48 protein-coding genes (1 of these 48 running past the window's edge) are annotated in these 57,671 nt (G+C 56.5%); 38 read left to right on the top strand and 10 right to left on the bottom strand.

The features are described 5' to 3' along the window. The 4 genes from AC1DHT_RS23315 to AC1DHT_RS23300 all read left to right on the top strand — a co-directional run. Nucleotides 1–240, top strand: partial view of an ankyrin repeat domain-containing protein gene (locus AC1DHT_RS23315; protein ID WP_054593488.1) — the end only. The gene continues 279 nt to the left of window position 1, outside the view; the window shows 240 of its 519 coding nt (coding positions 280–519); its start codon lies off the left edge, out of view; it ends in the stop codon at nt 238–240. Between the two features lie 222 nt (nt 241–462). Further along, entirely contained in the window at nt 463–993 is a 531-nt protein-coding gene (locus AC1DHT_RS23310; protein WP_427541484.1) for a hypothetical protein, read from the top strand. Between the two features lie 363 nt (nt 994–1,356). Then, nucleotides 1,357–2,232: a polyamine aminopropyltransferase gene (gene speE, locus AC1DHT_RS23305; RefSeq protein WP_427541481.1), complete on the top strand. Its 876-nt coding sequence runs from the start codon at nt 1,357–1,359 to the stop codon at nt 2,230–2,232. Nucleotides 2,233–2,546: 314 nt separating this feature from the next. Next, entirely contained in the window at nt 2,547–4,640 is a 2,094-nt protein-coding gene (locus AC1DHT_RS23300; RefSeq protein WP_427541478.1) for an LTA synthase family protein, read from the top strand. Nucleotides 4,641–4,701: 61 nt separating this feature from the next. On the opposite strand, the gene AC1DHT_RS23295 is transcribed toward AC1DHT_RS23300, so the two are convergent. Next, nucleotides 4,702–4,854: a DUF3309 family protein gene (locus AC1DHT_RS23295; protein WP_427541475.1), complete on the bottom strand. Its 153-nt coding sequence runs from the start codon at nt 4,852–4,854 to the stop codon at nt 4,702–4,704. Between the two features lie 293 nt (nt 4,855–5,147). Here AC1DHT_RS23295 and AC1DHT_RS23290 point away from each other — a divergent pair, with 293 nt between their 5' ends. From AC1DHT_RS23290 to csrA, 3 genes are all read left to right on the top strand, one after another. Next, complete coding sequence (locus AC1DHT_RS23290) at nt 5,148–5,963, top strand: SDR family oxidoreductase (protein ID WP_427541472.1); 816 nt, start codon at nt 5,148–5,150, stop codon at nt 5,961–5,963. A gap of 64 nt (nt 5,964–6,027) precedes the next feature. Continuing rightward, entirely contained in the window at nt 6,028–6,360 is a 333-nt protein-coding gene (locus tag AC1DHT_RS23285) for a YnfA family protein (protein WP_103315817.1), read from the top strand. Nucleotides 6,361–6,501: 141 nt separating this feature from the next. After that, nucleotides 6,502–6,687: a carbon storage regulator CsrA gene (csrA, locus tag AC1DHT_RS23280; RefSeq protein WP_427532193.1), complete on the top strand. Its 186-nt coding sequence runs from the start codon at nt 6,502–6,504 to the stop codon at nt 6,685–6,687. Nucleotides 6,688–6,724: 37 nt separating this feature from the next. Here the strand turns inward: csrA and AC1DHT_RS23275 are convergent, their stop codons facing one another. Next, nucleotides 6,725–6,952: a YheU family protein gene (locus AC1DHT_RS23275; protein ID WP_019693006.1), complete on the bottom strand. Its 228-nt coding sequence runs from the start codon at nt 6,950–6,952 to the stop codon at nt 6,725–6,727. An 80-nt stretch (nt 6,953–7,032) separates the two neighbouring features. After that, nucleotides 7,033–9,027 (bottom strand): bifunctional tRNA (5-methylaminomethyl-2-thiouridine)(34)-methyltransferase MnmC2/FAD-dependent 5-carboxymethylaminomethyl-2-thiouridine(34) oxidoreductase MnmC1, encoded by a 1,995-nt coding sequence (gene mnmC, locus AC1DHT_RS23270; RefSeq protein WP_427541468.1) that lies wholly within the window; start codon nt 9,025–9,027, stop codon nt 7,033–7,035. A gap of 139 nt (nt 9,028–9,166) precedes the next feature. Between mnmC and pap the strand changes: the two genes are divergently transcribed. From pap to AC1DHT_RS23255, 3 genes are all read left to right on the top strand, one after another. After that, nucleotides 9,167–10,690, top strand: a complete 1,524-nt coding sequence (gene pap / locus AC1DHT_RS23265) for a polyphosphate:AMP phosphotransferase (RefSeq protein ID WP_427541465.1) — start codon at nt 9,167–9,169, stop codon at nt 10,688–10,690. Between the two features lie 103 nt (nt 10,691–10,793). Next, nucleotides 10,794–11,978 (top strand): thiolase family protein, encoded by a 1,185-nt coding sequence (locus AC1DHT_RS23260; RefSeq protein ID WP_427541462.1) that lies wholly within the window; start codon nt 10,794–10,796, stop codon nt 11,976–11,978. 125 nt (nt 11,979–12,103) lie between these two features. Continuing rightward, entirely contained in the window at nt 12,104–13,066 is a 963-nt protein-coding gene (locus AC1DHT_RS23255; protein ID WP_477761487.1) for a DMT family transporter, read from the top strand. Nucleotides 13,067–13,188: 122 nt separating this feature from the next. Here AC1DHT_RS23255 and AC1DHT_RS23250 read toward each other — a convergent pair whose 3' ends face one another. Then, a complete protein-coding gene (locus AC1DHT_RS23250; protein ID WP_427541456.1) occupies nt 13,189–14,583 on the bottom strand; it encodes a class II fumarate hydratase in 1,395 nt (464 codons plus the stop codon). A gap of 192 nt (nt 14,584–14,775) precedes the next feature. Between AC1DHT_RS23250 and AC1DHT_RS23245 the strand changes: the two genes are divergently transcribed. The 5 genes from AC1DHT_RS23245 (at nt 14,776) to AC1DHT_RS23225 (ending at nt 19,182) form a co-directional block, all read left to right on the top strand. Further along, nucleotides 14,776–15,300 (top strand): DUF2059 domain-containing protein, encoded by a 525-nt coding sequence (locus AC1DHT_RS23245; RefSeq protein WP_054593477.1) that lies wholly within the window; start codon nt 14,776–14,778, stop codon nt 15,298–15,300. 13 nt (nt 15,301–15,313) lie between these two features. Next, nucleotides 15,314–15,613: a BolA family protein gene (locus AC1DHT_RS23240; protein ID WP_427541453.1), complete on the top strand. Its 300-nt coding sequence runs from the start codon at nt 15,314–15,316 to the stop codon at nt 15,611–15,613. 178 nt (nt 15,614–15,791) lie between these two features. Then, entirely contained in the window at nt 15,792–16,733 is a 942-nt protein-coding gene (trhO, locus tag AC1DHT_RS23235; RefSeq protein ID WP_427541450.1) for an oxygen-dependent tRNA uridine(34) hydroxylase TrhO, read from the top strand. Nucleotides 16,734–16,769: 36 nt separating this feature from the next. After that, nucleotides 16,770–17,372, top strand: coding sequence for a DsbA family protein (locus AC1DHT_RS23230; RefSeq protein ID WP_185019908.1), 603 nt, complete (start codon nt 16,770–16,772; stop codon nt 17,370–17,372). After that, nucleotides 17,365–19,182, top strand: a complete 1,818-nt coding sequence (locus AC1DHT_RS23225; RefSeq protein WP_427541447.1) for an ABC transporter ATP-binding protein — start codon at nt 17,365–17,367, stop codon at nt 19,180–19,182. The genes AC1DHT_RS23230 and AC1DHT_RS23225 overlap by 8 nt, the downstream gene beginning before the upstream one ends. A 13-nt stretch (nt 19,183–19,195) precedes the next feature. Here AC1DHT_RS23225 and AC1DHT_RS23220 read toward each other — a convergent pair whose 3' ends face one another. After that, nucleotides 19,196–23,383, bottom strand: a complete 4,188-nt coding sequence (locus AC1DHT_RS23220; RefSeq protein WP_477761486.1) for a hypothetical protein — start codon at nt 23,381–23,383, stop codon at nt 19,196–19,198. Nucleotides 23,384–23,601: 218 nt separating this feature from the next. Here AC1DHT_RS23220 and AC1DHT_RS23215 point away from each other — a divergent pair, with 218 nt between their 5' ends. Together AC1DHT_RS23215 and AC1DHT_RS23210 are read left to right on the top strand one after the other, a co-directional pair. After that, nucleotides 23,602–26,061: an EAL domain-containing protein gene (locus tag AC1DHT_RS23215; protein ID WP_427532175.1), complete on the top strand. Its 2,460-nt coding sequence runs from the start codon at nt 23,602–23,604 to the stop codon at nt 26,059–26,061. 78 nt (nt 26,062–26,139) lie between these two features. Next, nucleotides 26,140–26,901, top strand: coding sequence for an iron-containing redox enzyme family protein (locus tag AC1DHT_RS23210; protein ID WP_427532242.1), 762 nt, complete (start codon nt 26,140–26,142; stop codon nt 26,899–26,901). Nucleotides 26,902–27,042: 141 nt separating this feature from the next. Here AC1DHT_RS23210 and AC1DHT_RS23205 read toward each other — a convergent pair whose 3' ends face one another. From AC1DHT_RS23205 to AC1DHT_RS23185, 5 genes are all read right to left on the bottom strand, one after another. Beyond that, entirely contained in the window at nt 27,043–27,969 is a 927-nt protein-coding gene (locus AC1DHT_RS23205) for a GGDEF domain-containing protein (protein ID WP_427541441.1), read from the bottom strand. Nucleotides 27,970–28,338: 369 nt separating this feature from the next. Continuing rightward, nucleotides 28,339–29,079 (bottom strand): YciK family oxidoreductase, encoded by a 741-nt coding sequence (locus AC1DHT_RS23200; protein WP_427532171.1) that lies wholly within the window; start codon nt 29,077–29,079, stop codon nt 28,339–28,341. A gap of 82 nt (nt 29,080–29,161) precedes the next feature. Then, entirely contained in the window at nt 29,162–29,833 is a 672-nt protein-coding gene (gene mupP, locus AC1DHT_RS23195; protein ID WP_427541438.1) for an N-acetylmuramic acid 6-phosphate phosphatase MupP, read from the bottom strand. 4 nt (nt 29,834–29,837) lie between these two features. Continuing rightward, nucleotides 29,838–30,536 (bottom strand): bifunctional 2-polyprenyl-6-hydroxyphenol methylase/3-demethylubiquinol 3-O-methyltransferase UbiG, encoded by a 699-nt coding sequence (gene ubiG, locus AC1DHT_RS23190; protein ID WP_019692990.1) that lies wholly within the window; start codon nt 30,534–30,536, stop codon nt 29,838–29,840. A 64-nt stretch (nt 30,537–30,600) separates the two neighbouring features. After that, on the bottom strand, nt 30,601–31,932 hold the full coding sequence (locus AC1DHT_RS23185) for a TRZ/ATZ family hydrolase (protein WP_427541435.1): 1,332 nt from the start codon (nt 31,930–31,932) through the stop codon (nt 30,601–30,603). 108 nt (nt 31,933–32,040) lie between these two features. On the opposite strand from AC1DHT_RS23185, the gene mtnA reads away from it, so the two are divergent. From mtnA to AC1DHT_RS23080, 21 genes are all read left to right on the top strand, one after another. After that, a complete protein-coding gene (gene mtnA, locus AC1DHT_RS23180; protein ID WP_427541432.1) occupies nt 32,041–33,117 on the top strand; it encodes an S-methyl-5-thioribose-1-phosphate isomerase in 1,077 nt (358 codons plus the stop codon). Nucleotides 33,118–33,539: 422 nt separating this feature from the next. Further along, a complete protein-coding gene (gene gyrA, locus AC1DHT_RS23175) occupies nt 33,540–36,209 on the top strand; it encodes a DNA gyrase subunit A (RefSeq protein WP_477761485.1) in 2,670 nt (889 codons plus the stop codon). A 64-nt stretch (nt 36,210–36,273) separates the two neighbouring features. Continuing rightward, on the top strand, nt 36,274–37,359 hold the full coding sequence (gene serC, locus AC1DHT_RS23170; RefSeq protein ID WP_103315827.1) for a 3-phosphoserine/phosphohydroxythreonine transaminase: 1,086 nt from the start codon (nt 36,274–36,276) through the stop codon (nt 37,357–37,359). Next, nucleotides 37,359–38,453 (top strand): prephenate dehydratase, encoded by a 1,095-nt coding sequence (gene pheA, locus AC1DHT_RS23165; RefSeq protein WP_019692985.1) that lies wholly within the window; start codon nt 37,359–37,361, stop codon nt 38,451–38,453. Before serC ends, pheA begins: the two co-directional genes overlap by 1 nt. A gap of 11 nt (nt 38,454–38,464) precedes the next feature. Beyond that, nucleotides 38,465–39,577 carry a histidinol-phosphate transaminase gene (hisC, locus tag AC1DHT_RS23160; protein WP_427541426.1) on the top strand — a complete coding sequence of 371 codons (1,113 nt, stop codon included), beginning with the start codon at nt 38,465–38,467 and terminating at the stop codon, nt 39,575–39,577. A 28-nt stretch (nt 39,578–39,605) separates the two neighbouring features. After that, nucleotides 39,606–41,813 carry a bifunctional prephenate dehydrogenase/3-phosphoshikimate 1-carboxyvinyltransferase gene (locus AC1DHT_RS23155; RefSeq protein WP_427541591.1) on the top strand — a complete coding sequence of 736 codons (2,208 nt, stop codon included), beginning with the start codon at nt 39,606–39,608 and terminating at the stop codon, nt 41,811–41,813. Continuing rightward, a complete protein-coding gene (gene cmk, locus AC1DHT_RS23150) occupies nt 41,810–42,499 on the top strand; it encodes a (d)CMP kinase (RefSeq protein ID WP_477761484.1) in 690 nt (229 codons plus the stop codon). Before AC1DHT_RS23155 ends, cmk begins: the two co-directional genes overlap by 4 nt. A gap of 121 nt (nt 42,500–42,620) precedes the next feature. Then, a complete protein-coding gene (gene rpsA / locus AC1DHT_RS23145; protein ID WP_019692981.1) occupies nt 42,621–44,312 on the top strand; it encodes a 30S ribosomal protein S1 in 1,692 nt (563 codons plus the stop codon). A 196-nt stretch (nt 44,313–44,508) separates the two neighbouring features. Next, on the top strand, nt 44,509–44,790 hold the full coding sequence (locus tag AC1DHT_RS23140) for a hypothetical protein (protein WP_427546955.1): 282 nt from the start codon (nt 44,509–44,511) through the stop codon (nt 44,788–44,790). A 173-nt stretch (nt 44,791–44,963) separates the two neighbouring features. After that, nucleotides 44,964–45,260 carry an integration host factor subunit beta gene (gene ihfB / locus AC1DHT_RS23135; protein WP_427546958.1) on the top strand — a complete coding sequence of 99 codons (297 nt, stop codon included), beginning with the start codon at nt 44,964–44,966 and terminating at the stop codon, nt 45,258–45,260. Between the two features lie 24 nt (nt 45,261–45,284). Continuing rightward, nucleotides 45,285–45,524, top strand: a complete 240-nt coding sequence (locus AC1DHT_RS23130; protein WP_427546961.1) for a lipopolysaccharide assembly protein LapA domain-containing protein — start codon at nt 45,285–45,287, stop codon at nt 45,522–45,524. A 644-nt stretch (nt 45,525–46,168) separates the two neighbouring features. Then, entirely contained in the window at nt 46,169–47,599 is a 1,431-nt protein-coding gene (locus AC1DHT_RS23125) for a lipopolysaccharide biosynthesis protein (protein ID WP_477761483.1), read from the top strand. 196 nt (nt 47,600–47,795) lie between these two features. Next, nucleotides 47,796–49,004 carry a glycosyltransferase gene (locus AC1DHT_RS23120; RefSeq protein WP_427546967.1) on the top strand — a complete coding sequence of 403 codons (1,209 nt, stop codon included), beginning with the start codon at nt 47,796–47,798 and terminating at the stop codon, nt 49,002–49,004. Nucleotides 49,005–49,006: 2 nt separating this feature from the next. Continuing rightward, nucleotides 49,007–50,041, top strand: a complete 1,035-nt coding sequence (locus AC1DHT_RS23115; protein WP_071555825.1) for a polysaccharide biosynthesis protein — start codon at nt 49,007–49,009, stop codon at nt 50,039–50,041. Between the two features lie 4 nt (nt 50,042–50,045). Continuing rightward, nucleotides 50,046–51,164, top strand: a complete 1,119-nt coding sequence (gene wbjC, locus AC1DHT_RS23110) for a UDP-2-acetamido-2,6-beta-L-arabino-hexul-4-ose reductase (RefSeq protein WP_427546970.1) — start codon at nt 50,046–50,048, stop codon at nt 51,162–51,164. 594 nt (nt 51,165–51,758) lie between these two features. Then, nucleotides 51,759–52,889, top strand: coding sequence for a non-hydrolyzing UDP-N-acetylglucosamine 2-epimerase (gene wecB / locus AC1DHT_RS23105; RefSeq protein WP_427546973.1), 1,131 nt, complete (start codon nt 51,759–51,761; stop codon nt 52,887–52,889). Nucleotides 52,890–52,894: 5 nt separating this feature from the next. Then, nucleotides 52,895–54,121: a glycosyltransferase family 4 protein gene (locus AC1DHT_RS23100; protein WP_427546976.1), complete on the top strand. Its 1,227-nt coding sequence runs from the start codon at nt 52,895–52,897 to the stop codon at nt 54,119–54,121. A gap of 57 nt (nt 54,122–54,178) precedes the next feature. Then, nucleotides 54,179–54,775, top strand: coding sequence for a sugar transferase (locus AC1DHT_RS23095; protein WP_123584974.1), 597 nt, complete (start codon nt 54,179–54,181; stop codon nt 54,773–54,775). Next, on the top strand, nt 54,772–55,398 hold the full coding sequence (locus AC1DHT_RS23090) for an acetyltransferase (RefSeq protein ID WP_427546979.1): 627 nt from the start codon (nt 54,772–54,774) through the stop codon (nt 55,396–55,398). The genes AC1DHT_RS23095 and AC1DHT_RS23090 overlap by 4 nt, the downstream gene beginning before the upstream one ends. 92 nt (nt 55,399–55,490) lie before the next feature. Continuing rightward, nucleotides 55,491–56,675: a DegT/DnrJ/EryC1/StrS family aminotransferase gene (locus AC1DHT_RS23085; protein ID WP_427546985.1), complete on the top strand. Its 1,185-nt coding sequence runs from the start codon at nt 55,491–55,493 to the stop codon at nt 56,673–56,675. Between the two features lie 151 nt (nt 56,676–56,826). After that, on the top strand, nt 56,827–57,671 hold an 845-nt coding region (locus tag AC1DHT_RS23080; RefSeq protein ID WP_477761492.1), incomplete at its 3' end, for a nucleoside-diphosphate sugar epimerase/dehydratase.

The raw sequence follows: 57,671 nt of genomic DNA, 5'->3' as shown, positions 1-57,671 counted from the left end.
GATCTTGCGGTGGTGACCGCTCTGGTTGAAGGTGGCGCCGAGGTTGAAGGTTCGTCCTTTGACGGCCGCACCGCGTTGATGATGGCCGCGATGTTCAATCGCAGCGCAATCGTCGACTACCTGATCAGCAAAGGTGCTGATCCAAAGGCCAAGGACGCCAACGGCATCAACGCTCTGGACGCGGCCAGGACCATGGGCGCGGCAGACACCACGGCACAGCTGCAGAAGCTGCTCGGCTGATCCGTGGCGAGGAGCGCGCCGTATGACCTTGTAGCAGCTGCCGAGCCTGCGAGGCTGCGTTCGGCCGCGCAGCCTCGCAGGCTCGGCAGCTGCTACGGATGACGTACGAGCGTGAATGCGCTCCCTCGCTACAAGTCCGTGGCCCGACTCTTGGGCTCGGTATCCATTCGTGAATGCGCTATCCTTCGCGCCCTCAAAACTCCCTCGCTACAGGATCCGCCCATGAAAGCCGCACTCATCGAACTCATCAGCAAAATCAGCTCCGGCTGCATGAGCGAGGCGGAAATTGTGCAGATCGCCGATGAAGCCGCCCAGGCCTATGCCGATCCCGAGGCGTTTCTGGCGGCCAACCCGGACATCAACTACGACGACACTTTCCCGATCCCGTTGGGTGAATGGGTGGTAGTCGGCAGCCTGCCGGAAACCGTGCTGTTCCAGGCCGACACCTACATGGACCTGTTTGAGCAGATCGTTGCGTCTTTCGGCCCGGGCGTGGCGTTCAACATCAAGCCCAAGCAACTGGCCAAGACCGAAGCGTTGACGGCACTCAACCGCATCCAGATCCAGATGGGCAGCATGAACCCGGAAAACGGCGGCTACACGCTGATGAACTTCAGCCAACTGCTCGATGACGAGATTCAGACCGTACTGGTCTATGGCAACGACGTCCCACGGGTGCTGGAGTTGTGTGCGCACATCGGGATCGCCGCGGCGCCGTCCCTGGAAGCGTTGAAAGTGGCGATTCACGTTTAAGTCAAACGTAATAAAACGGAGCCCTCGTCAGGCCCGACTATCCTAAGGGGGAAATTCTTCTCCTGGGAGCGACACCATGGGTTCCACCTTCAATGGCCTGGTTGGCCTGATCATCCTCGCGCTGGATATCTGGGCGATCATCAACGTCAGTTAAACCGCGCCATCGTTCATCGCGAGCAGGCTCGCTCCCACAGGGTTCACTGTTTACTCGAATGATCTTTGGTTCGACGAAGGTTCGACCTGTCATGTTCGGCGACGTAGAATGCGCGCCTTTCCTTGGTCAATCGCCTGCCCAGCGTCTGCGATTGTCCATCATGGGCGGGTAACCGTCCGTTGCCACCAGCATTCACCGGGGGACTTCCCATGAGCACCACCAAAACCAGCGAGTACCTGGAAACCCTCTACGAAGGCTACGGCCAGCGTTTTCGCATGGAAAAACTGCTGCACGAAGTGCGCACCGAGCACCAGCACCTGGTGATTTTCGAGAACCCGCGCATGGGTCGGGTCATGGCGCTGGACGGCGTGATCCAGACCACCGAAGCCGACGAGTTCATCTACCACGAGATGCTCACCCACGTGCCGATCCTGGCTCACGGCTCCGCCAAGCGCGTATTGATCATCGGCGGTGGCGACGGCGGCATGCTGCGTGAAGTGGCCAAGCACCGCAGTGTCGAACACATCACCATGGTCGAAATCGACGGCACGGTAGTCGACATGTGCAAGGAATTTTTGCCGAATCACTCCAAAGGTGCGTTCGATGATCCACGCCTGAACCTGGTGATCGACGATGGCATGCGTTTCGTCGCCACCACCCAGGAAAAATTCGACGTGATCATCTCCGACTCCACCGACCCGATCGGTCCGGGTGAAGTGCTGTTCTCGGAGAACTTCTACCAGGCATGCCGCCGTTGCCTGAATGAAGGCGGCATTCTGGTGACCCAGAACGGCACGCCGTTCATGCAGATCGAAGAAGTGAAAACTACCGCGGGGCGCTTGCGCAGTCTGTTCCCGGACTGGCACTTCTATCAGGCTGCGGTGCCGACCTATATTGGCGGTGCCATGACGTTTGCCTGGGGCGCGACCAACACGGCTTACCGCAAGCTGTCGCGCGAAACCCTGAGTCAGCGTTTTGCTGGCAGCGGCATCATCACGCGCTACTACAACCCGGAAATCCATATTGGCGCATTCGCTCTTCCGCAGTACGTGCTGCAAGCGGTGAACAAGCCGGGTAATGATTAAACCGGGCTGACCGAAAAGGGCCGAGAGGCCCTTTTTGTGTTTCCAGATATACGTTGCACGAAATTTTCACAAACACTCCAAGACAATTCACCCACGCCGATTTAACGCTCAACCCTCTGTAACTCTTGTTCCAGAGCCCTGGAAGCCAGGCTTTGGGGGAGTGCTTGCCAGTAATGGATGGCAATGCTGTGAGTGATCGTGCAACATTTGCGCATCGCGCACGCTTCCGGCCACTTCCTGCAAGTAATCGCAAGGGAGGGCAGGGCGCCGCAACATCTTTGAAACTTCAACTTCCAATGAGTCCTATAAACGACATGGCTAACCCGGACGCCCTGAGTCAGCAGCGAGCTTCGAATCGCTTGCTGCAACCGACCGTCAAATCGCATCTGGCGTACACACTGCTCTGTGCCGTGGTGATGATGGCAATGCTCTCCCTGCTGCGCGTTGCGCTGCTGGTGTACAACCGGGAGATGATCCTCGACACACCTGCCTCGACCTTCCTAGAAGCGTTCGCCAACGGCTTGCGTTTCGACCTGCGCCTGGTGGTCTACCTCAGCATTCCACTATTGCTGTCCCTGTTCAGTGTCCGGGCGATGGCTGCCCGTGGTCTGTTCCGGTGCTGGCTGACCATTGCCTCGAGCATCGCGCTGTTCCTCGGCCTGATGGAAATGGACTTTTACCGTGAGTTCCACCAGCGCCTCAACGGCCTGGTCTTCCAGTATGTGAAGGAAGACCCGAAAACCGTCATGAGCATGCTCTGGTATGGCTTCCCGGTCGTCCGTTATCTGTTGGCCTGGGCTGTTGGCACCTGGTTGCTGAGCCTGGCGTTCAAGGGCGCCGACCGTGCAACCCGCCCACGCGGCCCGTTCAGCGGTGGCGCCATCAGCACCCGTCAGGTAGCCCCGTGGTATGCGCGCATCGCGGTATTCGTGGTTTGCCTGTTGATCTGCGTCGTGGCAGCCCGTGGCACGCTGCGTCAAGGTCCGCCGCTGCGTTGGGGTGACGTTTACACCACCGACTCGAACTTCGCCAACCAGTTGGGCCTGAACGGCACGTTGCAGTTGGTTGCTGCTGCGAAGAGCCGCATGTCCGAAGAGCGCGACAACATCTGGAAGCCGACGATGGAACAGTCCGTGGCCCAGAAAATTGTCCGCGATATGCTGGTGATGCCGGATGACAAGCTGGTTGATGCCGATATCGCTGCGGTACGCCGCGATTACACGCCACCGGCCGACAAGACGCTGCCGATCAAGAACGTCGTTGTGATCCTGATGGAAAGCATGGCCGGTCACTCGGTCGGTGCCTTGGGCGCGCCGGGCAACATCACGCCCAACCTCGATAAATTGTCGAAAGAAGGCCTGTTGTTCGACCGCTTCTTCTCCAACGGTACGCATACCCACCAGGGCATGTTCGCCACCATGGCCTGCTTCCCGAACCTGCCAGGTTTCGAATACCTGATGCAGACCCCGGAAGGCAGCCACAAGCTGTCCGGCCTGCCACAGTTGCTCAGCGCCCGTAAATACGACGATGTGTATGTCTACAACGGCGATTTTGCCTGGGACAACCAGTCGGGCTTTTTCAGCAACCAGGGCATGACCAATTTCATCGGGCGTAACGACTACGTGAACCCGGTGTTCTCCGACCCGACGTGGGGCGTGTCCGACCAGGATATGTTTGACCGTGGCCTGCAGGAACTCAAGGCGCGCGAAGGCAAGCCGTTCTACGCGCTGCTGCAAACCCTGTCCAACCACACTCCCTATGCCTTGCCGACGCCATTGCCGGTCGAAAAAGTGACTGATCGCGGCAGCCTGAACGAGCATTTGACGGCCATGCGTTACGCCGACTGGGCGTTGGGGCAGTTCTTCGAAAAGGCTCGTAAAGAGCCGTACTTCAAGGAAACCCTGTTTGTCATCGTGGGCGACCATGGTTTCGGCAACGAGCGTCAAATCACCGAAATGGACCTGGGCCGCTTCAACGTGCCGATGCTGATGATTGCACCGGGCATCCAGGAAAAGTTCGGTCAGCGTGACCATACCGTGGGGACTCAGATCGACATCGTGCCGACTATCATGGGTCGCCTCGGTGGCGAAGTGCGTCAACAGTGCTGGGGACGAGACTTGCTCAACCTGCCGCAAGGCGACACCGGTTTCGGCGTGATCAAGCCATCGGGTACTGAACAGACCACAGCCATCGTCACGGCTGACCAGATCCTGATTCTGCCGAAGGAAAAGGAAATGGATCCGAAGATGTACCAGTACCAGCTGGGTGCCAATCCGCATGCCGAAATCATCCCGAATGCACCGCGTACCGCTGAGCTGAAGCTCAAGCTGGAAGCGTTCCTGCAAACGGCGACCAAGAGCTTGCTGGATAACACCGCGGGTGTGACCAAAAGCATGCAGACCCAGTAAAAGGTCAATAAAAAAGAGGCCCGCCAGGGCCTCTTTTTTTGTCTGCTGAATCTGACAGCGGTCAAATCTTGCCAAGCAACAACAGAATCAATAAGACAATCACTACCACGCCGAGTACGCCGGACGGACCATAGCCCCAACTTCTGGAGTGCGGAAAAACCGGCAGACCACCGATCAGCAAAAGGATCAGAATAACGAGAAGAATGGTGCCCATATCGAATTCCTTATTGGAGTGTTATGGAAAGTCGCAGCCGTTCAATGACAGGCTCGACTGCAATAAATCCGAGCGGCTTAACAGTTCCGACTCTGAGAAGTGAAAGAAAATTCAACGTTTTTTTACTGCTTTTTGGTCGCGGGTTTATTTCGTTTTTTAGTGGGGCGGGTTTCAACTACATGGCTCAACCGCTGCGGTTTGCCTGGGGTATTCAGCAGTTTGATGGTCATGGGTGTAGGAAAATCCTTCGCTACACTGCGAGCATCTTCCCCGGAACAACAAGGCAACTCCCTATGCAAAATCGCATGATGATCACTGGTGCCGGGTCCGGCCTGGGTCGCGAAATCGCTCTGCGCTGGGCTCGAGAAGGTTGGCAGTTGGCCTTGTCCGATGTCAGCGAGCCAGGCTTGCAAGAAACCCTGAAACAGGTCCGCGAGGCGGGGGGGGACGGTTTCATTCAGCGTTGCGATGTGCGCGACTACAGCCAGCTGACCGCTTTCGCCCAAGCCTGTGAAGAGAGGCTGGGTGGCATCGATGTGATCGTCAATAACGCCGGCGTGGCCTCGGGCGGTTTCTTCAGTGAGCTGTCGCTGGAAGACTGGGATTGGCAGATTGCGATCAACCTGATGGGCGTGGTCAAAGGCTGCAAGGCGTTCCTGCCGCTGCTGGAAAAAAGCAAAGGCAAGATCATCAACATCGCTTCGATGGCTGCATTGATGCAAGGTCCGGCCATGAGCAACTACAACGTGGCCAAGGCCGGTGTCGTGGCGCTGTCCGAGAGCCTGCTGATTGAACTGGCACAGCAGGAAATCGCTGTGCATGTGGTCTGCCCGTCGTTCTTCCAGACCAACCTGCTGGACTCCTTCCGTGGCCCGACCCCGGCCATGAAGGCCCAGGTCGGCAAGTTGCTGGAAAGCTCGCCGATTACCGCCAGCGACATCGCTGACTATATCTACCAGCATGTTGCCGCAGGCGAGTTCATGATCCTGCCCCATGAGCAGGGCCGTATGGCCTGGGCACTCAAACAGAAGAATCCGCAGCTGCTCTACAACGAGATGACCGTGATGGCCGACAAGATGCGCGCCAAGGCCAGGCAAAGCGCCAGCTGAGCTTGCGAGTAGCGGGCTGCGTCGTTAGGGTTGCCGCTTCTGGCCGCCCTGACGAGATGTGTGCATGCTTAATTACCTGTGGTTTTTCCTCGCGGCGCTGTTCGAAATCGCCGGTTGTTTCGCTTTCTGGATGTGGTTGCGGCAGGGCAAAAGCGTCTGGTGGGTCGTGCCGGCGCTGCTCAGCCTGACGCTGTTCGCCATTGTGCTGACCAAAGTCGAATCGACCTACGCGGGCCGCGCTTATGCAGCCTACGGCGGCATTTACATCATTGCGTCCATCGGCTGGCTCGGCGTGGTCGAGCGGATTCGTCCGCTGGGTTCGGACTGGCTGGGCGTTGCGTTGTGCGTATTAGGCGCGAGTATCATACTGTTTGGCCCACGCTTCACTACACCTTGAGTCATTGGCGTTGCGGTGAAAGGGACGTCTGTAAGGGGAATCGTTTTACCGCGTAGGAGGGAACTGTTTTGCCGCTGTTGCATTGTAGACCCGGCGTCAGCCGGTCATCTTCAAGGCCCGGTAATCTCAAGGACTAGAGCCATGCTCGTACTCAGCCGCGTCGTGGGCGAATTGATCTCCATTGGCGACAACATCTCTGTGCGTATCCTCGCCGTGAACGGAAGCAACGTCCGGTTCGGTATCGAAGCCCCGCAAAACATCAATGTACATCGCGCCGAAGTCTACGAGCGCATTCAGGCCAAACGGGTACACGGCAAACGCGGCTGAAGGACTCGGTCCAATAGCTGCCCGGCCAAACGGGTGCTCAGTCAAACAGGTGCTTGGGCACGTCGTGCTTGAGCATCAGTTGGCATTGTTGGCTTTCAGGATCGAACACTATCAGCGCCTGACCTTTGCTCAACGCATGGCGCACCCGCAACACACGGGTTTCCAGCGGGGTTTCGTCGCCATTGTCGGTACCGTCACGGGTGACGAAGTCTTCGATCAGGCGGGTCAGGGTGTCGACTTCAAGTTGGTCGTGGGGAATCAGCATAGGCACCTCGGGTCATCAATTCGGCGATCCTACGGCGGATGAACCTTAACGGCCAGCAGGAGCTGCAACCCGCTGTCGATTCAGCTGCCGCGAATCAGCTTGCGCAAGGCAAACCGGTTGGGGTGGCAGGCCTCGGCGACGCTTCGCGGCAGGGGCAACGGTTCGTTGTCCAGCCACGCCGCCAGCAATTCGCCCGACAGCGGCGCGGTGATCAATCCGCGTGAACCGTGCCCGCTGTTGACGTACAACCCGTCGAGCCATGGGCAAACGATGTCTGGCACTTGTCGGGCATCCTTGCTCAGCGCGGCATAGGCTTGGGCGAACGCCTGGCTGTCAGCCAATGGGCCGACGATTGGCAGGTAGTCGGGGCTGGTGCAACGGAACGCGGCGCGACCTTGCAGTTGTTCCGGGTCCAACTGTCTGGCGTGCAGACGAGTGACCAGATCGCTGGAAACCTCCTCGAGCAGTTCCAGGTTGCCGAGGTGTTCGGCGGTAGTCGGGGTCAGGTCGTCGCTCTTGAAATCGAAGCTGGCGCCCAGGGTGTGTTCACCCAAGCGTGCGGGTGCGACGTAACCTTCAGCGCAAACCACCGTCGCCAGACACCGGCTCTCAGCGGTTTGCGCCAAGCGGGTGATTTGCCCGCGAATGCGTTTGAGCGGAAGCTCGGCACTGTGTGCGAAGCGTTTGATTTCCGCCGCGCCGGCCAGTACCACCACCGGCGCGCTGGCGAGCAGGGTCTCGCCGTCCCAGGCTTGCCACTGATCATCGACCTTGCGCAGTTCCAGCACATCGCGGTGCGTCAGCAGTTGGACATTGGGGGGCGATGCTTGCCACTGGCACAGGGCTGGCGGATGAACCCAACCACCTTCTGGATAGAACAGCCCGCCATGGGCCAGTTCGATTCCGGCCTGGGCCTGCGCGTGCGGCTGGTCCAGCAGGTGCAACAGATCGGCGGGGAAGGCCGCCGCCAGTTGCGCCTGACGCTCGGCTTCCTTGGCATTGAATGCCAGTTGCAGCACGCCGCAATCGTCCCAATCGACGCCGCGCTGCAAGTGTTCAAGCAAGCGCCGGGTGTGCCCGAAACCGCTGACGATCAATTGCGAAAGTGCGGTGCCGTGGGCCGAGAGTTTCAGGTACAGCACGCCTTGTGGGTTACCCGAGGCTTCTTGCGCCAGGTCGGCATGCCGTTCCAGCAGGCTGACCTGCCAACCGCGTGCGGCGAGGCTGGCGGCGCTGGCGCAACCGGCCAGTCCGGCGCCGATCACCAGCGCACGACGTTCGCCGCTCAGCTGATTCGGGCGAGCAAACCAGGGTTTGGCGGTTGCCGGGGCCGGAGTTTCCTGTGGCCAGCCGACGAACTCACCCCGCAGGATTTCCCATTTGTGACCGATGCCCGGCGTGCGGCGCATTTTGAAACCCGCCGCATTCAGTAGACGGCGCACCCAGCCGGTGCTGGTGAAGGTGCTGATGGTCGAACCGGGCGCCGACAGACGCGCCAGTTCGGCAAACAGTTCGGCGGTCCACATGTCGGGGTTTTTCGCTGGAGCGAAACCGTCGAGAAACCACGCGTCGATCTGCGCGTCCAGTTGTGGCAGTTGGTCTAGCACATCACCGATCAACAGCGTCAGGGTTACGCGGCCATTGTCCAGAACCAGCCGCTGAAAGCCCTGGTGGATGGCGACGTACTGCGCCAACAACTGATCGGCAAACGGTTTGAGGTCGGGCCAGAGTGTCAGGGCCCGTTGCATATCCGCCGGGCTCAGCGGGTACTTCTCGACGCTGATGAAATGCAGCCGTGCACCAGCCACAGCCTGTTGCTCGAACAACTGCCAGGCGCAGAGAAAATTCAGCCCGGTGCCGAAACCGGTCTCGCCAATCACCAACCGTTCGCCGGCTGGCAGTTCGGCAAAACGTTCGCTCAGGCGGTTTTGCTCGATGAACACATAACGGGTTTCATCAAGGCCCGACTGGTCGGAGAAATACACGTCGTCAAACACCCGCGAGCGCGGGCGACCTTGGTCGTCCCAGTCGAGCTGGGCATGCGGTACGGGGTTCGGCAGTGTTTCAGGGTTCATGGTCGGCTCAAGCGAGGCTAGGTGGCCATTCTAGCCGATCGCGACACAAGCGATTGATCCATGGCAAAGCGGATGGGATGGTCCAGACAAACACTCGGTCAATCCGCTAGTCTTGGACAATCTTGGAAGGGAGTCGCTCATGTTCGAATCTGCTGAAATCGGTCATGTGATTGATAAAGAAACCTACGATGCTGAAGTGCCGGCGTTGCGTGAGGCCTTGCTTGAAGCTCAGTTCGACCTCCAGCAGCAGGCACGATTTCCGGTCATCGTGTTGATCAACGGGATTGAAGGCGCAGGTAAGGGCGAGACGGTCAAGTTGCTCAATGAGTGGATGGACCCGCGATTGATCGAGGTGCGCACCTTCGATCAGCAAACCGATGAAGAGCTGGCGCGACCACCGGCCTGGCGCTATTGGCGGATGCTCCCGGCCAAAGGGCGGATGGGGGTGTTTTTCGGCAACTGGTACAGCCAGATGCTGCAAGGCCGTGTCCATGGTCTGTTCAAGGATGCGGTGCTCGATCAAGCGATCAACCAGACCGAGCGCCTGGAGAAAATGCTCTGCGATGAAGGCGCAGTGATCTTCAAATTCTGGTTTCACCTGTCCAAGCAACAAATGAAGGCGCGCCTCAAGTCCTTGCAGGACGACCCGTTGCACAGCTGGCGCATCAGCCCGCTGGACTGGCAGCAATCGAAAACCTACGACAAGTTCGTGCAGTATGGTGAGCGGGTGATTCGCCGCACCAGCCGCGACTATGCACCCTGGCATGTGATCGAAGGTGTGGATGCCCATTACCGCAGCCTGACCGTGGGCAAGATCCTGCTCGACGGTCTGCAAAATGCCCTCAAGCGGCCCAGGATCAACCCGGACAAAGTCAGCGCTGCGCCGCTGTCGGCCAGTGTCGATCACTTGAGTTTGCTCGGTAGTCTGGACATGAGCCAGCGGCTGGAGAAGGACGATTACGAGGAGCAACTGATTACCGAGCAGGCACGGTTGTCCGGCCTGATGCGTGACAAGCGCATGCGCCGCCACGCACTGATCGCGGTATTCGAGGGTAACGACGCAGCGGGCAAGGGGGGGGCGATTCGTCGCGTGGCCGCCGCACTCGACCCGCGTCAGTACAGCATCGTGCCGATTGCCGCGCCGACGGAGGACGAACGCGCCCAGCCGTATTTGTGGCGCTTCTGGCGACAGATCCCGGCACGGGGAAAATTCACTGTCTTCGACCGTTCCTGGTATGGCCGGGTGCTGGTGGAGCGCGTAGAGGGCTTTTGCAGCCAGGCCGACTGGCTTCGCGCCTATAGCGAAATCAACGACTTCGAAGAGCAGATCAGCGCCTCTGGGGTGATCGTCGTGAAGTTCTGGCTGGCCATCGACAAACAGACCCAACTGGAACGTTTCCAGGAGCGCGAAGCCATTCCCTTCAAACGCTTCAAGATCACCGAGGACGACTGGCGCAACCGCGAGAAGTGGGACGACTACCGGACGGCTGTCGGCGATATGGTCGACCGCACCAGCACCGAGGTTTCACCCTGGACCCTGGTGGAAGCCAACGATAAACGCTGGGCTCGGGTCAAAGTGCTGCGCACCCTCAACCGTGCGCTGGAAGACGCCTTCGAGAAATCCGACAAGCGCGAGAAGAAACTGAAGAAGGACAAGAAGTAGCCCAATGGGTTCGCATACGCGGGGTGAATGATTGTCGCGGTCGGCCGGGAGCCGGATTTATGCTCGATCCACTTCCTGAACGACAACAACAATGAGGTATGCCATGCGTGAAGTAGTGATCGTCGATAGCGTGCGAACCGGCCTGGCCAAATCCTTTCGCGGCAAGTTCAACCAGACGCGTCCGGACGACATGGCGGCCCATTGTGTCAACGCGCTGCTGAAACGCAATGACATCGACCCGGCCAGTGTCGAGGATTGCATCGTTGGCGCCGGCTCCAACGAAGGCGCCCAGGGTTTCAATATCGGTCGCAACGTGGCGGTGCTTTCGCATCTGGGCATCGGCACCGGTGGCATGACCCTCAACCGCTTCTGCTCCTCGGGGTCGCAGGCGATTGCGATCGCGGCCAATCAGATTGCTTCGGGTTGCAGCGAGATCATCGTAGCGGGTGGCGTCGAGTCGATCAGCCTGACGATGAAAAGCGTCAACACCGACAACCTGATCAACCCGTTGCTCAAGGAGCAGGTGCCGGGCATCTACTTCCCGATGGGCCAGACCGCAGAAATCGTCGCTCGTCGCTATAACGTCAGCCGCGAAGAACAGGACCGCTACGCGCTGCAAAGCCAGCTGCGTACCGCTCAGGCGCAGGCTGCCGGATTGTTCAGCGATGAAATCGTACCGATGGCGGTGAAGTACCGGGTCGAGGACAAAAACACCGGCCAGGTGCAAATCCTGGAAGGCATTGTCGATCGCGATGACTGCAACCGACCGGACACCACTTACGAAAGCCTGGCGGGATTGAAGCCGGTGTTTGCCGAAGACGGTTCGGTCACGGCCGGCAATTCCTCGCAACTGTCTGATGGTGCTTCGATGACCCTGGTGATGAGCCTGGAAAAAGCACTGCAGCTCGGTCTCAAGCCGAAGGCCTTCTTCCGTGGTTTCACCGTTGCCGGTTGCGCGCCGGACGAAATGGGCATCGGCCCGGTGTTCTCGGTGCCAAAGCTGCTCAAGGCCAAGGGCTTGCAGGTCGCGGATATCGACCTGTGGGAACTCAACGAAGCCTTTGCTTCGCAGTGCCTGTACAGCCGCAATCGCCTGGAAATCGATAACGAAAAATACAACGTCAACGGCGGCTCGATCTCCATCGGCCACCCGTTCGGCATGACCGGTTCGCGTCAGGTCGGCCATCTGGTGCGTGAGCTGCAACGGCGTAACCTGCGTTACGGCATCGTGACCATGTGCGTGGGCGGCGGGATGGGCGCTACGGGGCTGTTTGAAGCGGTGCGGTAAGTCCGAAGGACTGTTTCGGTGCGACCGATACAGTCTCATTTACGGCCTTTCGCCAACTGTTCCTGTGTGATGCCTCGCCGGCAGCCTAGAATGGCTTTTCTCGCCGTCAGCCTTTTGGGGTTTCCATGCACATTTCGTCCGGTCGCTGGGTTTATGGTCTGTTCCTCGCCTTGCTGACCGCGTTTTTGTGGGGAATCCTGCCGATCAAACTCAAGCAGGTGTTGCTGGTGATGGACCCGGTCACGGTGACCTGGTTTCGGCTGATCGTGTCCGGCAGCTTTCTGTTCCTTTATCTGGCGGCGACCAAGCGTCTGCCGAGCCGACAGGTGCTCGGGCCTAAAGGTGGCTGGCTGGTGCTGATGGCGGTACTCGGACTGGTGGGCAATTACGTGTTGTACCTGATGGGCCTGAACCTGTTGAGTCCGGGGACCGCGCAATCAGTCGTGCAGATGGGGCCGATCCTGTTGCTGATCGCCAGCCTGTTTGTGTTCAAGGAGCGTTTCAGCGTGGGGCAGGGGATTGGCCTGCTGGTGCTGTTGTTGGGGTTCGGGCTGTTTTTCAATCAGCGGCTGAGCGAGTTGTTGACATCGTTGAGTGATTACACCGCAGGCGTGTTGCTGGTACTGGCGGCGTCGACCGTCTGGACCTTCTATGCGCTGGGCCAGAAACAATTGCTGACGGCGTGGAATTCGTTGCAGGTGATGATGGTGATCTACCTGTTTTGCGCCTTGTTGCTGACGCCATGGGTGCATCCATTGGAAGCTTTGCAACTGAGCCCGCTGCAAGGCTGGTTGCTGCTCGCATGCTGCCTGAACACGCTGATCGCTTACGGCGCTTTTGCCGAAGCGCTGGCGCATTGGGAGGCGTCGAGGGTCAGTGCGACGCTTGCCATCACACCGTTGGTGACCTTCGGGGCCGTGGCGCTGGCCGCCTGGTTGTGGCCCGAGTATGTACAGGCCGAACAGATCAACAGTCTGGCGTATGGCGGTGCAGTGCTGGTGGTGCTGGGGTCGGCGCTGGTCGCGTTGGGGCCGTCGCTGATCGCCGGGCTCAAGGCCCGGCGGATACGGGCTGCGGTCACTCGATAACCGCATTATCGTTCATCGCGAGCAGGCTCGCTCCCACATTGGATTTGTGATGTATGCAAAACCACTGTGGGAGCGAGCCTGCTCGCGATGACTGACTGCCAGGCGCTAAATAACGTTCAGATTCACCCCTGCTTCCCAGCCTCCAGCATATTCTCCGGCCGCACCCAGGCATCAAACTGCTCATCCGTCAGATAACCCAGCTGCAACGCCGCCTCACGCAGGGTCAGCCCTTCGGCATAGGCTTTCTTGGCAATCTCGGCGGATTTGTCGTAGCCGATGTGCGGGTTCAGCGCCGTCACCAGCATCAAGCCGCGTTCCAGGTGAGCCGCCATCTGCTCGGCATCCGGTTCAAGGCCTGCAATGCAATGCTGCTGAAAATTACTGCAGCCATCGGCGAGCAAGCGGATCGATTGCAGCAGGTTGTGAATGATCACCGGCTTGAACACGTTCAGTTGCAGGTGACCCTGGCTGGCGGCGAAGCCAATCGCCACGTCGTTGCCCAGCACCTGGCAGGCGAGCATCGACAGCGCTTCGCACTGAGTCGGATTGACCTTGCCGGGCATGATCGAACTGCCGGGCTCGTTGGCGGGCAGCTTGACCTCGGCGAAACCTGCCCGTGGCCCGGAGCCCAGCAAGCGCAAGTCGTTGGCGATTTTCATCAGGGTCACGGCGAGGGTTTTCAGCGCGCCGGACAAAGTGGTCAACGGTTCGTGTCCGGCCAGTGCGGCAAACTTGTTCGGCGCGGTGATAAACGGTAGGCCGGAGAGGGCGGCCAGCTCTGAGGCAATCGCTTCGCCAAAGCCATGGGGCGAGTTGAGGCCGGTCCCCACCGCAGTACCGCCCTGAGCCAGCTCGCAGACGGCCGGCAAGGCGCTGCGGATCGCACGTTCGGCGTAATCGAGCTGGGCGATGAACGCCGAAAGCTCCTGGCCGAAGGTGATCGGCGTGGCATCCATCATGTGCGTGCGACCGGTCTTCACCAGTTTCATGTGCCGTGCGGCCTGCTCGGCCAGGCCGGCGGAGAGTTCAGCGATGGCCGGCAACAGATGCTGTTGCACGGCTTGCACCGTGGCGATATGCATGGCGGTGGGGAAGCTGTCGTTGGAGCTTTGCGAGCGATTGACGTGGTCGTTGGGGTGCACCGGAGCCTTGCCGCCACGGGGATTGCCGGCCAGTTCGTTGGCACGGCCGGCGATCACTTCGTTGACGTTCATGTTGCTTTGGGTGCCACTGCCGGTCTGCCAGACCACCAGCGGAAACTGGTCGTCATGCTGGCCGTCGAGCACTTCGTCGGCAGCCTGTTCGATCAGCCGGGCAATGTCGGCCGGCAGATCGCCGTTGCGACTATTGACCCGTGCCGCGGCTTTTTTGATCAGGGCCAAGGCGTGCAGTACGGCCAGCGGCATGCGTTCATTGCCGATGGCAAAGTTAATCAGCGAGCGCTGCGTCTGAGCGCCCCAGTAGGCTTCATCCGGGACTTCCACTGGGCCAAGGCTGTCGGTTTCTATACGGCTCATCGGTTACATTCCTGTAGGTCTGATAGCGAAGTTTAGGTCGTGAATGACGCTTGGGGTTCCATCAGTCGTTTTTTTAACCGTTCGGTCCTGAAAATCAGGCCTGGCAAGGGGGAGGGGTTGAGCGCATGAGTTTTTTAGGCGCAGAATGGCCCCCCTTGGGGTTTTACCTCGCCTGCTAGAAAAGGAAACTCGATGACTCGTCTTCGTGCCATCTGTACCGCGGTTGCTCTGGTCTGTGCCAGCGGCCAGGTTTTCGCCGATACCGCCAGCCACAACGCCAGTGCCGAAGCTTTCCTGACCCTGGCGCATGCTGACAAACTGGGCACACCGGTGTACATGCAAGTGCAGCAAATGTTCGCCCAGCGCTTTGAACAAACCAAAGCGCCGGAATCGAAAAAAGCCTTGCTGGAAACCTACCAGGCCAAGGCCAACGCCGCTCTGGACCAAGCCATTGGCTGGAACAAACTGAAGCCGGACATGGTCAAGCTCTACACCACCAACTTCAGCGAATCCGAGCTCAAGGACCTGGTTGCGTTCTACCAGTCGCCACTGGGCAAGAAAGTCCTGGAAAAAATGCCTCAGCTGACTCAGCAATCCGCCCAGATGACTCAAGCCAAGCTGGAAAGCGCGGTGCCTGTGGTCAACAAGTTGCTGGCTGACATGACTGCCGAGCTGACGCCGAAAGACGCCGCTGCTCCAGCCAAGAAAAAGCCTTGAGCGGAGCCCCGCAATGACCATGCAGCATCGTATTGAATCGGCACTGAACGCGTTGCAACCTGCACATCTGGAGGTGCTGGACGAAAGTCATATGCACAGCCGCGGGCTGCAAACCCACTTCAAGGCCGTGGTGGTCAGCGAGCAATTTGCCGGGCTCAACAGCGTCAAGCGTCACCAGAAGGTCTACGCCACATTGGGTGACCTGATGGGCGAGTTCCATGCGTTGGCGCTGCATACCTATACGCCTGAGGAATGGGCAAAGACCGGCGCGGCACCTGCCTCGCCGACCTGTGCTGGCGGTAGCAAGCACTGATTCTGATGGTTGTGAGGGGCTGTTGTGGCGAGGGAGCAAGCTCCCTCGCCACAGGTGAAACACCACAGTCCTAAAACCACAGTGTTTTTGTTAGAATCCGCAACGCGCCGCTTAGCCGGCGCGTTTTTTTTCGCATCCGGTTCACCCCTTACGCGGGTAGCCACCTGGAGAATCACCCATGACACAACAGATTGTCGTGGCGGCACTGTATAAGTTCGTCACCCTTGAAGATTACGTCGCCCTGCGCGAGCCACTGTTGCAGGCGATGGTCGACAACGGCATCAAAGGCACCTTGCTGATTGCCGAAGAAGGCATCAACGGCACGGTTTCCGGAAGCCGCGAAGGCATCGACGGGCTGATGGCCTGGCTCAAGAACGACCCGCGCATGGACGACATCGACCACAAAGAGTCGTACTGCGACGAGCAGCCGTTCTACCGCACCAAGGTCAAGCTCAAGAAAGAGATCGTCACCCTGGGTGTTGAAGGCGTTGACCCGAACAAGAAGGTCGGCACCTACGTTGATCCGCAGGACTGGAACGCGTTGATCAGCGACCCTGAAGTGCTGCTGATCGATACCCGCAACGACTACGAAGTGTCGATCGGCACCTTCGAAGGCGCGATCGATCCGAAGACCACCAGTTTTCGCGAATTCCCCGACTACATCAAAGCCAACTTCGACCCGGCCAAGCACAAGAAAGTCGCGATGTTCTGCACTGGCGGCATTCGCTGTGAAAAGGCTTCGAGCTACATGCTCGGCCAGGGCTTCGATGAAGTCTTCCACCTCAAGGGCGGAATCCTCAAGTACCTCGAAGAGGTGCCGCAGGAAGAAACCAAATGGCAGGGCGACTGCTTTGTGTTCGATAACCGTGTCACCGTTCGCCACGACCTGAGCGAAGGCGACTACGATCAATGTCATGCCTGTCGTACGCCAGTGAGTGTGGAAGACCGCGCATCCGAGCACTACGTCGCCGGCATCAGCTGCCCGCATTGCTGGGATAAGCTGAGTGAGAAGACCCGTCGCAGTGCGATTGACCGGCAGAAACAGATCGAACTGGCCAAGGCCCGTAATCAGCCGCACCCGATTGGTTACAACTACAAGCAATCCAACACCGAGGCCTGAACCATGTCCGCGCGCCTACTCTACGTAATGGATCCGATGTGTTCCTGGTGCTGGGGCTTCGCTCCGGTAGCCGAGGCGCTGGTCGAGCAGGCGCAGGCTGCGGGCGTTGACGTGCATTTGGTCGTTGGCGGTTTGCGCACCGGCAGTGGTGCGGCACTGGAACCCACCACGCGGCGCTACATTCTCGAACACTGGCAGGCAGTCGCCGAAGCCACCGGCCAGCCGTTCAAGTTCGAAGGCGCGCTGCCCGACGGTTTTGTCTACGACACTGAACCGGCCTGTCGCGCGCTGGTGACGGCGCGCAGTCTGGCACCGGATTGCGCCTGGAAACTGCTCAAGCTCATCCAGCAGGCTTTTTATGCCGAGGGTCGGGATGTCACCCGCGCCAGCGTGTTGGTGGAGTTGGCTGAACAAGCCGGCTTGCCCCGTATCGAGTTCGCGGCAGCGTTCGACCGTGCTGATCAGCATGCGGCGACGGCGGCAGACTTCACCTGGGTTCAGGATCTGGGCATCGCCGGTTTCCCGACCTTGCTCGCCGAGCGCAATGGTCAACTGGCACTGTTGACCAATGGTTATCAACCGCTCAGCGAACTGGCTCCGTTGCTCGGCCGTTGGCTGGAGCGCGCAGCCTGTGTATGAGCAAGCCGATGATGCACCACAACCCAAGCGGGTCGATCGGCTGAGTTGGGCGGAAATCCGTCGACTGGCACTTCAACATAAAAAATCCTTGTGGATCGCCAACGGCGTCGCCGTATTGGCGACCCTGTGCAGTGTGCCAATCCCTTTACTGCTGCCATTGCTGGTGGACGAAGTGTTGCTGGGGCATGGCGACGCCGCACTGAACGTCATGAACCACGTGCTGCCTTCCGGCTGGCAACGTGCTGCCGGTTACATCGGCTTGATGTTGCTGGTGACCTTGACCCTGCGTTGCGGCGCATTGATGTTCAACGTCTTGCAGGCGCGTCTGTTTGCGGGGCTGGCCAAGGACATCGTTTATCGTATTCGCGTGCGGCTGATCGAGCGGCTCAAGCGTATTTCTCTTGGCGAGTACGAAAGCCTGGGCAGTGGCACGGTGACCACGCACCTGGTCACCGACCTGGACACGCTCGATAAATTCGTCGGTGAAACCCTTAGCCGCTTTCTGGTGGCGATGCTCACACTGGTCGGCACGGCGGGGATTCTGGTGTGGATGCACTGGAAGCTGGCGCTGCTGATCCTGTTGTTCAACCCGCTGGTGATCTACGCCACCGTGCAGTTGGGCAAGCGGGTCAAACACCTGAAGAAACTCGAGAACGACAGCACCTCGCGGTTCACTCAGGCGTTGACCGAAACCCTCGATTCCATTCAGGAGGTGCGCGCCGGCAACCGTCAGGGCTTTTTCCTCGGGCGCCTCGGCCAGCGCGCGCGCGAGGTACGCGATTACGCGGTGACTTCGCAGTGGAAAACCGATGCCTCGAACCGTGCCAGCGGTTTGCTGTTCCAGTTCGGCATCGATATTTTCCGCGCCGCCGCCATGCTCACTGTGTTGTTCTCCGATCTGTCCATCGGCCAGATGCTCGCGGTGTTCAGTTACCTGTGGTTCATGATCGGTCCGGTGGAACAGCTGTTGAATCTGCAATACGCCTACTACGCCGCGGGCGGTGCGCTATCGCGGATCAACGAGCTGCTGGCAAGGGCCGATGAGCCGGAATACCCGGGCGGCGTCGACCCGTTCAGCGGTCGCGAAACCGTCGGCATCGAAGTCCAGGGATTGAGTTTCGGTTATGGCGACGAGTTGGTGTTGAACCAGATGAACCTGTCCATCGCTCCCGGTGAAAAAGTCGCGATTGTCGGCGCCAGCGGTGGCGGAAAAAGTACCTTGGTGCAGTTGCTGCTGGGCCTGTACACGCCACTCGCCGGGACGATCCGCTTTGGCGGTTCGACCCAGCAGGAAATCGGTCTGGAAACGGTTCGCGAAAATGTCGCCGTGGTTCTGCAACACCCGGCGCTGTTCAACGACACCATCCGCGCCAACCTGACCATGGGCCGCGAGCGCAGCGACGAAGCCTGCTGGCAAGCACTGGAAATCGCGCAGTTGCAGCAGACCGTTCGGGAGCTACCCAACGGCCTGGACAGCATCGTCGGTCGCTCGGGTGTGCGCTTGTCCGGCGGCCAGCGCCAACGCCTGGCGATTGCACGAATGGTGCTGGCCGAACCGAAAGTGGTAATTCTCGACGAGGCCACCTCCGCGCTGGATGCCGCCACCGAATACAACCTGCACCAGGCACTGGCGCGGTTTCTGAGCCACCGCACCACGCTGATCATTGCGCACCGCTTGTCTGCGGTGAAGCAGGCCGACCGGGTGCTGGTGTTCGATGGCGGGCAAATTGCCGAGGATGGCGACCATCAGCAACTGATTGCTGATGGTGGTTTGTACGCCAAGCTGTATGGGCATTTGCAGCAGCACTAATAAAGTCGCGAAGTCATTTCCAGGTCACTTGCAGTGCATCAGGGTTACCGTCATATCCAAATTGCTTCATGACGACGGCGCATGAGTCGCAAGGCGCCATAGTGGTGGCTATCGTGATGGAATCAAGATCTTTAGGGTCAGGGTATTTGGTTCGTATGACGCTGATGAGCTTGCTTTCGGTGTCCAGCGAGGTGGGGCGAGATGTGAGCGCAGGCGTGTATGTCTCAATATTGTCGATGGTGTGGGGGATCGCCTGTAGCTTGCCTTGGGGAGTTACGCTAAGTGCCGTCTCCGGGAAGCGCGTTCCGTTATCTATATTGAAGTAACTCGTACTGCCGACTTTTACCTCATCCGTATTTCTGTTTTTGGCAAACAACGGCAAAAAGCCGGTGTCACGCTTGCTACCGGATACGCTGACATACACTTCACGCACCCCTGCCTTGGTCTTGATTTCGACGAACGCGATGTTCCTGGGGTTGTGCAAAGGCCGACCGGTTTTTTTGCTGATAAGTTCTTGTAGTTGCCGCATTGTGTCATCGATTTTTAATGCCTTGGGTCCGCCCTGAACCGACGACTCCAGGGTTATGACGGTTTTCTGAAACAGTGTGTTGAAAACCTCCGCAGTCGTATCCCGCACGCTGTCCGGCGTAGCCTTGGACAAGGACCAGGTCGCGGCGCCATCGGTGGAGTTCCTGATGATCATTCTTGTGGAGTGATCGAACAGGGCCGCTTCTGCTGGACTGGTATCGACCTTGAGCCATTTGAGCGTATCGGGCGGACTGGCATGGCTACCGATCGAAATGGCAATTTCATCCATGGCTCTCAATGCGCGCTCCACCGCTTCCTGGCCATGGATTCTTACCATGTTGTTGGAGTTCAGTGAGCCGGTGTAAACCACCATTAACTCTTTCCTCAGTTCGTCAGGAAGGGTGTCGGCTTTTCTGAAGGTCAGGAGGTCTTTAACGCTTTGGCCCTTTGCGCGCGAGGTAACGTAAAAGTCTCCCGCGCTCAACCGCGTGAACACGTAATGTTTTGAGCCGTCGATTGACTCTACGATAGTTGCGCCCACGCGAAATTTATCGACGAGTTTTTGCCCGGATACGGGAACGCTGACCATGACCCGCCCATACATCCCTTTCTGAAACTCCAGTACGGCCTTGAGGGATGAATTGGCAGCTATTGAGGACACTTGCATCGGTGCCCTGCCTGTTGCGGGGATGTAAATGGCGTCTCCGAACCAGGGGGCCCAGCCTTTGGTCTCATCGAAAGTAGCGATAGCAGGGGTCGGAGCCGGGTCGCGAGTGACGTAGCTTGTTTGACACAGCTCGGGACCAGGGGCGCGACGTACCCGGCAAGGCAAGGATCTGAACATCGCCTGATCATCAATCAAGTCGGCACGGCGCAGTTGGTTGCCGTCCAGACGATAGGGAATGTCATCAACGAACAGTGTGGTTCGACCATCGACCTCAAGTACTTCACGGACATGGGCGTCTTTCGGGAGTTCTACCAGGGCGTGGGATTGGGTAGGAGAGAACGTTTTGAAGGTTGACCGGCCCTGTATGAGGTTGTTGCTGTGATTGTGCAGGCGGGGGCCATAGGGCAAGGACGTTACCGGGTCGACGGGGTGGAATCGGGTCAGGTCCGATGGGCTGGTATTGCGCACGAGTACATCATCGACGCCATTGACCGTTGCCAGTCGATCACTGTTTGCCAGCGGCTTCCAGCGCCCCGGATCGGTTGTCTGGGGCAGGTTGTGCACCAGTCGGTAGCTGTCGGCGTGTCCTGTCAGTTTCTTGAACCCGCTGACACCGATGCGTCCCGCCGTATGCAGTCCTTTCCACGCACCGCTTCCCAGTGTCTTGAGTAGTGTCGGGACCCCATCCAGCGGATTGAGGTTGCTCAGCGAAGCAGTCAGGAGTTTTCGGGTCAAGGTTGAAAAGGAAGGCAGACTTGCTTTGACGGTCATTTGCGAGGCTTTGGCGCCCGCCCTGATCAGACGCACCGAACCTGACATGAATTTCCCGACAGGGGTGAGGAATGAAGCCAGGTCCAGCACGAGTCCGGCTGCGCCTATGAGTATCCGCTCAATTTTGCCCGACAAAATGTCCTCGATACTGCCCCAGAAGGGCACAAGCCCTTTGGCTATTTCCAGGGTCGTACTGATCCTTTGTTCGCTTCTGGTCCTGATGGTGTCGAATGCCGTCACGCCGCGAGCCTGGGTACGCAACAGTTGTTCGTCGACGAACAGGAAATTCGTTGCAATATAGTGGGCCACTGCATTCAAACGGGAGGATGCCAGCGCTGTTACTTCGCTATCGCTAACGGCTGCGATTGGCGAAGCTGTGGGCACGTCGCCTACCACGCCGAGGATCGCCACGCAGTACGCTTTGTCAGCAGGCTGTGTGCCATTTAAGTGAGCGGCCCAATCGAGAAGCAGCGTAGTGCTGATTTCAGCAGTATAGGTTTGTCCGGGGATCGAGGCGTGCAATGGAAACGTGGTGCGAACCCCGTTGACTGTTGAAACTCTCAGGTGGGGTCGACGACGAATGACGCCAGCACTCGGGATCAGTTCGTAATAGGTAATTTCATGATTGTGGGTCACCTGTAGAACGAAACCTTTTCTTGGCCGGATGTCTCCCCTTACCTTGATGAGTTTTTCGTCCAGGTGCAGGCTCAGCAAGCGGATGTCACCCTGTTCAAGGGCCTGGCGGTCGGCCAGTGGCAGTGAGGTCAGCAGGCTGGTGATCAGGGGCTGATAGGCCGTCCTGATTTTCGAGAGGTAGTTTGTGAAGTCTGTTTCAAACTGCGTGTTGATATCAGGCAACGTCTTGCCTCCGTATCTGGTAATCACACGCCTTTCGATCCCCTCATGATCCTTGCGAAAGAGTTCCTCATGACGCAGGGTTCGCTTGTCGTCGATCTTGATCCAGTGACTGGTTCGTGTTTTCCCGTCGGACCGGGTAACAAACCATTTTCTATTGTCATCGAATTGGCCGTCGGCATAGACATCCAGGAATGCATAGCCTGGCAGCTTCAACGAGGGCGTGTCTTTGGGGCCGCCGCTCGGTGGATCATCGCGCAGCAACTTGAGCCCGTCCGATTCGAACATTGCCTCGCCAAACAGATCATCCTTTACCCGTTTGGCCATCTTCAGTCTTTCAGGAAGCGGCAAATCCAGTGTCATAATGGCGTTGTTCAGGCTCTCGCTGTGGCTTTCCAGTGCCGCCATCGCCCGCTTCATATCGTCTTCGTCGTAATCGGATGTTGTTCGCGATTGAACGATGCCGCAGCAGACCGCCCATTCCAGTGCTGGCACCATCCTCAGTCGAGTAATCTGCTCAAGTTGTTCGGGCGAGGCGTCGACGCTCCGGGCCAGGGGCAAGTCGACGAGTTGTTGAAAGGACAGCGCTTGCAATCGATCAAGGCCGAGTTCATCTGCCAGCAGCACGCCGTGCATGAAGTTCACCCACACCACCGAACTTTTGTAAGGAAGATCGGACGGGATATCGCGCACAGCGAAGTCCTTTGAAAGACGGGTCTCGAACACCCGCGCGAGCAAGGCCGCCTCTTTTGCATCAGTGACCCGTTTGGTGCTCAGCAAGTGCTGTTCAAAATCGCTGCGCAGGGTCTGGTAGCTTTTGCCCCAGTGAGCTCGATCATTCCAACGGAATCCGGCGAGTTCCTTCTCATCGGCTGACGGAGCGTGCAAGTAAAGGCATATGGCTTTGCAAACCAGTTGATGGCGTACGGACGCCGAAGTCTGTTCGCCAGGGCGTGCGCCATACCACTTGAGTGCCTTTAGCAGCCTGTCGCCCAGGTCTTGCGCTTCGACCGTGTTCAACATTCGCTGGAGGAATACAGATGGCGTCGCACGCAGTTGATCCATGGAGGCAGAAGCCAGTACAGAGGCGCCGAGATGACTGATTAAGGAATGCTTGCCGTTCAGGAAAGCCTTCACGATGTCGATGATTTGAACATTGATGCGTTTTGCCGTGTAAGTGACGATGGTCATGTGTTGCGCGAGGTTGGGGACCGCGCGTTGAATAGCCTTGAACCTTCTTCGATCCTGGGCAGTGGGGCGCAGGCCCAAGTCTTCGATATCCGGGCCGTCGTTGAATCCCAGAGCCTGTCTGGCGCGAAACTCTTCGTCCGCCGGTGACGGGGGGCATTGTTCAGGTGAAGGTAAAGACGTCTCTGTCATGTTGCACTCCTTTGAAAGGGGTCCCGCAATGGATAGGGGGAGCCCGAAGTGCCCAGTAAACAGATCTCGAAACCGGTATCGGCGGTATATACATATATGGGGCGTACGTGGGCGGCATTGAGGCCGATCCTCTGCTTGCCGGAACCGGGAACGCACCCTAGTCTAGCTGTAGCGATCTGGCCCGGACGACAACCAGGCAGTGCAGTGCAAGGAATCTCATGAAGCAAAAGCGGACCCTCGGAACGCCACGGTTGTTGGGCATCGTCTGGCCATTTATCGCCGTCGTGTTATTTCAGGCCCTGTTGGGCGGCGTCAGCCTGTACGTTTTGTCGGCGGTTCGCGGCTACGTTGCTGGGGAAAGCCTGTGGTCCAAGGGCCAGAAAGACGCCATCTATTACCTCAATCTCTACGCTGACAGTCGCGACGAGTCGATTTTCCTCAAGTACCAGAAGGCTATTTCGGTTCCCCAGGGCGGGCATGAACTGCGGGTTGCGCTGGAACATCAACCGCCTGATCTCGAGGCCGCCCGACGGGGCATCCTCAAGGGCGGCAACCATCCCGATGACGTTTCAAGCCTGATCTGGCTGTACCTGAATTTCCGGCATTTCAGTTACCTGGAAACCGCTATCGATCGCTGGACCGTGGGTGATGCCTACCTGATGCAGCTCGACAACGTCGCCCTTGAAATGCATCAGCGCATCGCCGGTAATCAGGCGACCGACGCTGACATTCAGCGCTGGAAAGCCCGGATATTTTCCATCAACGAAGCGGTGACTCCCGCCGCCAAAGCGTTCAGTGACGCGCTGGGCGAGGGCTCGCGGCTGATTCTGCGGTTGTTGCTCTTCACCAACCTGGCCACGGCGTTGGGGTTGATTGCCCTGGCACTCTTGCGCACCCATAAGCTACTGGCTCAGCGCCATGCGTTTGCCAATGCCTTGCAGCTGGAAAAGGAACGCGCGCAAATCACCTTACAGTCCATTGGCGATGGTGTGATCACCACCGACGTTGAAGGCGCCATTGCTTACATGAACCCGGCAGCGGAGGAGTTGACCCACTGGAAAGCCGAGCAGGCAGTCGGTTTGCCGCTGGCTGCCTTGTTCAATCTGCTGGATGACAATGCCCAGGCGGATGGTTTCACACTGATCGAGCATATTCTCAGCGGTCAGCTCAGTGGTGGCAGTGAACATTCCAAACTCATTCAGAGGCTGGATGGCAGCACGGTTTCAGTCACGCTGGTGGGTTCACCGATCAGCAATGCCGGTAAAGTCAGTGGCACGGTGCTGGTACTGCATGACATGACCCAGGAGCGGCAGTACATCGCCAATCTTTCCTGGCAGGCCACTCACGACGCGCTAACCGGGCTGGCCAACCGCCGCGAATTCGAATATCGCCTGGAGCAGGCGTTGCACAATCTGACGCGTCAGCCGGCCCGGCACGCCTTGATGTTCCTCGATCTGGACCAATTCAAACTGGTCAACGACACCTGCGGGCATGCGGCGGGTGATGAGTTGCTGCGGCATATCTGTGCGCTGTTGCAGTCAGGTTTGCGCGAAGGTGACACCCTGGCCCGATTGGGCGGTGACGAGTTCGGCATTCTGTTGGAAAACTGCTCGCCGCAAGCCTCGGAAAAAATCGCCGAGGGCCTGCGCCAGACGGTACAAAACCTGCACTTTGTCTGGAAAGGCCGGCCATTCGTGACCACCGTCAGCATCGGTCTGGTGCACATTATTCAAGCGCCGGCCACCCTTGAAGCTTCATTGCGTGCTGCCGACATGGCTTGCTACATGGCGAAGGAGAAGGGCCGCAATCGGGTGCAGGTCTATCATGCCGACGACTCCGAGTTGTCCCTGCGTTTTGGCGAGATGGCCTGGGTCCAGCGCCTGCACATGGCGCTCGAAGAGAACCGCTTTTGCCTGTACTCACAGGAAATCGCTGCGCTGGGGCACACAGAGCGGGGCGGTGGGCATATCGAAATCCTGTTGCGTCTGCATGACGAAGCCGGGCGGATGATTCTGCCGGACAGCTTCATTCCTGCTGCCGAGCGTTATGGGCTCATGACGTCCCTGGATCGTTGGGTAGTCGAGAATGTTTTCAGGATCATTGCACAGGGCATCGCGCAAGAGCGTAAAGGGCCTTTGGCCATGTGTGCGATCAATCTGTCAGGCATTACCATCGGTGATGAGGCTTTTCTGCACTTCCTGCGTGAGAAGTTCATTGACTATGCCATTCCGCCTGAAATGATTTGTTTTGAAATCACTGAAACCAGCGCGATTTCCAATTTGGGCAGCGCAATCAGATTTATTAATGAACTCAAAGGGTTAGGATGCCATTTTTCGCTGGATGACTTTTGCGCCGGTATGTCCTCATTCGCGTATCTGAAACATTTACCTGTAGACTTCTTGAAGATCGACGGGAGTTTCGTAAAGGATATGCTGGACGACCCGATTAACCGTGCAATGGTCGAAGTGATCAATCACATCGGTCATGTCATGGGTAAGCGCACCATTGCCGAGTTTGTTGAAACCCCCCAGATCGAGCAGGCATTGCTGGAGATCGGGGTGGATTATGCTCAGGGGTATGTTATCGAACGCCCGCAAATGTTTACCTGCGACAGCCTGCATTGTCGGCCCACCAGGCCGCAGCCTGTGTTATTCAAGGCGCCCGGCACGTTCCGTTGAAGTCTCTTGCTGATCCGTACCATCACAATCAAAAGGAGTGCGACAGTGATCGATACATTCAACAGATCCGGCCCGCTTATGGAAGCCGCAAGTTACCCCGCCTGGGCTCAGCAACTGATCCGGGATTGCAGCGAGAGCAAGCGTCGGGTTGTAGAACATGAACTGTATCAGCGGATGCGTGACAACAAACTCAGTGCAAGGACCATGCGTCAGTACCTGATTGGTGGCTGGCCGGTCGTTGAACAGTTCGCGTTGTACATGGCGCAAAACCTGACGAAGACCCGCTTTGCCCGCCATCCCGGCGAGGACATGGCGCGTCGCTGGCTGATGCGCAACATTCGGGTTGAGCTTAATCATGCCGATTATTGGGTGCACTGGAGTCGTGCACATGGCGTCAGCCTTGATGATTTGCAGGCACAGCAGGTTGCACCCGAGCTTCATGCGTTGAGTCATTGGTGCTGGCATACCAGCTCGTCGGATTCGCTGATTGTTGCCATTGCGGCAACCAACTATGCCATTGAAGGGGCGACCGGGGAGTGGTCGGCGCTGGTGTGTTCCAGTGGAGTCTATGCGGCAGCGTTCCCTGAGGACGACCGCAAACGCGCAATGAAGTGGCTGAAAATGCACGCTCAATACGATGATGCCCATCCGTGGGAAGCCCTGGAAATCATCTGCACGCTGGCGGGCCTGAACCCCACCAGATCCCTGCAAGCTGAACTGCGTCAGGCGATCTGCAAGAGCTACGACTATATGTACCTGTTCCTGGAACGCTGCATGCAACTGGAACACTCGGAAAGGGTTCCGGTAGCCCGGGAGCGGATGGCGCTGGTCGAAAGCTGATCCATTAAATCAAGGCAATACAAAACCATTGTGGGAGCGAGCCTGCTCGCGATGAAGATACCCCGGTTTTTCTGTTAAACCGGGTTGCCTGCATCGCGAGCAGGCTCGCTCCCACATTTGGTTTGTGTGGTTGCCGGCTATTCATCCGGCCATCGCCAACCGGTTACGCCCCTCGCGCTTGGCCACATACAGCGCACTGTCGGCGCGTCGCAACAAGCTGTCTGCGGACTCACCCGGCAGCAGCGTCGAGCATCCGAGGCTGACCGTTAAGCCGATCAGCGTCCCATCCGCCGAATACTCCCCGGCTTGTGCGGCATGGCGCAGGCGTTCGCCTATCATCGCAGCGGCTTCGCGGCTGGTGTTGGACAGCAGAATCAGAAACTCTTCTCCGCCGAAGCGAAAGACCATGTCTACGTTGCGCAACTGGTTTTTGATCGAGGTTGCAACAGCCTTCAACACATCATCGCCGGCGCTGTGACCGTAGTTGTCATTGATCTGTTTGAAGTGATCGATATCGAGCATCAACAGCGACAGCGGCTGCATGTGTCGCCGGGCCATGTCGATTTCCCGTTGCAGGGTCTGATCCATGGCAATGCGATTGCCGGTGCCGGTCAGTGGGTCGCGCATTGCACTTTGAGTGGCCGCTCGATACAGCAGGGCGTTGCGCATCGGGAAGAGCAAGGTGGATAGCAGGGATTCGAGGTTACCCTGATCCTTTTCGCTGAAGCGCTGATTGCGACGGAACACCAGATCGCCCAGGTGTGTGCCTTCGTGGCTCAGGCTATAGCTCACCGAGTGATGTCCGCGTTGACCGAACTCCAGACGCAGATCGCTGGTCTTGTGCTGATAGTTCAAGGCGTCCAGTGGCACAAGGCGCTGAATTTCACGGAAAAACAATCCCAGAATGCGCTGCGGCTCAAGGCTGGTTTGCAGTTGCAGGCCCAGTTGCTGGCGCAATTGACCGAGGCTGGCAGGACGCTCCAGGAGGGGCGGCAACTGGCCAAAGCCCAGTCGCTGCATTTTGGCGCTATCGAAGTCGATTGCGTTGGTCTGGGTTGGAGATTTCATATGGCGTGAGCCCCTAAGCAGGAATGCTGTCTTACAGGCTGGGTGAGAGCGGCTTTGGGCTGCGCGTCATACTGGTCCATCAGTCCCGTAGGACATGTGGCTAGATTTTAGTCCGCTTTGTCGAGCAAACGTAAGCTCGACATGGCGCTGCCCGATCGCTAACACGCTGCGTGTTTCAACAGGGTTAGAGCGAAAGTCATGCCATTCGGTTCAGATGAAAAAAACTCGTTTTAAATCAGTTTGTTGGCTTGCGTACCGGTTTCTGGTAGCGGATTTGACGGCATTTGATTGACTTCAAGCAGGCGCTTGAAGGGGGGGAGGCGCGTGCCGCGACAGTATGCCGTCGCGGCAGCGGGGTGCAGCGAGGGCTTACTGAGCGTTGAACGCCTGACCGTTGATGCCGGTGCTGTCCGGCCCCATCAGGTACAGGTAAACCGGCATGATCTCTTCGGGCGTCGGGTTGTTGGCGGGGTTTTCGCCCGGGTACGCTTGAGCGCGCATGCTGGTGCGGGTGGCGCCTGGGTTGATGCTGTTGGAGCGAACCGGCGCGACGCTGTCGACTTCATCGGCCAGGGTTTGCATCAGGCCTTCGGTGGCGAACTTCGACACGCCATAAGCGCCCCAGTACGCACGACCTTTGCGGCCGACGCTGCTGGAGGTGAAGATCACCGAGGCGTCCTGAGACAGCTTGAGCAGTGGCAGCAGAGTGCTGGTCAGCATGAACATGGCGTTGACGTTGACGTGCATCACGCGCATGAAGTTTTCGCCGGAGAGTTGCTCCAGTGGCGTGCGCGGGCCAATGATCGAGGCGTTGTGCAGCAAGCCATCAAGGTGACCGAATTCGGTTTCGATCATGGCCGCCAGTTCGTCGTACTGGTGCGGCAGGGCGGTTTCCAGGTTGAACGGAATCACTGCAGGCTGTGGATAACCGGCCGCTTCGATCTCGTCGTACACCTGAGTCAGATTGGCCTCGGTCTTGCCCAGCAGCAGTACGGTAGCGCCGTGAGCGGCATAGGTTTTTGCCGCCGCAGCGCCGATGCCACGACCAGCGCCAGTGACCAGGATGACCCGATCCTTGAGCAGTTCAGGGCGGGCGGAATAATCAAACATAGAAAACCTCTACAAGAGTTAGATCGTTCCCACGTCGAACCGTCCGCGTGGGAATGCAGCCCGTGACGCTCCGCGTCACTGCTCAGCAACTGCACAGCGCGTTATCGAGCACCTTGCGCAACTCCGAAGGGTGGTCCACCACCACATCTGCGCCCCAGTTTCGTGGGTTGTCATCGGGGTGAATGTAGCCAAAGGTCACCGCGGCGGTCCGGGTGCCGGCATCGCGGCCCGACTCGATATCGCGCAGGTCATCGCCCACAAACAGCACGCTGGCCGGGTCCAGGTCGAGCATTTTGCAGGCGAGGATCAATGGCTCCGGGTCAGGCTTGCTGTTGGTCACATGGTCTGGACAAATCAGCAGCGCCGAGCGTTCGGCCAGTCCCAGTTGTTGCATGATCGGCTCAGCGAAGCGCAGCGGTTTGTTGGTCACCACACCCCAGATCAGATTGGATCTTTCGATGTCGGCCAGCAGTTCTGCCATGCCATCGAAGAGTTTGCTGTGAACCGCGCACCCCTTGAGATAACGCTCCAGGAACTCCAGTCGCAATGCCTCGAAACCCGGTGATTCCGGGTCCATCGAGAAAGTTACCGCCACCATGGCTTTCGCCCCGCCGGAGATCTCGTCGCGGATGTGTTTGTCCGGGATCGGCGCCAGCCCGCGGTCTGCCAGCATGCTTTGGCAGATGGCAATGAAGTCCGGCGCGGTGTCGAGCAGAGTGCCGTCCATGTCAAAAAGAACTGCTCTGATTGCCATCGGCTTATTCCTCGCGCAGCGTCTGGATCATGTAGTTGACGTCAACGTCGGCGGCCAGCTTGTAGTGCTTGGTCAGCGGGTTGTACGTCAGACCGATGATGTCCTTGACGCTCAGGCCGGCCTGGCGACTCCAGGCACCGAGTTCGGAAGGGCGGATGAATTTCTTGAAATCATGCGTGCCGCGCGGCAGCAGCTTCATGATGTATTCGGCGCCGACGATAGCGAACAGGTAAGCCTTCGGATTGCGGTTGATGGTCGAGAAGAACACCTGGCCACCCGGTTTTACCATACGGAAACAGGCACGAATGACCGACGATGGATCGGGCACGTGCTCGAGCATTTCCAGGCAGGTGACCACGTCGAATTGCTCGGGCATTTCTTCTGCCAGGGCTTCGGCGGTGATCTGCCGGTACTCGACGCTGACGCCGGATTCCAGTTGATGCAGTTGCGCGACCGCCAGCGGCGCTTCACCCATGTCGATGCCCATCACGGTGGCGCCGCGTTGTGCCATGGATTCGCTGAGGATGCCGCCGCCGCAACCGACGTCCAGGACCTTCTTGCCGGCCAGTTTGACGCGCTCGTCAATCCAGTTGACCCGTAGCGGGTTGATGTCGTGCAGCGGTTTGAACTCGCTTTCGCGGTCCCACCAGCGATGAGCCAGGGCTTCGAATTTGGCGATTTCAGCGTGATCGACGTTGCTCATGGGTAATCCTCTAAATCTAAAAAATTCTGCTGTCAACCTTGAGGTTCGGCTCAAGGGGGGCGTTCTATTCGGTGTGTCCGCTGATGCGCCGGCCCCAGGCGTTGGCCGTGGCGCATAGCTGTTGTTCATCGAGACGCGTCAGGCGCCGATCGTCGAGCAATTGCTTGCCGGCGACCCAAAGGTGTTTCACACAGTCCCGGCCGGTGGCATAGATAAGCTGCGAAACCGGGTCATAAACCGGTTGCTGGGCCAGGCCAGACAGATCGAAGGCCACCATGTCCGCGGCCTTGCCGACTTCCAGCGAGCCCACTTCGGCTTCCAGCCCCAGCGCACGAGCCCCGTTGAGGGTCGCCATGCGCAAGGCGCGATGAGCGTCCAGGGCCGAGGCAGAGCCGGCAACGGCTTTGGCCAGCAGGGCGGCGGTACGGGTTTCGCCCAGCAGGTCGAGGTCATTGTTGCTGGCCGCGCCATCGGTGCCGACCGCCACATTGACTCCAGCCTGCCACAAGCGCTCCACCGGGCAAAAGCCGCTGGCCAGTTTCAGGTTCGATTCAGGGCAATGAATCACGCTGGTGTTGCTTTCTACCAGTAAGGCGAGGTCTTCTTCGCTGATTTGCGTCATGTGAACGGCCTGGAAGCGCGGTCCGAGCAGACCCAGGCGACCGAGGCGGGCCAATGGCCGCTCGCCACGCTGTTCGACCGAATACTGGACTTCGAAGGCTGTTTCGTGGACGTGCATGTGAATCGCTGCGTCCAGCTCCTCGGCGATTACCCGGATTTTTTCGAGGTTTTCGTCACCGACGGTGTAGGGTGCATGAGGGCCGAAGGTGATTTTGATGCGCGGATGATGCTTGAGGTCGCCGAACAGTTCGACGCCCTGACGGATAGCTTCATCTGCATCGCTGGCGCCGGGAATCGGGAAATCAAGGATCGGGATGGCAATTTGCGCGCGAATACCACTGTTGTGCACGCGTTCGCTGGCAACTTTCGGGAAAAAATACATGTCCGAGAAGCAGGTGATGCCACCTTTGATCTGCTCGGCAATGGCCAGGTCGGTGCCGTCGCGGACGAAGGCCTCGTCGACCCATTTGGCCTCGGCTGGCCAGATGTGCTGCTCAAGCCAGGTCATCAGCGGCAAATCATCGGCCAGGCCGCGGAACAGTGTCATCGCCGCATGTCCGTGGGCGTTGATCAGGCCCGGGCTGAGCAGCATGCCCGGCAGCTCGCGGACCTCGCTGGCCTTGAGCTTCAAGGCTACGCTGCGCGGGCCGATGAAGGCAATACGCCCGTCGCGGATGCCCAGGCCGTGCTCCTTGAGGACTACGCCAGCGGGTTCGACAGGTACTAACCAGGTCGGCAGCAAGAGTAAGTCGAGCGCAGCGGCAGGATTCGGCATCGAGGGTTCGGTCCAGTGCTTTTATAAAGGATGGCGAAGTATACCCGAGCGTCTTCGCGGGGGGATCGCTATAATCGGCGGCTTTTGTTCATGAGTGCGGGGTGAGGGATGCGCGATCGACTGTTGGCTGCGGAGAAGGTGAAGGCCATCGATTGGCGGGACGGCGCCCTGTACCTGCTGGATCAGCGCATTCTGCCATTCGAGGAAACCTGGATTGCCTATACCAGCGCAGCGGGTGTGGCTGAGGCTATTCGCTCGATGGTGGTGCGTGGTGCTCCGGCAATCGGTATCAGCGCCGCCTACGGCGTGGTGCTGGCGGCGCGCGCGCGGTTTGCTGCGGGCGGCGACTGGCAGGCGGCGCTGGAAGAAGACTTTGCCCTGCTTGCGGATTCACGGCCGACCGCCGTCAACCTGTTCTGGGCGCTGGGTCGCATGCGCGAGCGCCTGGAGCGGCTCAAGGATCACTCCAATCCATTGGAAGTGCTTGAGGCAGAGGCCTTGGCAATCCATGAAAGTGATCGCGAAGCCAACCTGACCATGGCGCAATTGGGTGTCGACCTGATCCGCAAGCATCAGGGCAATGCCCAGGCTGTCTTGACTCACTGTAATACGGGGGCGTTGGCGACTGGCGGCTTCGGCACTGCGCTCGGGGTGATTCGTGGCGCGTTCCTGGAGGGCATGATCGAGCGGGTTTACGCCGACGAAACCCGGCCTTGGCTACAAGGCTCGCGCTTGACTGCCTGGGAACTGGCCAACGAAGGCATTCCGGTCACCCTGAACGCCGACTCGGCCGCTGCACACATCATGAAAACCAAGGGTGTGACCTGGGTGATCGTCGGTGCTGACCGAATTACTGCCAACGGTGACGTGGCGAACAAGATCGGCACGTACCAGTTGGCGGTCAGCGCCATGCACCACGGCGTGCGTTTCATGGTGGTGGCACCGAGCTCGACCATCGACATGAACCTGGCCAGTGGTGACGACATCCCGATCGAAGAGCGTGATGGCAGCGAATTGCTGGAAGTGGGCGGCAAGCGGGTGGGGGCTGATGTCGATGCCTTTAACCCGGTGTTCGATGTCACGCCGGCTGACCTGATTGACGCCATCGTCACCGAAAAAGGCATCGTCGAGCGCCCGGACGCCGCGAAGATGGCACAACTCATGTGCCGCAAGCGGTTGCATTGACGATCTCGGGCGTCTGATAAATCGCTTTCGCGAGCAAGCCCGCTCCCACACTGGCCCTATCTAACTGAAGAACTCGGTCAATTGTGGGAGCGAGCCTGCTCGCGATGGGGCCCTCAAGGCCAACAAATCAGCCTGAGACGGACCTGTGATTTGCCTCAGAGCCTCTCTCGTCGCCTTTACGCCTGTCACCGGTCAACTAACTATGCTCCATGCGCATCAGGGGGATAGGTGCGTGGCGGCTCTTGTGATAACATCCGGCGGTTTCCAAGGTAGCCCGATGTGGCTGCCTTTACTGCGCAGATCCATGGCATAACTCGTTGATTTGTCGTAAGTCGGTGCTGGCACTCAGCCTGCAGCGACGAGCTTCGTTCGTCCCATATGGATGTGACGAAGTTTCACCAGAAAAAGGAATCAGGCTTCTCATGGGCGAACTGGCCAAAGAAATCCTCCCGGTCAATATCGAAGACGAGCTGAAACAGTCCTACCTCGACTACGCGATGAGCGTAATTGTCGGTCGGGCACTGCCTGATGCGCGCGATGGCTTGAAGCCCGTGCATCGGCGTGTGCTGTTCGCGATGAGCGAGCTGGGTAACGACTTCAACAAGCCGTACAAGAAATCTGCCCGTGTTGTCGGTGACGTGATCGGTAAGTATCACCCGCACGGTGATACTGCGGTGTACGACACCATCGTTCGTATGGCACAGCCATTCTCGCTGCGTTACCTGCTGGTAGACGGTCAGGGCAACTTCGGTTCGGTCGACGGCGACAACGCCGCTGCGATGCGATACACCGAAGTGCGCATGACCAAGCTGGCACACGAGCTGCTGGCTGACCTGCATAAAGAAACCGTGGACTGGGTGCCGAACTACGACGGCACCGAAATGATCCCGGCGGTCATGCCGACCCGCATTCCCAACCTGCTGGTCAACGGTTCCAGCGGTATCGCCGTGGGCATGGCGACCAACATTCCGCCGCACAACCTCGGTGAAGTCATCGACGGTTGCCTGGCACTCATCGACAACCCCGAGTTGACTGTCGATGAGCTGATGCAATACATCCCTGGTCCGGACTTCCCGACCGCCGCGATCATCAACGGTCGCGCCGGTATCATCGAAGCCTACCGCACCGGTCGCGGCCGCATTTACATGCGTGCCCGCTCGATCATCGAAGACATCGACAAGGTCGGTGGCCGTCAGCAGATCGTCATCACCGAGCTGCCTTACCAGTTGAACAAGGCGCGTCTGATCGAGAAGATCGCCGAGCTGGTCAAAGAGAAGAAGCTGGAAGGCATCACCGAACTGCGCGACGAGTCCGACAAAGACGGTATGCGCGTGGTGATCGAGCTGCGTCGCGGTGAAGTGCCTGAGGTCATCCTCAACAACCTCTACGCCCAGACCCAGCTGCAAGCGGTATTCGGTATCAACATCGTCGCGCTGATCGACGGCCGTCCGCGGATCCTGAACCTCAAGGACCTGCTGGAAGCCTTCGTGCGTCACCGCCGCGAAGTGGTGACCCGCCGTACCGTGTTCGAACTGCGTAAAGCCCGCGAGCGTGGTCATATCCTCGAAGGTCAGGCAGTTGCGCTGTCGAACATCGACCCGGTCATCGCCCTGATCAAGGCTTCGCCAACGCCTTCGGAAGCCAAGGAAGCGCTGATCAGCACACCGTGGGAATCCTCCGCGGTGGTTGCAATGGTTGAGCGCGCCGGTGCTGACTCTTGCCGTCCGGAGACCCTGGACCCGCAATACGGTCTGCGCGAAGGCAAGTACTTCCTGTCGCCGGAACAGGCGCAAGCCATTCTGGAGCTGCGTCTGCACCGTCTGACCGGCCTGGAACACGAAAAACTGCTGGCTGAGTATCAAGAGATCCTCAACCAGATCGGCGAGCTGATCCGCATCCTCAACAGCGCCACGCGCCTGATGGAAGTGATCCGCGAAGAGCTGGAGGTGATTCGTGCCGAGTACGGCGATGTGCGTCGCACCGAAATTCTCGATGCGCGTCTGGACCTGACCCTGGGCGACATGATCCCGGAAGAAGAGCGCGTCGTGACCATTTCCCACGGTGGCTACGCCAAGACCCAGCCATTGGCTGCGTACCAGGCCCAGCGTCGTGGCGGTAAAGGCAAATCGGCTACCGGCGTCAAGGATGAGGACTACATCGCTCACCTGCTGGTCGCCAACAGCCACACCACGCTGCTGCTGTTCTCCAGCAAGGGCAAGGTGTACTGGCTGAAAACCTACGAAATTCCTGAGGCATCCCGCGCTGCCCGTGGTCGTCCGCTGGTCAACCTGCTGCCGCTGGACGATGGTGAATACATCACCACCATGCTGCCGGTCGAGGAATACACCGAAGGTCACTACATCTTCATGGCTACCGCCAACGGCACCGTGAAGAAGACCCCGCTGGAATCCTTCAGCCGTCAGCGCAGTGTTGGCTTGATCGCGCTGGAACTGGACGAAGGCGACGTGCTGATCAGTGCTGCCATCACCGATGGCGAKCGYGAAGTCATGCTGTTCTCCGATGGCGGCAAGGTTACCCGCTTCAAAGAGTCCGACGTTCGCGCCATGGGCCGTACCGCTCGCGGTGTCCGCGGCATGCGTCTGCCGGAAGGTCAGAAGCTGATTTCCATGCTGATCCCGGAAGAAGGCAGCCAGATCCTCACCGCTTCGGCGCGTGGTTTCGGCAAGCGTACCGCCATCACCGAGTTCCCTGAGTACAAGCGTGGCGGTCAGGGCGTTATCGCCATGGTCAGCAACGAGCGTAACGGCCGTCTGGTCGGTGCAGTCCAGGTGCTCGACGGCGAGGAAATCATGCTGATTTCCGACCAGGGCACCCTGGTGCGTACTCGTGTTGACGAAGTATCCAGTCTGGGTCGTAACACCCAGGGCGTGACCCTGATCAAGCTGGCCAACGATGAAACACTGGTCGGTCTGGAGCGGGTTCAGGAGCCATCGGAAGTCGAAGGCGAAGAGCTGGAAGGTGAAGAGGGCGCGGAACTCGAAGGCGTCGTGCTCGATGCCGGCACCGAGCCGGACGATACTGTCGAAAGCCAGCAGGCTGAAGCAGCTGACGAAGAAGAGTCGCAAGACTAACCAAATCGTAGCAGGGCAGAGTGTTTGCTCTGTCCGCTACCGTGAATGCATAGCGAGAGTGGATGTGAGCAAACGAGCCTATAACTTCTGCGCAGGTCCTGCTGCGCTGCCTGAAGCTGTCCTGTTGCGTGCCCAGTCGGAGTTGCTCGACTGGCATGGCAAGGGTCTCTCGGTCATGGAAATGAGCCATCGCAGCGATGAGTTCGTGTCCATTGCGACCAAGGCCGAGCAGGATCTGCGTGATCTGCTGAATATCCCCTCGAACTATAAAGTACTGTTTCTGCAAGGTGGCGCCAGCCAGCAATTTGCTCAGATTCCTCTGAACCTGTTGCCGGAAAACGGCAAGGCCGACTATATCGACACCGGTATCTGGTCGCAGAAAGCCATTGAAGAAGCGCAGCGCTACGGCCACGTCAACGTCGCCGCGACCGCCAAGCCTTACGACTATTTCGCCATTCCCGGCCAGAACGAATGGAAGCTGTCACAAGACGCGGCCTACGTGCACTACGCGCCGAACGAAACCATCGGTGGTCTGGAGTTCCAGTGGATACCGGAAACCGGTGATGTTCCGCTGGTCGCCGACATGTCTTCGGACATTCTCTCGCGCCCTGTGGATATCTCGCGTTTCGGCATGATCTACGCCGGCGCCCAGAAAAACATCGGCCCGAGCGGCATCGTCGTCAATATCGTGCGTGAAGACCTGCTGGGTCGTGCCCGTTCGTTCTGCCCGACCATGCTTGACTACAAAGTCGCAGCCGACAACGGCTCGATGTACAACACTCCGCCGACCCTGGCCTGGTACTTGTCCGGTCTTGTGTTCGAGTGGCTGAAAGAGCAGGGTGGTGTTGAGGCCATTGGCAAGCTCAATGAAGTCAAGCAGCGCACGCTGTACAACTTCATCGATGCTAGCGGCTTGTACAGCAACCCGATCAACAAGACTGACCGCTCGTGGATGAACGTGCCGTTCCGTCTGGCTGACGATCGCCTCGACAAGCCGTTCCTGGTCGGTGCCGAAGCGCGCGGTCTGCTGAACCTCAAGGGTCACCGTTCGGTAGGCGGCATGCGTGCCTCTATCTACAACGCCGTCGACATCAACGCAGTCAATGCGCTGGTGGCGTACATGGCAGAGTTCGAGAAGGAACACGGTTAATGTCTGAGCAAGAACTCAAGGCACTGCGCCTGCGCATTGATGCTCTGGACGAAAAAATCCTCGAGCTGATCAGTGAGCGTGCACGCTGCGCCCAGGAAGTCGCGCGAGTAAAGATGGCTACGCTGGCCGAAGGCGAAGTGCCGGTGTTCTATCGTCCTGAGCGTGAGGCTCAGGTGCTCAAGCGCGTAATGGAGCGTAACCAGGGGCCGCTGGGCAACGAAGAGATGGCGCGGTTGTTCCGTGAAATCATGTCCTCGTGCCTGGCGCTCGAGCAGCCGCTGAAAGTGGCCTACCTCGGCCCTGAGGGTACCTTCACTCAAGCGGCGGCCATGAAGCACTTTGGTCACGCGGTGATCAGCAAGCCCATGGCGGCGATCGACGAAGTGTTCCGTGAAGTGGCTGCCGGTGCGGTGAACTTTGGCGTGGTGCCTGTGGAAAACTCCACCGAGGGCGCAGTTAACCACACCCTCGACAGCTTCCTTGAACACGACATGGTTATCTGTGGCGAAGTCGAGCTGCGCATTCACCACCACTTGCTGGTGGGTGAAAACACCAAGACCGACAGCATCAGCCGCATTTATTCCCATGCCCAGTCCTTGGCGCAGTGCCGTAAATGGCTGGACGCTCATTACCCGAACGTCGAGCGCGTGGCGGTATCGAGCAACGCCGAAGCGGCCAAGCGGGTCAAGGGTGAGTGGAACTCGGCGGCGATTGCCGGCGACATGGCGGCAGGTTTGTACGGGTTGACCCGTCTGGCCGAAAAAATCGAGGATCGTCCGGATAACTCCACGCGATTCCTGATGATCGGCAGCCAGGAAGTGCCACCGACCGGCGACGACAAGACCTCGATCATCGTCTCGATGAGCAACAAGCCTGGTGCGCTTCACGAGTTGCTGGTGCCGTTCCATGACAATGGTATCGACCTGACTCGGATCGAAACCCGTCCATCGCGCAGCGGCAAGTGGACCTACGTGTTCTTCATCGACTTCGTTGGCCACCACCGCGACCCGCTGATAAAAGCTGTGCTGGAGAAAATCAGTCAGGAAGCGGTAGCACTTAAAGTGTTGGGTTCCTACCCGAAAGCAGTTCTCTAAAGGCGTTGATAATGAGTGGCGACTTCCTCGCTCTGGCACAGCCGGGCGTGCAACAACTTTCGCCTTACGTTCCGGGAAAACCCGTGGACGAACTGGCTCGCGAGCTGGACATCGATCCGGCAAAAATCGTCAAACTGGCGAGCAACGAAAACCCGCTGGGTGCCAGTCCCAAGGCATTGGCGGCGATTCGCGAAGAGCTGGCCGATCTGACCCGCTATCCGGACGGCAACGGTTTTGCGCTGAAAACCCTGCTGGCTGAGCAGTGCCGGGTCGAGCTCGATCAAGTGACGTTGGGCAACGGCTCCAACGACATTCTCGAACTGGTCGCGCGTGCCTATCTGGCGCCGGGTCTCAACGCAGTGTTCAGTGAGCATGCGTTCGCGGTCTACCCGATCGTCACTCAGGCGGTGGGTGCCGAAGCGCGAGTGATTCCGGCCAAAGACTGGGGGCATGACCTGTCGGCCATGCTCGAAGCCATCGACAGCAACACCCGCGTGGTGTTCATCGCCAACCCGAACAACCCGACCGGAACCTGGTTCGACGCCGAGGCGCTGGACGAGTTTCTGCAGGACGTGCCGGAGCGCGTGCTGGTCGTGCTGGATGAGGCGTACATCGAGTACGCCGAAGGCAGCGATCTGCCGGATGGTCTGGATTTCCTCGCGGCGTACCCGAACCTGCTGGTTTCCCGGACCTTCTCCAAGGCCTACGGTCTGGCCGCGTTGCGTGTGGGCTATGGCTTGTCGACCGCGGTGGTCGCCGATGTGTTGAACCGTGTGCGTCAGCCATTCAACGTCAACAGCCTGGCCCTGGCAGCGGCCTGCGCAGCGTTGCAGGACGATGAATATCTGGCTGAAAGCCGTCGTCTGAACGAGTCCGGCATGCAGCAGCTCGAAGCGGGCTTCCGTGAGTTGGGGCTGAGCTGGATTCCTTCCAAGGGCAACTTCATCTGTGTGGATCTGGGGCGCGTCGCCGCACCGGTTTTCCAGGGCTTGCTGCATGAAGGTGTGATCGTGCGTCCGGTGGCCAATTACGGCATGCCGAACCACTTGCGCATCACCATCGGTCTGCCGGCTGAAAACAGTCGCTTCCTTGAGGCGCTGGCCAAGGTTCTGGCCCGTGGTTGATGTCATCGCCGTGCAACCTGCTGTGCCTATGATCGGTCGCCTGGTGGTGATCGGGCTCGGGCTGATCGGAGGTTCGTTCGCCAAGGGTCTGCGTGAAAGCGGGTTGTGCCGCGAAGTGGTTGGCGTTGATCTCGATCCGCAATCGCGAAAACTGGCCGTTGAGCTGGGGGTAGTGGATCGTTGCGAAGACGACCTCGCTGTCGCGTGCCGCGGTGCGGACGTGATTCAGTTGGCGGTGCCGATTCTCGCAATGGAAAAACTGCTGGCGCTGTTAGCTGGCATGGACCTGGGGGCGGCGGTCCTGACCGATGTCGGCAGTGCCAAAGGCAATGTGGTGCGTGCAGCGACCGAAGCCTTTGGTGGTATGCCGGCGCGCTTCGTTCCGGGGCATCCGATCGCAGGTTCCGAGCAGAGCGGGGTCGAGGCTTCCAATGCCCAGCTGTTCTGTCGGCATAAAGTGATTCTGACGCCGCTCGAGCAAACCGATCCGGCTGCCCTGGCAGTTGTCGACCGGCTCTGGCGCGAATTGGGTGCCGATGTCGAGCACATGCAGGTCGAGCGTCACGACGAAGTGTTGGCGGCGACCAGCCATTTGCCGCACCTGCTGGCATTCGGTTTGGTCGATTCGTTGGCCAAGCGCAGTGAAAATCTGGACATCTTCCGTTACGCTGCGGGCGGTTTCCGCGATTTCACGAGAATCGCCGGCAGTGACCCGGTCATGTGGCACGACATCTTCCTCGCCAATCGCGAAGCTGTCCTGCGCACACTCGATACATTTCGCAGCGATCTCGACGCCTTGCGCGACGCGGTCGATGCAGGGGACGGGCACCAACTGTTGGGCGTCTTTACGCGCGCCCGGGTTGCCCGCGAGCATTTCAGTAAAATCCTGGCCCGCCGGGCCTATGTGGACGCTATGAACTCCAACGATCTGATTTTCCTGGCAAATCCTGGTGGCCGCCTGAGTGGGCGGATTCGTGTACCAGGCGACAAATCGATTTCCCACCGTTCGATCATGCTCGGCTCCCTCGCTGAAGGCGTTACCGAAGTCGAAGGTTTCCTTGAGGGTGAAGACGCCCTGGCGACCTTGCAGGCCTTCCGTGACATGGGTGTCGTGATCGAAGGTCCGCACCATGGTCGCGTGACCATTCATGGTGTCGGCCTGCATGGCTTGAAACCGGCTCCCGGCCCGATCTATCTGGGTAACTCGGGTACGTCGATGCGTCTGTTGTCCGGCTTGCTGGCCGCGCAGGACTTCGACAGCACCTTGACGGGCGATGCGTCGCTGTCCAAGCGTCCGATGAATCGTGTGGCCAACCCGCTGCGCGAGATGGGCGCGGTGATCGAGACGGCGGCAGAAGGTCGTCCACCAATGACCATTCGTGGTGGCAACAAGCTTAAAGGCCTGACTTACACCATGCCGATGGCCAGCGCCCAGGTTAAATCCTGCCTGCTGTTGGCGGGGCTGTACGCCGAAGGCAAAACCACGGTGACCGAGCCGGCACCAACCCGCGACCACACCGAGCGCATGCTGCGTGGCTTCGGCTACCCGGTTACTGTCAACGGCGCCACCGCTTCGGTCGAATCCGGCCACAAGTTGACCGCGACGCACATTGAAGTGCCGGGCGATATCTCCTCGTCGGCATTCTTCCTGGTGGCAGCGTCGATTGCCGAAGGTTCGGAGCTGGTGCTGGAGCATGTGGGTATCAACCCGACCCGTACCGGCGTGATCGACATCCTGCGTCTGATGGGCGCCGATATCACCCTGGAAAACCAGCGTGAAGTCGGTGGCGAGCCAGTGGCTGATTTGCGCGTGCGGGCGGCTAAGCTTAAGGGTATCGAAATCCCGGAAGCGCTGGTTCCGCTGGCCATCGACGAGTTCCCGGTACTGTTCGTGGCTGCAGCCTGTGCCGAAGGTCGGACCATTCTGCGTGGTGCGGAAGAGTTGCGGGTCAAGGAGTCGGATCGTATCCAGGTGATGGCGGATGGTTTGCTGGCGCTGGGCGTCAAATGCGAGCCAACCCCGGACGGCATCATCATCGACGGTAGCCAGATTGGCGGCGGCGAAGTGCATGGTCACGGCGATCACCGGATTGCCATGGCGTTCAGCGTTGCGTCGTTGCGCGCCAATGCGCCGATTCGTATCCATGACTGCGCCAACGTCGCGACCTCCTTCCCGAACTTCCTCGCGTTGTGTGCGCAAGTCGGTATTCGTGTGGCTCAAGAGGCTCAGTCGTGACCAACCATGCTCCGGTAATCACCATTGATGGGCCAAGCGGCTCGGGCAAGGGCACCATCGCCGGAATCCTTGCCAAGCGCCTGGGGTGGTGCTTGCTGGATTCCGGTGCGTTGTACCGTTTGCTGGCATTCGCTGCGCGCAATCATGGTGTCGACCTGACCAATGAAGAGTCGCTGAAGCTGCTGGCCGCTCATCTTGATGTGCAGTTCGTCGGGGCGACCGAAGGTCATCCACAGCGCATCATCCTTGAAGGTGATGATGTCACTGACGATTTGCGCAACGAGCAGGTCGGTGCCTGGGCCTCGCAAGTGGCGGCACTGCCTGCGGTGCGTGACGCCTTGCTGCAGCGCCAGCGGGCATTTCAGGAGGCGCCGGGGTTGGTGGCCGATGGCCGCGACATGGGTACCGCTGTATTTCCCGACGCGCCGCTGAAGATTTTTCTGACCGCCAGCGCCGAGGAACGGGCGCGCCGTCGTTATTTGCAGTTGAAGGGCAAAGTCGAGGGTGTTAGTCTGTCGAGTCTGCTAGATGAGATCCGTGTGCGCGATGAGCGCGACACCCAGCGAGCGGTAGCCCCGCTCAAGCCGGCGGTCGACGCCATACAGCTGGATTCCACGGAGTTGTCCATCGAGCAGGTGCTGGAACGCATCATGAGCGAGATCGCCATTCGCGATATCGCCGGGTGACCAAGAAGCACCGCAGGGGACCAGTCATAGTCCTGCGGCGTTTCTTTTATATAAACGTAACCCACATTGTCTGGGATGTGGCAGATGGGCGTATTCTTCGCCCTTATCAACAGGAATTAAAATGAGCGAAAGCTTTGCGGAACTCTTTGAAGAAAGCCTAAAAACCCTGAACCTTCAGGCAGGCTCCATCATCACCGGTGTTATCGTTGATATCGATTACCAAGCTCGCTGGGTAACCGTTCACGCTGGCCTGAAGTCTGAAGCACTCATCCCGCTTGAGCAGTTCTACAACGACGCTGGCGAACTGAATATCAACGTCGGTGACGAAGTTCACGTTGCGCTGGATTCGGTTGAAGACGGCTTTGGTGAAACCAAGCTGTCCCGTGAAAAAGCCAAGCGCGCTGAATGCTGGATCGTTCTGGAAGCAGCCTTCGCAGCCGAAGAAGTGGTCAAGGGCGTTATCAACGGTAAGGTTAAAGGCGGCTTCACTGTCGACGTTAACGGCATCCGTGCGTTCCTGCCTGGTTCTCTGGTTGACGTCCGTCCAGTGCGCGACACCACGCACCTGGAAGGCAAAGAGCTGGAATTCAAGGTCATCAAACTCGACCAGAAACGCAACAACGTTGTCGTTTCCCGTCGTAGCGTCCTCGAAGCCGAGAACTCCGCTGAGCGTGAAGCTCTGCTGGAATCCCTGCAGGAAGGTCAACAAGTCAAAGGTATCGTCAAAAACCTCACCGATTACGGCGCATTCGTCGATCTGGGTGGCGTCGATGGCCTGCTGCACATTACCGACATGGCTTGGAAGCGTATCAAGCATCCTTCCGAAATCGTCAACGTTGGCGACGAGATCGATGTCAAGGTTCTGAAGTACGATCGCGAGCGCAATCGTGTTTCCCTGGGCCTGAAGCAACTGGGCGAAGATCCATGGGTTGCTATCAAAGCCCGTTACCCAGAAAGCACTCGCGTTACCGCACGTGTAACCAACCTGACCGACTACGGCTGCTTCGCTGAGCTGGAAGAGGGCGTTGAAGGTCTGGTACACGTTTCCGAAATGGACTGGACCAACAAGAACATCCACCCTTCGAAAGTCGTACAAGTCGGCGACGAAGTGGAAGTTATGGTTCTGGACATCGACGAAGAGCGTCGTCGTATCTCCCTGGGCATCAAGCAGTGCAAATCTAACCCATGGGAAGATTTCTCTGGCCAGTTCAACAAGGGCGATAAAATCTCCGGCACCATCAAGTCGATCACCGATTTCGGTATCTTCATTGGTCTGGACGGTGGCATCGACGGTCTGGTTCACCTGTCCGACATCTCTTGGAACGAAGTGGGCGAAGAAGCCGTACGTCGCTTCAAGAAGGGCGACGAGCTGGACACCGTTATCCTGTCGGTTGACCCAGAGCGCGAGCGTATCTCCCTGGGTATCAAGCAACTGGAAAGCGATCCGTTCTCCGAGTACGTTCAAGAGAACGACAAAGGCGCAATCGTTAAAGGCATCGTGAAAGAAGTTGACGCTAAAGGCGCCATCATCACGTTGGCTACCGATATCGAAGCTACTCTGAAAGCCTCCGAAATCAGCCGTGACCGCATCGAAGATGCGCGCAACGTTCTGAAAGAAGGCGAAGAAGTTGAAGCCAAGATCATCAGCGTTGACCGCAAGAGCCGTGTAATCCAGCTCTCGATCAAGTCGAAAGACGTTGAAGACGAGAAGGAAGCTATCCAGAGCCTGCGCGACAAGCCAGCTGCTTCGGATGCTCCAGTTGACACCACTCTTGGTGCTCTGCTGCGTGCACAAATGGAAAAACAGAACTAAGTTCTGTCAGACCATAGAAAAAGGGCGACTTCGGTCGCCCTTTTTTGTGCCTGAAATTTGAGGTTGTCGGGGGGCTGAGGGAAACAATGCGGGGATAAGGTGGTCTGTTGTTCGGGTGTGTCAATTGCCTATTTGGAGCTAGGCTTTAGCTTGAACCGAGCATTGGTTGGGTGTGATGCCCGGCATAAGGAAGGTAATGAACAAGCTCATTGTTGCGTTGGCAGTCCTGGTCTTGGTGGGGTGTACGACAAATGCCAAGACTCACGTGGTGCGTGGTGTGAGTGGTATCGAGATCGATTGTTCGGGGCTCGGATCAGGTTGGGATAGGTGTTACAAGCGCGCTGCAAGAGAATGTGGGGTGGAGGGGTACAAGGTTATTGGCAGGTCCAGTGATGCTAAAGAAGAGGGGGAGGATTATCTATTCGGGTGGAACCCGGCCGGATACCTCACTCGCGTCATGTTGGTGGTTTGCAGGTGATGGTTCGGTTTGCCTCTGTGGTGTGGAAGGGTGGGGTGCCGGCTCCGGGAGGCGAGCTTTGCGGTCTCTGTCAGGGAATACAGATAAGTCAATATATAGGCTGTTCAAAACCCTTCGAGCATGCTAAAACCTTTGAAGCGATGATCTAGCTGCTTGAAAAAGAAGGGAAAAATATGACGAAGTCGGAGTTGATCGAACGAATTGTCACCCATCAAGGGCTGCTCTCATCCAAAGATGTGGAGTTGGCTATCAAGACCATGCTTGAGCAAATGTCCCAGTGCCTGGCGACTGGTGATCGAATCGAAATCCGTGGATTTGGCAGCTTCTCTTTGCACTATCGTGCGCCGCGCGTCGGTCGTAATCCCAAGACCGGTCAGTCGGTTAGTCTTGATGGTAAGTTTGTGCCGCATTTCAAGCCGGGTAAGGAGCTGCGAGATCGGGTGAACGAAGACGAGGAGCATGGGGTTTGACAGTGTTGATTCAAGGGGGGCTTCATGCGTAATCTCGGGCGCGTTATCGTCGTGGTTTTTGTTCTTCTGCTTATCTTGGCGATCCTGGGATTTGTTCTTGAGAATCAGCAGACTGTTTCTTTGTTTTTCTTTGGTTGGGCTGGCCCGCAATTGCCTATTTCTGTTGTTGTGGTGATGGCATTATTGGTTGGGATGTTGATCGGTCCCTGTATTGCTTGGTTATATGGCCGCGTCATGCGAGTTCGTCGCAAGCGCTTGGCCTGACTCCAATGCTCTCGGCGTCTAAAAGCGCCTGGATGGTAATTGCTTGGTAGTCGGGTCGGGGGGGGGCAGTGTACTCATGATGGATGGCTATTTCCATGGGGGGGTACATCTAGTTCGATGCTGCTATGCATTGAAAAATTGGCGCTCTACTCTCCTTCCTCTGGTATTGAGATTCCTGCAGCTTGCCGCGGTCGATGCGGTTCATTCTGTTTCGATGTCATTTTCACTTGCGCGATACCATTCCTGGTTCGGGCGCGCTGCGCCTTGCCTACAAATCGCAAACATGCGATCCTCGCAGCGATATTTTTTGTTGCAATACAGTGCTATATGTCGGCTAATGGAATGTTAAATCATTCTGTTCAGTCTTGTATGATAGTTTTTTTCTATTGATGGTAATGCTGTGTCCATTCAAACGCCAATAAGCGCTTGGGTTGTGGGAGGGGAATTCCAGTATTGCTTACACCGGATGGTTATATGAGTATTCCTGATGCTGTGTTTGAGTTTTGGGGGGCTTGATGATCTGGTCTTGCAGTATGTTCGATGGGATTGCCCGATTTATGTGCTGTTGTTTAGTGGTGTGCCTTGTTTGATGTGTTTTAGGTGCGTTGTGCGTATTGTGCGGAAGATGAGTTGAACGATACTAGATGAATATGAATGTTTTTCTTCGAAAGCTTCTGCTTTATGTACCGGTAAAAATGGTGCCCGCTTTTTCAGGCATCTTCCTGATTTTTTTTCTGTATAAGTCCTTCCCTGATGGGCAGTATGTAAGTTATTCGGTTAGTTTGTTTTGCTCGTTAATTGCTGCGCAATTGTGTGCTGGATGGGTTGGTAATTCATTTATTTACTATTATTCGGGGGTTGAGGACAAAAAATTATTTATTTCTAATTGCGTGTCGGTGATTTTACTTATTGCGCCTGTTGCTTCGCTTCTGGCTGCGGTGGTATCTGTTTTTTTTGTGCTCGAAAGCTATGTGTTTATATGTGTTTGGTTGTTGTGCTTCAGTCAGATTCTATTTTTCTTTCTTTCGTCCGCGTGTCAGGCAGACTTTTTGGTCAAGCAACAACTAGTGGCGGYGGTGCTGCAGGCGCTCGCGCAGATTTTGTTGGTCATGGCTTTTTTTCGGTTTGTTGATGTTGATTTCAGATACGCGCTTCTGGCTCTGTCTGTGGGTTATTTTATTGCGGCATTCTTTTTGCTGTTTGTAATGCTGAAGAAGTTTGGTGTTTCTAATCCTTTTTTGGATGTTGGCGTATTTAAAGATAATTTGAGATTGATTTATCAGTACGGCGCAGCCTTGTCGCCATGGATTCTCGGTATGTTGGTGGTGGCTGGTTCTGATCGATTTGCAATAGGCTACTATAGTATTGAGCATGGTGATTCGTACCTCTCACTGAAGGATTTGTTTGTGGGGGGGGCGGGGCTATTGAGTATGCCTTTGTTAATGATGGTTCATCCATTCGTAATTAAAAGATTTAGAGAAGGGGTTTTTGCTGTAAAAATAATTGAAAGCTCTTCGAGCTTTTTGATTGTTGCGTTCTCGCTTCTTTGGTGTGCGCTGTATTTTGTGGGGTTTGATTTTTTTGAAAGGATCACGGGGAAGGCCATTGAAGCATCTAAAGTGGCCATCCTTTTCGCGTTCGCTGGTGTTTTTTTGAATAGTGTGTCCGTTTATTTTCAAAAGCGCCTTGAAGTGCATCGACGGATGAAGTTGTTAGCTTACCTTTCATTGATTTCTGCACTGGTTTCGGTGTTTTTTGCTTGGGTGGGCGGCAGGTACTGGGGGCTTTACGGTGTATCTCTTGGTGTTTTGTTGGCTCAAGCGATCTACTTTATTTTGGTTACTGCAAGTATGTTTAAGCGCCTTGATCTGTATCGTAGCTTTGTGCTACCGGCATTTATATCATCTTTGGCCTTCCTGGCCGGCTATGTCTTCTATATAGGGCTGCAGAGCGTTGCGATTCCCTTGCTCTGGTGGGAGAAAACGGTTTTTTGGTTGGTTGGGTTTTCGATGGTCTCACTTTTTTCTCTTTGGCGGGGGGTGAGGTGGAGTGAGTTCATGAAGGCCACCGTATGACGGTGTGGCATATTATTATATTATCTCGTTCGCTCCAATGGTCTGTTTTTTATCAGGTTTTGGTTTGGATGGTATTGAGTCAAATGGTGGTTCTTATGTATGGGGTGTGTTCATTTTCGTGGCAGTCAGGATAAGCTTTTACTTTTAAAATCTTCAGGTTTTGTTGTTCGTCGTATTGGTTATTGAGAAGGCGAAAATGAGTAAAAGAATTGTTTTGTTGGGTTTTTATGTGGGTGACCGTTATTTTGAAAAATATTCGGTGGGAGATGCATTTCCCCAAGTGGCAGCTTATAAGTTAGAGGGGCGATTTCTTGATGCGCTACGATTTGCTGGTGGTGTAGTTAATACGGTTGCCAGTATTGCTGTGTCAACGTATCCGAATAACAAAAAGGTGTACTTTCCAAGTGATTCGTATGTGGGGGCGAAGGGGGAGGAGTGTAATGTTACTCCGCTGATAAACTTACCGCTATTTAAAGTTGTTAGTCGCATGTTGGGGTCGTTGTTTGGTCTGCTTCGCTTGCGAAGGGTTGGGGTGGATGTTGTATGTGTCTATGCGGCTCATACGCCCAATCTGCTGGCTGCCTATATTCTACGAAAACTCCACGGTATTCCTTATTTTGTTTATATACCTGATCTGCCCTCTTATATGGATATGGGGATGAACAGATCTTTTTTTATGCGGCTCTTGAAAAAGCTGGATGCTCGTATTATTGATTTTCTTATTTCTGCGTCCTCTGGTGTTTTTGTTACAAGTCAGTACATGGTGAAAGATAGCGCCAAGTGGTCCGATAAAGCGTACTTGGTGCTTGAAGGTATTTCCAGTTCTGCTGCGCTGGCTGTAAGCAGTGATGTGTCGCAGGGAATGCACAAGAAGTTTATTTTTTATGCGGGCGGGTTGAATAAAGCTTATGGAATAGTTGAGCTGGTTGAGGGTTTTATAAAGGCCGGTGTTGACTATGAGTTGTGGTTGTGTGGGCGCGGTGAGCTGGAGTCGTATCTTTCTGAAGCCTCTGCTCGGCATCCATCGGTGAAGTACTTGGGTTTCTTGAGTGTCTCGGAAGTTGAGAGGATACAGGCCAGTGCTTCGTGCTTGATTTTAAGTAGGAGTCCAGAGTTGCTTTACACGCGCTACTCATTCCCTTCTAAATTGCTTGAATATATGGTTAGTGGCGTACCTGTTCTCACTACGCGACTCGGTGGGATCCCTGATGAGTACTACGAATTTTTGAGTGTTATAGAGGATGCTTCCTCTGATGGTATCAGCGCCGCTTTGAAGGCATTTTGTGCAGCTGATCAACAATTTTTGTTGAATAAGGCGGCTTGTGGTAAGATTTGGGTTTCGGAAAATAAGTCTAGCTTTGCCGTCGGACGAAAAATCGTAGATTTTATGGAGGAACATAATTGACTATTTTTAGTGGTAAGAAACTGTTGATCACCGGCGGGACTGGTTCTTTCGGAAACGCCGTACTTAAGCGTTTCCTGGATACTGATATAGCTGAGATTCGTATATTCAGTCGTGATGAAAAGAAGCAGGATGACATGCGTAAGCACTACGCAAACTCCAAGCTGAAGTTCTATATCGGTGATGTCCGTGATTATCAGAGCGTTCTGAACGCCACTCGCGGTGTTGATTATATTTTCCACGCTGCAGCGCTCAAGCAAGTACCTTCCTGTGAGTTTCACCCGATGGAAGCGGTCAAGACCAACGTCATGGGAACCGAGAACGTACTTGAAGCTTCCATTCAGAATGGCGTCAAACGTGTTGTTTGTCTCAGTACTGACAAGGCCGTTTATCCGATCAATGCCATGGGTATTTCCAAGGCGATGATGGAAAAGGTGATGGTTGCCAAGTCGCGCGGTGCTGATGATGACAAAACTGTCATTTGTGGTACTCGCTATGGCAACGTGATGGCGTCGCGTGGTTCGGTCATTCCGCTGTTTATTCAACAGATTCGTGATGGTAAGCCTTTAACGCTGACCGACCCGAACATGACACGTTTCATGATGACTCTTGCCGATGCTGTGGATCTTGTGCTTTATGCATTCGAACACGGTAATAATGGTGATTTGTTTGTACAAAAGGCGCCGGCGGCTACTGTAGAAGTTCTTGCCAAAGCGTTGACGCAGATGCTCAATTTGCCCGAACATCCGATACAAGTGATCGGCACGCGTCATGGTGAAAAGTTGTATGAGGCATTGCTCAGTCGTGAAGAGATGGCCTGTGCCGAAGACCGCGGTGAGTACTTCCGTGTGCCGCCTGATTTGCGTGACTTGAACTACGCAAAATTCGTAGAGCAAGGCGAAGAGAAGATTTCCCGCACTGAAGATTACAACTCGCACAATACTGTGAGATTGGATGTGGACGGTATGAAGCAGCTGTTGCTTAAGCTTGACTTTATGCGCGCTATTCAGCGTGGCGAATACGCAACGCCTGAGGAGTGACAGAATGAAAGTGCTGATCACCGGTTCCAACGGTTTTGTTGGCAAGAACCTGATAGCGCACTTGAGCGAGCGTAGCGACGTTGAAGTGCTGCGCTTTACTCGTGAAGATGATATCGCGCAACTACCTGCCTTGATGGCTGAAGTGGACTTTGTGTTTCACTTGGCGGGGGTCAATCGCCCGCAGGATCCGGAGGAGTTCAAGACGGGGAACGCTGATCTGACTCGCGCGCTTTGCGAGGCGGTTGCGGCGTGCGGCAGGTCTGTGCCTGTTCTTTATACTTCCTCCAGCCAGGCAGAGCTTGATAATCCTTACGGCAGCAGTAAACGTGCTGCAGAAGAAGCGTTGACCGAACTGGCTGATCAGCACGGCGCGACAGTTTATGTGTTCAGGTTGCCGAATGTTTTTGGCAAATGGGCTCGCCCAAACTATAACTCTGCGGTCGCAACCTTCTGTCATAATATTGTCCATGGTTTGCCTATTCAGATTAATGATCCGCAGGCCAATATCAATCTGGTGTATATCGATGATGTCATTAAGTACTTCATCTACGCGCTGGATGGTCAGTTACCGATTGAGCGATTTGTTGCGGTTGAACCTCAATACGCTATTAGTGTCGGGGCGTTGGCGAAGCAATTAGAGGCGTTTCGTGATAGCCGTACTACATTGATCACGGAACCAGTCGGTACAGGGTTGGTGCGAGCGCTATATTCTACTTACGTCAGCTATCTGCCACCCGATCGCTTCACTTACGAGGTTCCCAAGTATGGGGATCCTCGGGGTGTATTTGTTGAAATGTTGAAGACGGGGGACAGTGGTCAGTTCTCCTACTTTACCGCTCATCCAGGGGTGACACGTGGTGGTCACTACCATCACTCGAAAACTGAAAAGTTTCTGGTGATTAAAGGTAAGGCATGTTTTCGTTTCCGTCATATAGTCTCTGGGGAGTTTTACGAGTTGTTCACAACAGGTGAGCAGCCGGAAATTGTCGAGACTGTGCCAGGGTGGACGCATGACATCACTAATGCGGGAGACGATGAAATGATCGTCATGCTCTGGGCCAACGAGATTTTTAATCGTGAGCTCCCGGATACCTATGCACGGCCATTAGCGACTCCGGTATAAGGCATGAGGTGCTCTCTGCTCTGTTTGCATGCTTTGAGTGCACAGTGCAGAGAGCCTGTCTGTTGGTAAGTGTGCAATGAGCCCCATATTCTAATCAGCCACTTGAAATCTATTCTCCTCTTCCAGGGATAGGTCGTTCAGGTGCGCTTCGTCATCAAAGGCAGAAAACAACGTCCCGTTGAAACTCTCGACGCCTCGAAGGTCTATTGATGGCTGGGTGCTCTGACCTATCTGGATGTCGAATCCGTGGTGCGCTTGGGCGTTGCTGCACTCGCAGTACAGGTTGGATTTTTGGCTTGGTATGCTGTCATCAGCCTAGCGCGACACCTTTCGCCGGGGCGACTGGATGCTGGTATGTCACGCGCAGTAAAAAACGGGTGCTGGCTAAACTGAGGCGCAAAAAAAAACGACTCAATGTGTCATTATGTACCGCGACATTCGTCGCTTGCTCGGCAGCGACAAGCGGGCTCTGCGCGCTGCGCCAAAGCCGACAGCGGCTTGGCGACGATCGAGTTTCGCTTCGGTTGGTGCGAGGCAGCAGGCGAGTATTACTGATTGTTTGTCTATCACTTTTTGAAATGTGACGCTTAAAAAATGAAAAAACTAAAGGTCGTAACCGTGGTGGGAACCCGCCCGGAAATTATTCGTCTGTCGCGTGTAATGGCTGCTCTGGATCAGTATTGTGATCATGTACTTGTTCATACCGGGCAAAATTACGACTACGAATTGAACGAAATTTTCTTTCAGGATCTAGGTATTCGCAAGCCTGACCATTTCCTGAACGCGGCTGGCTCTACGGGTGCGGAAACCATCGGTAACGTGATCATTAGCGTAGATCGTGTACTGGCGGAGGTTCAACCTGAGGCCTTACTGGTGCTGGGTGACACCAATAGCTGCATGGCGGTGATTCCTGCGAAGCGTCGCAAGATTCCGACCTTCCATATGGAGGCTGGCAATCGTTGTTTCGATATGCGAGTACCAGAAGAGATCAATCGTCGAATTGTCGATCACACCGCAGACATTAATCTGACCTATAGCACTATCGCTCGGGATTATCTGCTGCGTGAAGGTTTGTCGCCAGACATGGTGATCAAGACCGGAAGCCCAATGTTTGAAGTCCTGAACTATTATCGAGAGGGTATTGAGGCGTCTGATGTTCTTGAGCGATTGGGTCTTGAGTCAGGTAAGTTCTTTGTCGTCAGCGCGCACCGCGAAGAAAATATTGACTCTGATCAGAACTTTTTGAAGCTGGTAGACGTTCTTAATAAGACAGCTGAAACCTACGGGATGCCGGTTATTGTATCTACGCACCCCCGGACGCAGAAGCGCGTAGATGCAATGGGCGTGCAGTTTCACGAAAATGTGCGCTTGCTTAAGCCGCTGGGCTTCAAAGACTACAATAAACTTCAACTCGAGTCCAAAGCGGTTCTTTCCGACAGCGGCACTATCAACGAAGAGTCCTCGATTCTCAACTTCCCTGCGTTGAATATTCGAGAAGCTCACGAACGTCCAGAGGGCATGGAAGAGGCTGCTGTCATGATGGTCGGCCTTGAGGTCGAGCGAGTGATGCAAGGTCTGCAACTCTTGGAGACACAAAGTCGTGGGGATGAACGGACGCTGCGACTGGTGCAGGATTACAGCATGCCAAACGTTGCGGAAAAGGTAGTCAGGATTATTCATAGCTATCGTGATTATGTTATGCGCGTTGTTTGGAAAAGGTTCTAAATAGAATGGCAGTTCGCGTATTATTACTTACCCAATGGTTTGACCCGGAACCGACTTTCAAAGGTCTTGTTTTCGCGCGGGAGCTTGTTAGACAGGGGTTTGACGTCGAGGTGGTTACGGGTTTCCCCAACTATCCTGGTGGCAAGATTTATCCTGGTTTTAAAATGCGATTAATTCAGCGTGAGTTGATCGATGGTGTAAGAGTAACGCGACTGCCACTCTATCCAAGTCATGGACAAAGTGGGGCTGGGCGGATAGCCAATTATGTCAGTTTTGCTGCAACAAGTCTTTTTTACGGACTGTTCTTCAGTAAGCGCGCTGATGTGATATATGCCTACCACCCTCCCTTGACAGTAGGTATCGTAGCGACGATTATCCGTTTCTTTAGGCGTATTCCGGTTGTTTACGATATACAGGATCTGTGGCCTGATACTTTGCGTGCAACCGGAATGTTCGCTAATGAAAAGGCGCTCAATCTGGTATCCAAAGTTTGTAACTACGTCTATAAAAATGTTGATCAACTGGTAGTGCTTTCACCCGGTTTCAAGCGTTTACTGACTGAGCGCGGTGTGCCGGAAAGCAAAATTGAAATTATCTATAACTGGTGCGCAGAGGATCTTTTGGTTTCCTCCGGTAATCAGTTACCCGCCAACTTTCCAGATCCCTCAAGATTTCGCGTTTTGTTTGCCGGGAATATGGGCAAGGCGCAAGCTCTGGACTCGGTGCTCGACGCCGCTAATCTTCTTCAGGAGCGGAGTATCGATCTGGTATTCGTCTTCTTGGGTGGAGGGGTTGAGGTTGAGCGCTTGAAGCAAAAGGCTGAAGCGAACGGTCTGCGTAATGTTGTGTTTTTACCTTCCGTCCCTATGAGTGATGTGGGCAGCTATCTTGCGAATGCTGACGCGTTGCTGGTACATCTGAAAAAAGATCCATTGTTTACGGTGACCATCCCTTCTAAAACGCAGGCGTATATGGCAGTTGGTAAACCGTTATTAATGGCAGTCGATGGGGATGCAGCTGACTTGGTGCGGCTGAGTGGCTGCGGACTCGTCGCTGAGTCGGAAAATCCAGAGTCGCTGGCTGCTGCTGTCCAGTCTTTGCATCTGGCTGGCGATCAGAGTCGAAATGAGATGGCTGAAAAGGGTCGGTTTTATTATCGTGACAATCTTTCCTTAAGTGAAGGTGTGCGACGATTTGCCGATATTTTCAAGCGGCTTTCAAAACGCAAATGACATTATGTTTCAGGTCGAAATCGACGCTCGCCTTGATATGCAAATTAGGAACATAAAATGTTGAAACGGCTTTTTGATATTCTGGCTTCTTTTTTTGGCCTGCTATTGTTGTCTCCCGTTATTTTGTTTGTGGCTTTTCAAATTCGCCGCAAACTCGGAGGACCCGTTTTGTTTCGCCAAGTCAGGCCTGGTCTCCACGGCAAGCCTTTCGAGATGGTTAAGTTTCGCACGATGAAGAACGCTTTTGATTCAAAAGGCGTACCTCTTCCCGATGCTGAGCGCATGACACCATTTGGGGCGTTTTTGCGCTCCAGTAGTTTGGATGAGCTGCCTGAGTTGTGGAATGTTCTGAAGGGGGAGATGAGCCTTGTAGGGCCGCGCCCGCTGTTGATGGAGTATCTTCCTCTTTACAGTCCGGAGCAATTTAGACGCCATGATGCACGCCCGGGAGTGACTGGGTGGGCGCAAATCAATGGGCGTAATGCGTTGAGTTGGAATGAAAAATTCAACCTGGATGTCTGGTACGTTGATAATCAGTCTCTAAAACTGGATATAAAAATCATTCTATTGACCCTCAAGAAGGTTGTAGTGCGCGAAGGAATCAGCGCCGACGGGGAGGTCACCATGTCGAAATTCACCGGTAACAAGCCATGAAACGTTTGGCCATTCTCGGGGCGGGTGGGCACGGTAAGGTGGTCGCCGATACTGCAGAATGCTGTGGGTGGGAGCATGTAGATTTTTTTGCAGACGGCTGGCCTGCGCAGGCGACGAATGGCAGTTGGAGTGTCGTTGGAGACACTTCGTCGTTGATAGAGCAGCTCTCGCACTATGACGGGGTAGTCGTTGCGATAGGGCACAACTCAATTCGCAAGGCCAAGCTTGATGAGCTTGCTCAGAGAGGGGCTCCTCTGGTTTCGTTGGTTCATCCGGCGGCCACTGTCAGTCGGCGAGCATCTATCGGCCTTGGGTCAGTAGTATTCGCAGGTGTAGTGGTGAATGCTGACGCGGTGATAGGTCCGGGGGCGATTCTGAATACCGGTTGCAGCGTTGATCACGATTGTGTTTTGGGTGAGTGCGTCCATGTCAGCCCCGGTGCTAGACTGGCGGGCGGTGTTCGGGTCGGCAATCTGAGTTGGATTGGTATTGGCGCTAGTGTCAGGCAATTGATTCGGATCGGCGCAGGCGTAACTGTCGGCGCCGGGGCGGTTGCGGTAAGCGATGTAGAAGACTCGGTGACGGTGCTCGGTGTTCCGGCAAAGGTGTTTTTCAGGACTTGACCTGCGTTGTACAAGGCGTCATTGCACTTGATACGGCGTATTTGAATGGATGCTTCGCGAGATCCTTTATTTTTAATCTACGGGTACTGGCTGTGTTGAATACACCATTTTCTCCTTGGCCCTCTTTCACTATTGATGAGGCTGATGCGGTTCGCGACGTGATTCTCTCCAATAAAGTCAACTATTGGACGGGGCAAGAGTGTCGGGAGTTTGAAAAGGAATTTGCTGTCTGGGCAGATACAAAGCATGCCATTGCCCTGGCCAATGGAACGGTAGCTCTGGACCTCGCATTGCAGGCATTGGGAATTGGCGCTGGTGATGAGGTCATCGTGACTCCGCGTACCTTCCTTGCCTCTGTATCCAGCATTGTCAATGCGGGGGCTATTCCCGTATTTGCCGAAGTTGACCCGGACTCCCAGAATTTCACTGCCGAGACCATCCGTGCGGTATTGACTGAGCGTACTCGTGCGTTGATTTGCGTACATCTCGCAGGATGGCCCTGCGACATGGACCCGATTATGTCGTTGGCGGCCGAGCACGATCTGAAGGTTATTGAAGATTGTGCCCAGGCGCATGGCGCGCTCTATAAAGGACGTCCGGTCGGTTCCATTGGTCATGTCGGGGCTTGGTCGTTCTGCCAGGACAAGATCATGACCACTGGTGGCGAAGGCGGCATGGTCACCACGAATGACCGAGACCTCTGGTTGAAAATGTGGTCTATCAAGGACCATGGCAAGAGCTGGGAAGCGATCTATGAACGTGAACATGCGCCTGGCTTTCGCTGGTTGCATGAAAGTTTTGGTACTAACTGGCGAATGCTGGAAGTACAGGCTGTCATTGGACGTATCCAATTGCGTCGAATGCCTCAGTGGCAAGCAAGTCGACTTGAGCACGCGGAACGCATTTGGTCATGTGCTCGTCAACTGGGCGGCCTGCGTGTTCCAGTCATTCCAGAATATTGCACTCACGCGGCCTACAAGTGTTATGTCTTTGTTGAGCCACAGCTGCTGAAAGCTGAATGGAGTCGTGATCGCATTATTTCGGAAATTATTGCTCGTGGTGTTCCGTGCTACTCCGGTTCTTGCTCTGAGGTTTACCTTGAGAAGGCCTTTGACGATACCGGTTGGAGACCCGACGTTCGCTTCTCTGTGGCACAGGAGCTCGGGGAAACAAGCTTGATGTTCCTTGTGCATCCGACGCTGACACAGTCGGAAATGGACAAAACCTGTGCGGTTCTTGGCGAAGTAATGCAATTGGCATATCAAGCACACGCTTGATCTGACAGGGCATCCAGCGGTCGAAAGTCTTCTTGGCATACATTCTTGGCTGTCAGTTTGCTCGGAATGTATGTCAGTAGTCAGATGTGCTGTTTGCTGCAGTGAAGTTGGCGATTTAGAGCGCAGGAGCTGTGAGGTGTTCGAAGGGTTTATGGATAAGTTGCGAACCTTGTTGTTGGGACTGCCGCGCCGTCATAAAAGGCTGATTCAGATTCTTGCGGACGTCATGTTGGTTTGGGGCGCGCTATGGTTGGCGTTTGTCGTACGCCTGGGTCTCGACGAGGTGGTCAATCCCTTTGCAGATCACCTATGGCTTTTTTTGGCGACCCCCGTCATTTCCGTTCCTCTATTCATTCGTTTTGGAATGTACCGAGCAGTTCTGCGCTACTTCGGCAATGATGCGCTGATAGCGATTATCAAGGCAGTCAGCCTTTCGTCGCTGATTCTCGGGGTGGTGGTGTATTGGTACAGTAATCATCAGAACGTTGTCCCTCGCTCGATCATTTTTAACTACTGGTGGTTAAGCCTGATCATGGTAGGAGGGCTTCGCCTGGCCATGCGCCAGTATTTTCTGGGCGACTGGTTTGCCGCGGCGCAGCACGTTCCGTTCACCAATCGTGACAATGGATTGCCCCGTGTTGCTATCTATGGGGCAGGTGCTGCCGGCAACCAACTGGTTGCCGCCTTGCGCATGGGCCGGGTCATGCGCCCGATAGCGTTTATMGATGATGATAAGAGCATTGCCGATCGSGTGATYTCMGGYTTGCAGGTRTACAAGCCCAAGCACATTCAACGCATGATYGAAGAGACCGGMGCTCAGGAAATCCTGYTGGCGRTTCCTTCGGCCAATCGCGGGCGTCGCCGCGAGATTCTGGGCTTTCTGGAAGGTTTTCCGTTGCATGTTCGAAGCGTGCCCGGTTTCATGGACCTGGCCAGCGGYCGGGTCAAGGTGGATGACATTCAGGAGGTCGACATCGCGGACCTGTCGCGGACCTG

This window comes from Pseudomonas sp. 05N432 (genome assembly GCF_056396945.1).
The sequence above is the reverse complement of the archived record's forward strand: the minus strand, read 5'-3'. Positions and strand labels throughout refer to the sequence as shown.

Bases quoted from the DNA above. Each gene is read 5' to 3' on its own strand.
- AC1DHT_RS23310 (WP_427541484.1), top strand. From the start codon at position 463: ATGAAAGCCGCACTCATCGAACTCATCAGCAAAATCAGCTCCGGCTGC.
- speE (WP_427541481.1), top strand. From the start codon at position 1,357: ATGAGCACCACCAAAACCAGCGAGTACCTGGAAACCCTCTACGAAGGC.
- AC1DHT_RS23300 (WP_427541478.1), top strand. From the start codon at position 2,547: ATGGCTAACCCGGACGCCCTGAGTCAGCAGCGAGCTTCGAATCGCTTG.
- AC1DHT_RS23295 (WP_427541475.1), bottom strand. From the start codon at position 4,854: ATGGGCACCATTCTTCTCGTTATTCTGATCCTTTTGCTGATCGGTGGT.
- AC1DHT_RS23290 (WP_427541472.1), top strand. From the start codon at position 5,148: ATGCAAAATCGCATGATGATCACTGGTGCCGGGTCCGGCCTGGGTCGC.
- AC1DHT_RS23285 (WP_103315817.1), top strand. From the start codon at position 6,028: ATGCTTAATTACCTGTGGTTTTTCCTCGCGGCGCTGTTCGAAATCGCC.
- csrA (WP_427532193.1), top strand. From the start codon at position 6,502: ATGCTCGTACTCAGCCGCGTCGTGGGCGAATTGATCTCCATTGGCGAC.
- AC1DHT_RS23275 (WP_019693006.1), bottom strand. From the start codon at position 6,952: ATGCTGATTCCCCACGACCAACTTGAAGTCGACACCCTGACCCGCCTG.
- mnmC (WP_427541468.1), bottom strand. From the start codon at position 9,027: ATGAACCCTGAAACACTGCCGAACCCCGTACCGCATGCCCAGCTCGAC.
- pap (WP_427541465.1), top strand. From the start codon at position 9,167: ATGTTCGAATCTGCTGAAATCGGTCATGTGATTGATAAAGAAACCTAC.
- AC1DHT_RS23260 (WP_427541462.1), top strand. From the start codon at position 10,794: ATGCGTGAAGTAGTGATCGTCGATAGCGTGCGAACCGGCCTGGCCAAA.
- AC1DHT_RS23255 (WP_477761487.1), top strand. From the start codon at position 12,104: ATGCACATTTCGTCCGGTCGCTGGGTTTATGGTCTGTTCCTCGCCTTG.
- AC1DHT_RS23250 (WP_427541456.1), bottom strand. From the start codon at position 14,583: ATGAGCCGTATAGAAACCGACAGCCTTGGCCCAGTGGAAGTCCCGGAT.
- AC1DHT_RS23245 (WP_054593477.1), top strand. From the start codon at position 14,776: ATGACTCGTCTTCGTGCCATCTGTACCGCGGTTGCTCTGGTCTGTGCC.
- AC1DHT_RS23240 (WP_427541453.1), top strand. From the start codon at position 15,314: ATGACCATGCAGCATCGTATTGAATCGGCACTGAACGCGTTGCAACCT.
- trhO (WP_427541450.1), top strand. From the start codon at position 15,792: ATGACACAACAGATTGTCGTGGCGGCACTGTATAAGTTCGTCACCCTT.
- AC1DHT_RS23230 (WP_185019908.1), top strand. From the start codon at position 16,770: ATGTGTTCCTGGTGCTGGGGCTTCGCTCCGGTAGCCGAGGCGCTGGTC.
- AC1DHT_RS23220 (WP_477761486.1), bottom strand. From the start codon at position 23,383: ATGACAGAGACGTCTTTACCTTCACCTGAACAATGCCCCCCGTCACCG.
- AC1DHT_RS23215 (WP_427532175.1), top strand. From the start codon at position 23,602: ATGAAGCAAAAGCGGACCCTCGGAACGCCACGGTTGTTGGGCATCGTC.
- AC1DHT_RS23210 (WP_427532242.1), top strand. From the start codon at position 26,140: ATGGAAGCCGCAAGTTACCCCGCCTGGGCTCAGCAACTGATCCGGGAT.
- AC1DHT_RS23205 (WP_427541441.1), bottom strand. From the start codon at position 27,969: ATGAAATCTCCAACCCAGACCAACGCAATCGACTTCGATAGCGCCAAA.
- AC1DHT_RS23200 (WP_427532171.1), bottom strand. From the start codon at position 29,079: ATGTTTGATTATTCCGCCCGCCCTGAACTGCTCAAGGATCGGGTCATC.
- mupP (WP_427541438.1), bottom strand. From the start codon at position 29,833: ATGGCAATCAGAGCAGTTCTTTTTGACATGGACGGCACTCTGCTCGAC.
- ubiG (WP_019692990.1), bottom strand. From the start codon at position 30,536: ATGAGCAACGTCGATCACGCTGAAATCGCCAAATTCGAAGCCCTGGCT.
- AC1DHT_RS23185 (WP_427541435.1), bottom strand. From the start codon at position 31,932: ATGCCGAATCCTGCCGCTGCGCTCGACTTACTCTTGCTGCCGACCTGG.
- mtnA (WP_427541432.1), top strand. From the start codon at position 32,041: ATGCGCGATCGACTGTTGGCTGCGGAGAAGGTGAAGGCCATCGATTGG.
- pheA (WP_019692985.1), top strand. From the start codon at position 37,359: ATGTCTGAGCAAGAACTCAAGGCACTGCGCCTGCGCATTGATGCTCTG.
- hisC (WP_427541426.1), top strand. From the start codon at position 38,465: ATGAGTGGCGACTTCCTCGCTCTGGCACAGCCGGGCGTGCAACAACTT.
- AC1DHT_RS23155 (WP_427541591.1), top strand. From the start codon at position 39,606: ATGATCGGTCGCCTGGTGGTGATCGGGCTCGGGCTGATCGGAGGTTCG.
- rpsA (WP_019692981.1), top strand. From the start codon at position 42,621: ATGAGCGAAAGCTTTGCGGAACTCTTTGAAGAAAGCCTAAAAACCCTG.
- AC1DHT_RS23140 (WP_427546955.1), top strand. From the start codon at position 44,509: ATGAACAAGCTCATTGTTGCGTTGGCAGTCCTGGTCTTGGTGGGGTGT.
- ihfB (WP_427546958.1), top strand. From the start codon at position 44,964: ATGACGAAGTCGGAGTTGATCGAACGAATTGTCACCCATCAAGGGCTG.
- AC1DHT_RS23130 (WP_427546961.1), top strand. From the start codon at position 45,285: ATGCGTAATCTCGGGCGCGTTATCGTCGTGGTTTTTGTTCTTCTGCTT.
- AC1DHT_RS23120 (WP_427546967.1), top strand. From the start codon at position 47,796: ATGAGTAAAAGAATTGTTTTGTTGGGTTTTTATGTGGGTGACCGTTAT.
- wbjC (WP_427546970.1), top strand. From the start codon at position 50,046: ATGAAAGTGCTGATCACCGGTTCCAACGGTTTTGTTGGCAAGAACCTG.
- wecB (WP_427546973.1), top strand. From the start codon at position 51,759: ATGAAAAAACTAAAGGTCGTAACCGTGGTGGGAACCCGCCCGGAAATT.
- AC1DHT_RS23100 (WP_427546976.1), top strand. From the start codon at position 52,895: ATGGCAGTTCGCGTATTATTACTTACCCAATGGTTTGACCCGGAACCG.
- AC1DHT_RS23095 (WP_123584974.1), top strand. From the start codon at position 54,179: ATGTTGAAACGGCTTTTTGATATTCTGGCTTCTTTTTTTGGCCTGCTA.
- AC1DHT_RS23090 (WP_427546979.1), top strand. From the start codon at position 54,772: ATGAAACGTTTGGCCATTCTCGGGGCGGGTGGGCACGGTAAGGTGGTC.